Origin of the sequence: Samsonia erythrinae (assembly GCF_004342665.1) — a bacterium.
GTDB lineage: Bacteria > Pseudomonadota > Gammaproteobacteria > Enterobacterales > Enterobacteriaceae > Samsonia > Samsonia erythrinae.
The window spans coordinates 115,343-173,013 of sequence record NZ_SMBY01000006.1 but is presented as its reverse complement, the minus strand read 5'-3'; the positions used below and the strand labels follow the sequence as shown (position 1 = coordinate 173,013).

Below are 57,671 nucleotides of genomic sequence, written 5' to 3'. Positions count from 1 at the left end.
TCGGCGGCGCCACGCCCCTGACGGCCCACCATCTGATAGTCGCCTTCATAGACGTCGGTATCTTTGGTATTCAGGTTGGCCCAGGCTTTCGGGCCCTTCAGGATGACCTGATTGTCGTCGTAATGGACGTTTCCTGTTGCGGTAATCGTTCGGGTTGGCGAGCTATTTTGCGTTGCGGGTTCCAGTTGGTTCAGTTCCACCTGTTCAGCGGTCAGGACGCTGTTTCCCTGCCGAACGTCCACGTTGCCGATGAATCTGGCACTATCAGGATAGCGGGCTTCGGTTCTGTCGGCCTGAATATTGACCGGCAACTGATTAGGATCGCCTGTGACCAGCGGTCTGTTGTACGTAGGTACACCCAGCATGCACTGTTCGGCAAGATCCGCCAGCGCGTGCTGGCTGTAAAGCGCCGACCAAACCAGAGTGGCCAGCAGAGTTGGGATACTTTTTTTCATACGCGGTATCAGGTGTTCCGTCATCCAGGGCATCATGCCGACAAACGGTCAGAGACTATATCACTCATTAGCGTTGCGCCAGTGTTAAATCCCCACGGCTACGCACCGCCGTTAGGTGCAAAGATAAATGACAGGTATGATAAAGCAATTTTTGGCTGACGGCATGAGGATTTGAGGAGTATATGCGGTATTGGGGAAAGTTGCTGGGGTTGGCGCTGGGGATCATCTCAAGTGCCGGCATCTGGGGAATGATCATGGGGTTGCTGATGGGGCATTGGATTGACAAGGCCCAGGCATCGCGTCGCCGTGATTTTTTTTCTGCCCAGTCCACACGTCAGTCATTGTTCTTTCTCACGACCTTTCAGGCCATGGGACACCTGACCAAGTCCAAAGGCCGGGTGACGGAAGCCGATATCCGGATTGCGACCAAAATCATGGATCGCCTTGAGCTGTTTGGTGAAGCCAGAACCGCGGCGCAACAGGCTTTTCGTGATGGGAAGGCCAGCCATTTTCCTCTGCGGATCACCTTGCGCAAATTGCGCGATGCGTGTCTGGGACGCTTTGATTTAATTAAGATGTTTCTGGAAATTCAGCTTCAGGTCGCCTTGGTTGACGGCGTGCTGCACCCGAACGAACGGCGTGTGCTGTACGTGATTGCGGATGAACTGGGGGTGACGCGTGAGCAGTTTGAATTTTTTCTGCGGAACATGGAAAGCACGGCGGGGCAGTCCCGACAGCATGATAAATCTCATCAGCGCCGCAGGAGTGGCTATTCCGGTGGACACTCTTATGGCGGCCAACGTCCCTCTTTTCCGCCACGCGGGCCAACGGTCGAAAGCGCCTGTCGTACATTAGGCGTGCGCAGCAGCGATGATGCTGTCACGATCAAACGCGCTTATCGCAAGCTGATGAGTGAGCATCATCCCGATAAGCTGGTGGCGAAGAAGCTTTCGCCGCGAATGATGGAGATCGCTAAGCGTAAAGCACAGGATATTCAGGCCGCCTATGAACTATTGAAGGGCGCGAATCAGGCAAAATAATCCACAGGTTTCCCTTCTTTTTTACCCCCTTCCTTGTTTTTTTACCGCTCCACTACCCCAGATTAGCCTATACCGTCAGCGTGCTTGCCTCAGAAATCCGCTTCGCAACGAAAGTGCATCGGCGTATTGAACGCCGGGTGCGTGATAGCCAGTTCTTGTGCGTGCAGTAACAGGCGAGGCGCCAGCGCTTTGGCCTCCGGATGGGCATAAAAACCGTCACCGAGGATAGGGTGGCCCAGCGCGAGCAGGTGGACGCGCAGTTGATGCGAGCGGCCGGTAATCGGCATCAGCTTGACGCGTGTCGTCCCGTCGTCGTCACGTGAGATGACCTGATATTCCGTTTGCGCCGGTTTACCCGTTTCAAAACAGACTTTCTGTTTGGGGCGGTTTGGCCAGTCGCAGATGAGCGGCAGATCGATGACGCCGTCATCCTGCGCCATGTGTCCCCACACGCGGGCAAGGTAGGATTTTTTGGGTTCGCGCTCGCGAAATTGACGCTTTAACTCGCGCTCGGCGGCTTTGGTCAGGGCGACGACAATCACGCCGCTGGTCGCCATATCCAGACGATGAACGGATTCGGCCGTTGGATAATCAGCCTGAATGCGGCTCATGACGCTGTCTTTGTGTTCCGGCGCACGGCCGGGAACCGACAGCAGACCGCTGGGTTTATTCACCACCATGATGTGCTGATCCTGATAAAGAATATGCAACCAGGGATCGGTAGGCGGATTATAGGGTTCCATTCACGCTCCAAAATACGCAAAAGACAGAGACGTCGTTGCTGTTTGATCGAGATACACGGGCCTATCACGGGGTGAGGTATTCCTGCGAAAACCTCATCCCCGTGCTTTCCCTAATATGATGCAATCCCTGTGCTGAAAAGTCTGACTGACTAACGCACGGGCGACGCATTACTGATGCGTCACTACGACCAGACGAATTGCATCCAGACGCCAGTTGGCTTCGTGCAGGTTACTCAGCACCTGTTCACGCTGGTTTTCCAACGCGGTCAGCTCATCTTCACGAATGTTAGGGTTGACGGCTTTCAGTGCTTCCAGACGTTCCAGCTCGCGGCGCAGTTGCAGATCGGCCTGCTGCTGCGCTTCGGTGATAAGCTGGCGCGCCTGTGTTTCCACCAGCGCTTCTGCCTGTTGCAGCATGGCGTGAACATCGGCCTGTACCGCATTGACCAGCTTGCTGGAGGTATGACGATTGACGGCGTTGAGCTGACGGTTGAAGCTCTCGAATTCAACCTGTGCCGCCAGATTCGTGCCCTTACGATCCATGAGCAGGCGAACCGGCGTTGGCGGCAGGAAACGCGTCAGTTGCAGATGTTTCGGCGCCTGCGCTTCCACCACGTAAATCAGTTCCGCCAATAGCGTACCGACCGGCAGGGCTTTATTTTTCAGCAAGGAAACCGCACAGCTTCCGGTATCGCCGGACAGCACCAGATCGAGCCCGTTACGAATGAGCGGGTGTTCCCAACTGATAAACTGCGCGTCTTCGCGGGAGAGCGCCTGATCGCGATCGAAGGTGATCGTACAGCCGTCCTGCGGCAGGCCGGGGAAATCCGGCACCAGCATATGATCGGATGGCGTCAGGACGATCAGATTGTCGCTGCGATCTTCCTGATTGATACCAACGATATCAAACAGATTCAGCGCGAACGTGACCAGATTGACGTCATTATCCTGCTCGGCAATCGCCTGCGCCAACTGCTGAGCTTTTTCGCCGCCGTTAGAATGCATTTCCAGCAGGCGATCGCGGCCTTGTTCCAACTGCTGTTTCAAATTGTCGTGCTGCTGGCGGCAAGTGTGAATAAACTCATCCAGCCCCTGTTGTTCACCGACGGTCGTCAGGCGCTCGATCAACTGCGCGTGGTGGGCATCATAAATCGTGCGGCCTGTCGGACAGGTGTGCTCAAAGGCATCCAACCCTTCGTGATACCAGCGTACCAGCAAGGCCTGCGCGGTGTTTTCCAGATACGGCACCAAAAGCTGAATTTCTTTGGCCTGCCCGATACGATCCAAACGGCCGATACGCTGTTCCAGCAGATCGGGGTTGAACGGCAGATCGAACATCACTAACTGGCTGGCAAACTGGAAGTTACGGCCTTCAGAGCCAATCTCTGAACAAATCAGTACCTGTGCGCCTTCTTCTTCGGAGGCAAAATAGGCGGCGGCGCGGTCACGTTCCAGAATCGACAGCCCTTCGTGGAAGACGGCGGCCCGGATCGCTTCACGCGTGCGCAGCACTTGTTCCAGCTGTAGCGCGGTAGCGGCCTGTGCGCAGATCACCAGCACTTTTTCATCACGGTTGGCGGTCAGATAATTCAGCAGCCATTCTACGCGTGGATCGAAGTTCCACCAGGTGGCATCATCCCCTTCAAGCTGTTGATAAATTTGTTCCGGGTACAGCATGTCGCGGGCGCGGACTTCCAGCGGCTTATTCGCGTTCATAATGCCGGACACTTTAATGGCCGTTTGGTACTGCGCCGGCAGCGGCAGGCGGATTTGATGCAGAATACGCTGCGGAAAGCCTTTAACGCCCTGACGCGTGTTGCGGAACAGTACGCGGCTGGTGCCGTGGCGATCCATCAGCATGGCGATCAGTTCCTGACGCGCTTTCTGGTTGTCATCGCTGTCGCTGTTGATGGCTTTCAGCAGCGGTTCGATGTCCTGTTCGCCCAGCAGATCGCTCAGCGCATTCAGTTCAGCCGTTTGGGCTTTTTCACCGGCTAAGAGCAGCGTGACGGCATCGGCCACCGGACGATACTGCTGCTGTTCGGCCAGAAATTCCTGATAGTCGTGGAAACGGTTGGGATCGAGCAGACGTAAACGCGCAAAGTGGCTCTGCTGACCCAGTTGCTCCGGCGTGGCGGTAAGCAGCAGCACGGCGGGGATGGCGCGCGCCAGCGCTTCAATCGCCTGATATTCCACGCTGGGGCTGTCTTCGCTCCAGACCAGATGGTGGGCTTCATCCACCACCAGCAGATCCCAGTTGGCGTTGACAAGTTGTTCAACGCGCTGGGCGTTGCGTTGAATGAATCCCAGTGAGCAAATCACCAACTGCTCGGTTTCAAAGGGGTTGCTGCTGTCCAGCCTGGCTTCGGCATAGCGCTCGTCGTCAAACAGCGAAAACAGCAGATTAAAGCGGCGCAGCATTTCCACCAGCCACTGATGTTGCAACGTTTCCGGTACAATAATCAGCACGCGCGCAGCACGGCCTGCCAGCAACTGCTGGTGGATGATCATCCCGGCTTCAATCGTTTTACCCAGACCGACTTCGTCTGCCAGCAAAACGCGCGGCGCATGACGCTGGCCGACTTCATGCGCAATGTGAATCTGGTGAGGGATCAGGCTGGCGCGCATACCGCGCAGCCCGACTAATTGCTGCCGTGCCTGTTCGTTTTGGTGTTTGCGTGCGCGATAGCGCAGGGCAAAGCGATCCATGCGGTCGATCTGCCCTGCGAACAGACGATCCTGCGGTTTATTGAATGTCAGCCTGCTGTCGAGAAAAACTTCGCGCAGTTGTGCTGGCGAGGCGTCGTCCAGACGTTGGCCGCAATACACCAGCAGCCCTTTTTCTTCCTGTACATCATCAACTTTGAGCTGCCAGCCTTCATGACTGGTGACGGTATCGCCGGGATTGAACATCACGCGGGTGATGGGGGCGTCGCTGCGGGAGTAGAGTCGGTTTTCGCCGCTGGCGGGGAAAAGCAGCGTGACCATACGTGTATCGATGGCAACGACCGTTCCTAGCCCAAGTTCGCTTTCCGTATCGCTGATCCAGCGCTGACCAAGTGTAAAAGGCATAAATTCTTAGCTCGATTTTCGTCTGTGTCGGGGGAATGTCTGATTGCATTACCGGAGACCGATAATGCTGCTGATGTCAATTCAGAAAGGGCGCTATGGTAATGGATGGCGGCGCATTCGTCACCTCTCAAACTGGCTGGGCGATGAATTAAGCCGCTCTTATTAAAACAACCCCATCTGACCAGTCACCAGTGTAGCAAAATCGTCATGAAGGAAAGGCAGGATCGCATCCGCGACCGGCTGGAGCTGGCGTTCTACGTAGTGCTGATAATCCAGCGGCGAATGTCGGGTTTCCAGTGGTTCAGGGCCGTTGGTGGTCATCACATAGCTGATCCAGCCGCCTTTTTGATATTGTAACGGTCGCCCTTGCTGGCGGTTGTACTCATCGGCGATTTTAGCGGCTCTGGCGTGCGGCGGAACGTTACGCTGGTAATCATCGAGCCGGCGACGCAGTTGTTTACGGTAGATCAGCAGATCGTCAAATTCACCGTTCAGCGTGCGGTTGACATAATCCCGCAGCCAGTCCTGATAGGGCTGGCGCTGGAAGATCAGCAGATAAAGCCGCTGCTGAAACCGTTGCGCCAGCGGCGTCCAGTCGGTACGCACGGTCTCCAGCCCTTTGAACACCATTTTCTCGCCCTGCGGGGTGTCGATTAGGCCGGCGTAGCGCTTTTTGCTGCCCTGTTCGGCGCCGCGAACCGTTGGCATCAGGAAGCGGCGAAAGTGGGTTTCAAATTCCAGTTCCAGTGCGCTGGTCAACTGTAACGTCTCTTGCAGGTGCTGCGCCCACCATTGGTTAACGTGTTGTACCAGCGCGTTGCCAATCTTCGCCGCTTCCTCTGTGCAGTGCGCGTGTTTCAGCCAGACAAAGGTGGAGTCGGTATCGCCATAAATCACCTGATAGCCTTTCGCCTCAATCAATTCTCGCGTTTTACGCATGATCTCATGGCCGCGCAGGGTGATGGAAGAGGCGAGACGCGGGTCGAAGAAGCGGCAGCCGGTGGCGCCCAGAACCCCATAAAAGGCATTCATAATGATCTTCAGCGCCTGAGACAGCGGTTTATTGTGGGTGCGCTTGGCGGTTTCGCGTCCCTGCCAAATTTGTTCTACGATAGCCGGCAGACAGTGCTGTTCGCGCGAGAACCATGCGCCGCGAAAACCGGGAACGGCGTGCTGAGCGTCGGGCTGCTGTGTTCCCACCGCCAGCCCGACGGGGTCGATCAAAAAGGTGCGGATAATCGAAGGGTACAGGCTCTTGTAATCCAGTACTAAAACCGAATCATACAGACCGGGATGGGAGTCCATCACGAATCCGCCGGGGCTGGCTTCAAGCGCGACGTCGCCCAGATTGGGCGCGACATAGCCCATGCGGTGCATACGTGGCAGATAGAGGTGGGTAAACGCCGCAACGGAACCACCGCTGCGATCTGCCGCCAGACCCGTTACGCTGGCGCGCTCCAGTAAGAACGGCAGCAGATCGGTTTTCTCGAAAATACGCGTGACCAGTTCGCAGTCTTGCAGGTTATAGCGCGCCAGCGCGGGCTTATCTTCGGCAAAACGCCGATCGATTTCGTCCATCCGCTGATAGGGCGTGTCGATGGCTTTGCCTTCCCCCAGCAGCGATTGCGCGACAAATTCCAGACTAAACGACGCAAAATTCCACGTCGCGGACTTGAGCGCTTCAATACCGTCGATGATCAGGCGGCCGGTGGCGCTGGCAAAAAAATGCCCTTGTTTAAAACCGTGTTCCCGCCATTCCAGCGGCTGCTTGTTACGCCCCAGCTTGAGTGGGATGTGGTAGCGTTCAGCGTGTTTCTGCAAGACGCGTAGATCAAACTGCACCAGATTCCAGCCGATGATGGCATCGGGATCGTGCTGTTGCATCCATTCATTCAGCTTTTCCAACAGCAGCGGGCGGCTGGCGACGTATTCAAGCGTAAAATTCTCGTGTTCGGCAGGCGTGCCGTTCGGCGGGCCGAGCATATAAACCTGACGTTGCCCGCAGCCTTCCAGCCCGATGCAGTAAAGTTCGCCGTGGCGGTTGGTTTCAATATCCAGCGAGACCAGCCTGAGCGCCGGGCGATAATCGGGGTTGGGTTTCATGCGAACGTCCGTCAGCAGGTTTTCTGACGAGGGCGTCCCGCTAAACCAGACGGGGGCGGTGATAAAGCGCTCCATCAGAAAGCGTTCCGGCGGGCGAATATCCGCCTCATAGACCTGAACGCCGCCTTCGCGCAGCACTTTCTCCAGCCGCAGTAGTTGACGATACTGTGGGCAATACAGCCCTATTAGCGGCTGATGATGAAAATCCTGCATGGTCAGCGGCTTCAACTGCCAGTGATTTTCCTGATGTAATAGGGTTCTGGCGCGGGCTTCCTGTTGGGCAGGGAGAAAGGCCACGGCCTGCTGTCGCGGCGCACGTACCCGCAGCGGGCCATCATCCGTGGCCAGCCAAAATTCAACCTGTGTGCCGGCAGGCGTGTCGTACCAGTGGCGGGTTAGTAAGAACCCCTGACGAACCTGAGTCACTAAGCGGCCTTTTTTGCGAACGGGGAAAGACAAGATAATAGTACTGAGTATGGTTATTTATACAGGTATTGTCCAGCGTCTGATGATATCACCGCGATGAAAGGAGAGCGGCGTTAATCACCGCTCAGAGCGGAAACCACCTGATTACGACCTTTCTGCTTGGCCTGATACAGGGCGTCGTCTGCCATCTTAAAGGCGTGCTCGATCGCGATCCTATTGTCGCCCGGCTGCCATAAGGCAACCCCTAATGAGATGGTGATATTGCCCACGACCGGGAGGGTAGATTCCTGTACGCATTGACGTAGCCGTTCAGCCGTGTTGATCGCCTCGTCCAACGTGGTTTCCGGCAGCAGGATCAGGAACTCTTCGCCGCCGCTGCGGCACAGGATATCGGTATCGCGCGAACTGGCGCGAATCAACTGCCCCATATGGCGAATGACAATATCCCCCACGTCGTGGCCGTAGGTGTCATTGATGCGTTTGAAATGGTCGATATCCAACGCAATGAGTGCGAAGCTTTTCTGCTTAATCCTCCAGTAGCGTAGAACATTATCCAGCCCGCGGCGGTTGAGCAATTCGGTCATTGGATCCGAACGCGCTTCAGAGCGTAATTGACCAATCTTACGCTGCAATGAATCGATACCTAACAGCATCGCCTGTTTGAGCTGCAAGGCTTCAAAATACCAGGAGTGAATGCTTCTGATATCGTCGGAGACGTTCGCGGCATCCATTCTGTTGGCGCTGCGCGCTAATAACCAAAGCGGTTGTGCAATAAAACGGGCAAGCAGCCAGACGCAGAAGATCGTCACCAGGGCGAGGGGGAGCGTGTGGCGTAGTAAGTTCATCATCAGGCTATCAAGCGGTTTCAGCGTAATGCTCATCGGGCGGAGCGCCACGATCTGCCATTGCGAGATCGATTCAATGGCGTAGCCTGCGAGCATCGTGTCACCCTGATAGTCCCTCATCGGTTGGCTGCCATTATTTTCGCCTTGCGCGTTGATATTCAGAGGCGGGACGTCTGTTGCGCCAATACGCGCTATGTCACGGTGATACAACGTTTGTTTGTTCTTATCGGTGACATAAATATAAGAGCCGTCGCGGTAGTAGTGCTGGTCGAGCAGCGTATTCAGTACGCTGGGCTGTTTGAGATAGATCGATCCGCCGACAAATCCTTTGTAACGGCCATCCTGCGTAAAAATCGGCGATGAGATCAGGACGATAAAGTTATTGGCGGCAGATACATAGGGCTGGCTGATGAGCGGCTGTTTTGCTTCTAAGGCTTCAAGGGCGCCTTCGCTCGTCAACTGTACCCCGATAAATTGAAAGGTATCGGGTGAGGTGGCTCTGATGATCCCTTTTTCATCGACGATAACGACCGTGTTGAAATTGCTGGTCTGGCGTCGCAGGCGGTCTGCCTCTTTTAACAGGCTGACCTTATCATCCATCTGGGTGGCGATCATATTTGCGCTGTAGGCCAACTGCTGTTGGGATTCTTGAAAGAAAGAATGGGTCATGGCCGCCAGCTTTGTGGCGTAGACGCGATTCGCTTCAAGCGTGTTATCTATCAGCAGTGCCCGCTGAACACGATAACTGGCGTAAAAACTGTTTGCCAACGTCACCAGTGCGCTCATCACGGCCAGTAGCAGGATAAGACGACGTAATCCGAAGTGCTTGAGTAGATTAGAAAACATAATGACCGTGTCGCGCCGTGACAAAAATGATCGCTATCATAAGTGCCGAGTGTGCCTGGCGCAAAGGAATTGGCCGGTAATCAGGCGTTGACGGCTTCTGCTATGATCCTGACAATCTGGTTTTTTATAAAATATGGGCAGGTTGTATGGAAGCGTGGCTGGATCATCTGGTTACCCAATCATTAGCGTATTCACTGATCGCCGTCGTGCTGGTTGCTTTTCTGGAATCGCTGGCGCTGGTGGGGCTGTTGTTGCCGGGAACGGTGATGATGGCAACGCTGGGCGCGCTGATTGGCAGTGGGCAAATGGGGCTTTATCCGGCGTGGGGGGCGGGGATCATAGGGTGTTTGTTAGGCGACTGGATCTCCTATTATGTTGGGGTACGCTTCAAAGCGCCGCTGCATAACTGGTCTTTCCTGAAAAAATACCAGACATTGCTCAATAAAACGGAGTATGCGCTGTATCAGCACCCGATGCCGACGATACTGATCGGGCGTTTTGTCGGCCCGACGCGGCCCTTGATACCGATGGTGGCGGGAATGTTAGGGCTGCCCCCTTATAAGTTCGCCGTGCCCAATATCCTCGGTTGCCTGTTATGGCCGCCGGCCTATTTTCTCCCCGGTATTCTGGCTGGCGTCGCCATTGATATTCCCAAAGACGCGGATAGCGCCGGGTTTAAGTGGCTATTGTTGTTCGCGGCGCTGCTGACGTGGACGGGGGGCTGGTTAAGCTGGCGCTGGTGGCGCAGCGATAAGCGTAAACACCGTGACTGGTTCAGCCGAAAAATGCCGCTCAAACGCCTGCGTTGGGTGACGCCGCTGACGGTGACGGCAGCAGGCGCATTACTGGTGATGCTGATGCAACATCCGTTAATGCCCGTATATCGGCATCTGTTATGGCAAGTGCTTAACGGGTAGGCGCTCTGTGGCCGGGAGATCTCCCGGCCTCTGGCGGATTTAACGATAAAATTCGGCGACCTGCTCGAAAATGCGCATGTCTTTACCATGGCGATGAACATGCAGGACGTCTTCCAGCTTTTCCACCTGGCTTATCATCTGCTGTAGCCGCTGGTCATCTTTCACCAGTAGCCAGATCCGACTCTCCTCGCCGTTTGGAAGCGGCATACACAGAATACCTTCCACGTTAAAAGCGCGACGGGCAAACAGGCCGCAAACGTGTGACATCACGCCGGGATGGTTACGCACCGAAAGCTCCAGCGTGACCTGATTTAACGTTGATTGAGTTAGCATAGTCATTAATCTCCGATCATATCGATGTTTGCTGCACCCGGCGGCACCATCGGAAACACTTTTTCATTGGCGTCGATACTGACGTGGATTAGCGCGGGACCGGGCTGACTGAGTGCTTCAGCCAGCGTGGCCTGCGGATCGGCTGCCGCATTCAGGTCACAGGTGGCGAAACCGAAGCCGGCGGCAATGGCTAAAAAGTTCGCGCTGTAACGATAATCCGCGGCGAAGATACGCTGCTGGAAAAACAGATCCTGCTGCTGATGAACCAGACCAAGCGACTGATTATTCATCAGGATAATTTTTACGTTGAGTTGTTCTTCTGCCGCCGTCGCCATTTCCTGAATATTCATCATCAGGCTGCCATCGCCGGAGAAACAGACGACGGTACGTTGTGGTTCGGCCAGCGCGGCGCCTATCGCCGCCGGCAGGCCAAACCCCATGGTGCCGAGTCCGCCGGAGGTCAGCCACTGGCGTGGGCGGCGCAAGGGGTAAGACTGGGCCACCCACATCTGGTGTTGGCCGACATCGGTCGCGATGATGGCATCATCCGTCAGCGCCTGCGCGGCGGCCTGCACCAGACCATAATGGCTTAAGGGATCGTCAGCGCCCGGCATACTGAACGGAAATTCCTGTTGCAGCCCGCGAACGGTTGCCTGCCATACGTCACGCTGCTGCGGCGTAATCTGCGGCAGTAGCTGAGTCAGCGCGTCGGCGACATCGGCGTTGATCGCCACGTGCGGCTGACGGATTTTGCCTAATTCTGCCGGATCGATATCGATGTGAATAATGCCGGCCTGCGGGCAAAACTGTTCCGCTTTGCCAATGGCGCGATCGTCAAAACGCGCGCCCAACACTATCAGCAAATCCGCCTGCTGTAAGATCAGATTGGTTGATCGGGCGGCGTGCATGCCCAACATGCCCAGCGACAGAGGATGGTCGACGGGCATCGCCCCCAGCGCCATCAGCGTCATGGTTGTCGGCAGGCTGCTGCGTTCCGCCAACGCAATCGCCTGCTGGTGCGCGCAGGCGCTGATGATCCCCCCTCCCAGATAAAGAACCGGGCGCTGAGCCGCGTTAATCATGGCTGCCGCCTGCTCGATGCCCGTTGGTTCAACGGCGGGGGGGACATCAAGCGGCAAGATACCGGGCAGTTCGCTCAGTTCAAGGGTTGCGTTCTGAATATCTTTGGGAATATCGATCCAGACCGGGCCGGGCCGGCCCGACTGCGCAATGCGAAAGGCTTCAGGGATCACGCGCGGCAGTTCGTTGATATCACGCACCAGATAGTTATGTTTGGTAACGGGAATTGAAATACCGTAGGTATCGACTTCCTGAAACGCATCGGTGCCGATCATACCGGAGGGCACCTGACCGGTGATACACACCAGCGGGATCGAATCCAGTTTGGCATCGGCGATGGCGGTGAGTAAATTGGTCGCGCCCGGACCGCTGGAGGCCAGGCACACGGCGGCGCGTCCGCTGGCGCGCGCCATGCCTTGCGCCATAAACCCGGCACCTTGTTCGTGGCGGGCCAGAACGTGGCGGATTGTCTTGCTTTGACCCAGTGCATCATATAATGGCAGGGCCGCACCGCCGGGGATCCCCGCGACGGTGGTAATGCCCTGCTGTTCGAGCAGTCGGACGACCAACTGAGCGCCTGTATAACGCATGTTTATATCCTTTATCAGGGCCGGTGCGGTGTCAGAGCGGGGAGGGTAAAACAGGAAACCCCGCTCGGCTGGCGCCGGCGGGGTTTGGAATCTTGGTTTGGATTCGGAACCCGTTACGGCGCGCTGCCGACGACGACGACCACGACTGCCACGCGCACGACGACGACCGCGTCAACATGCGCGGTGCTTAGTAGTGCAGAAGTGGAAGAGGAATAGTGCGTCACGGGGATCCTGTTAATTTTATTCAAGTCAATGATGAATCAATTACCAATTCATATAAGCACAGCCGTCTAAAAAGACACAATACCCCCATGGGATAAAACCTGAAAATGTCGATTCGATCACAATACTGTCCTTTTGATGACGTCATCCCCGGTGAACATATCATCAGGAGACACCGCGCCGCTGTGCGTCGGGCTGTCGTTTAATCAGGATGACACGGCGATGCACCGCTACGGGCGGGAAATTCCCAGAATGGCGGCCGCCTCGGCGCTGCCGTCCCATAGCGCCTGCGTCGGCCCGTCATAATAAATCCCGCCGTCCACGATCAGCACCGTGCGTTTCGCAATCCGCATCGCGTCATCCAGATTATGGGACACCATCAACAGCGTGAACTGACGTTCATGACACACGCTTTCAACCAGATCGAGCATCTCCTGACGCAGCGCCGGATCGAGTGCAGAGAAGGGTTCATCCAACAGCAGAATCGGCTGGTGGCGCACCAGGCAGCGAGCCAGCGCCGCACGCTGCCGTTGTCCGCCAGAAACGTGCGCTGGCAGGCGATCCAGAAGATCTGACAGACCGACTCGCGCGGCAATTTGCCCTAGCGTCTCGCGCTGTGCGGCGTTGAGCCGCAAGCCGGGGTGTAGCCCCAGCGCAATGTTTTGCCCGAGCGTCAGGTGGGGGAACAGATTATTTTCCTGAAACAGAATCGAAACGGGCCGTTTGGCGGGCGGCGTTTCGCGGTGAGGCGCGCCGTTAAGCCGTAATTCGCCGCTGTCAGCCATCAGAAAGCCGGCAATCAGATTCAGCAGCGTGCTCTTGCCCGCGCCGCTGGGACCGAGAATGGCAATGCGTTCTCCCGCGTTGACGTGAAAATCAAAACGCATGGGCAAGTGCTGATAGAAGTAAGTCAGTTTCTCAAGCGCGATCATGACGGCCTGCCAGTTTTTCAATCAGGGTAAATAATAGAAAGCACAGCAGCATCAACAGCAGCGCCGTGACTGCGCCATCAGCGCTGCGATAGGCGCCGATCTGTTGATAAAGATAAAACGGCAGCGTGCGGAATTGCTCATTGCCGAACAGCGCGATGACGCCGAAATCACCGATCGACAGCACGCAGGCAAAAGCCAGCGCCTGCGCCAGCGGCTGTTTCAACGCCGCGAGTTCGATCAGCTTCAGCCGTTGCCAGCCGCGAATATCCAGCGATGTGCAGAGGCGGTTGTAACGAGCGGCGACGTCCAGCATCGGGTTTTCCAGCACTTTGAGCGCGTAGGGGATGGCCATTAACGCATTCGTGAACACCACCAGCGCGTAAGGTGATTGCGGCAAGCCAATGCTGTTATTCAGCAGCAGGAAAAAACCGGTTGCCAGCACAATACCGGGCATGGCGAGGATGAGCATACCGCTCAGGTTCATCAGCTGTCCGCAGAGCGGCTTCTGGCGTAACTTGAGCTCGCGACTGCTCCAGAGCAGCATCATGGTCAGAACCAGACACAGCAATCCTGCGCCTAAAGCAATACGCAGCGAGGTCAACAGCGTTTGCCAGAGCACGGGCTGTTGCAGCACGGAGACTAATGAGCGGTTTACGCCATCCACCACCACCGCCAGCAAGGGGGGAACGACCAGCAGGAGCAGGGCGCTAATCAGCAGGGCATCGGTAAAACGGCTGAAGGCGCTATCCTGCGGATTACGCCATGCCAGCAGTTGGGTGCTGCTGACAGGAAGAATGCGGCCCAGTCGCTGGCTGAGCAGCACTAAACCGAGACAACAGACCATCTGAATTAATGCCAACAGCGCTGCGCGCGCCGGATCGTAATCAAACGTTAGGGCCTGATAGATGGCCAGCTCGATCGTGGTCGCCCGCGGGCCGCCGCCCAGCGCCAGAACCGTGGCGAAGCTGGCAAAACAGAGCATAAAAATCAGCGCGCCGGTGGGTAAAATCTGTCGGCGCAGTACGGGCCATTCCAGCAGGCGAAAATGCTGCCAGCCGTTCATACCCAGATTGGCCGCCAATTGGCGCTGCTCGGTGGCAATGCCTTCCAGCGCCTGTAACATCAGTCGGGTCGCCAGCGGCAGGTTGAAGAACACATGCGCCAGCAGGATGCCTTGCAATCCATAGGGGGAAAAGGTGTATTGCAGATCAAACCAGCCCAGCGCGGCGGCCAGCCAGCCTTGCCGACCATAAACGCTGAGCAGGCCGAAGACGGCCACCAGCACCGGGAGCACCAGCGTCATCGCGCACAGGCGCAACAGCCAGTGGTAGCCGGGAAAGCGCCGTCGGTATAGCGCTCTGGCGAGAAAGATAGCCGGAACAGTAGACAGCAGCGCGGAGAGCAACGCCTGCCAGAAGGTAAACCGAATCACATGCCAGAGATAGCGGTCATGCCATAGCGTGTGCCACTGGCTGTCGGGCGCCTGTCGCCACAGCGCGCCGAAAGCCAGGATCGCAACGGAAATTAACAGCGTTGCGGCCAGTAACCCCGGCCACAGGCGTCCGCCGATTAGTGGCTGACGGCGCGTTGCCATGCCTGAATCCATTGTGTCCTGTGGTCGGCGACGTCCTGCGCACTGAACTGCATGGCGTTTTCCGGTACCGCGAGCGCCGCGAAGCCCGCTGGCAGTTCAGTCTTAATGACCGGATACATCCAGTTCGTCGTGGGAATAACCTGCTGGAAGGTTGGGCTCAGGATGAACTGCATAAAGCGTTTTGCCAGCTCGGGATCCTTGCTTGAAGCCAACTGCCCGGCAATCTCAATTTGCAGGTAGTGGCCTTCGCTGAAGGTGGCCGCCGCGTAGTTGTCCTTTTTCTCTTCGATGATGTGATAGGCCGGCGAGGTGGTGTAGCTCAGCACCAGATCCGCTTCCCCTTTCAGGAACAGACCGTAGGCTTCGCTCCAGCCTTTGGTGACGGTAACGGTTTTTTTCGCCAGCTTCTGCCAGGCTTGCGGCGCATCGTCGCCGTACACTTTTTGCATCCACAGCAGCAGACCCAGCCCCGGCGTACTGGTACGCGGGTCCTGATAGATCACCTTCCACGGTGCGTTGCCGTCCACCAGTTCATGCAGGCTTTTCGGCGGGTTCTTCAGCGAGTCTTTGTTATACACGAAGGCGAAATAGCCATAGTCGTAGGGGACAAACGTTTTATTGTTCCAGCCGCCCGGCACCGTAATGGCGCTGGTGTCCAGGTTGTGCGGCGTAAACAGGCCGGTTTGTTGCGCGGCCTGCAACAGGTTGTTGTCCAGCCCCAAAATGATGTCTGCTTTGCTGTTCTTGCCTTCCATGCGCAGACGGTTCAGCAGCGCAGCGCCATCCTCCAGCGCGACGAAATTCAGTTCGCACTCGCACTCTTTTTCAAACGCGGTCTTGATGACGGGACCCGGCCCCCACTCGGACGCGAATGAGTCATAGGTATAGACGGTAAGCACAGGCTTGGCGATGGCCGACGCGGAGAGTAGCAATAGGCAAGACAGGCTGGCTTTCAGCACGGCGGCTGAACGACGTAATCGTTGATTAAACACGCTTTGCACTCCTGAGAATCATAGGGTGGCAAAGGATTTTGAGGCGGCGATGAGCACTCTCAAATCCCTTCGCCGGTATTAACCGGATCAGGTTCGACGGGTATCTTCTCAGCGAACATTTTTCGCACCCCGTTGAGAACGGCTTCATTGTAAAGGGTATCGTCGGACAGTGAAAGGCTACCGGCGTTCCGGCGGTGTGAATCAGGCGGATTTAAAATCAAACCCGTCCTGTATGCTCAGGCAGACGCCGTGGTATGACCGCAGTAGGAGACCGCGCCGATGATTATTGGGAGACATTCACCACTTTATGCCCTCCTGCTCGATTCGCGCTGTACACCAGTCGATAAAGGCGCGAATTGCCGGAGAAAGATGGCGGCTCTGCGGGTAGAGGATGAAAATGGGTTCAAGCGGTGCCTCGAAATCAGGTAACAGCCTGACAAGGTGTCCATCAGAAAGCGGCTGGCGCACCATATAGCTGGCAATGCGTATCAGACCCAAACCGGCTACGCCAGCGGCGACATAGGCGTCCGTGTCATTTACGCTGATCTGTCCTGCTCTCGGCATCGCTACGGTGTGCGCTTCATCATGAAACCCCCAGCGAGTTGAACGACCCGTTCGGCTGTGGATATACCCCACTGCGGCGTGATCTTTTAGCGAGTCCGGTGTTACGGGGTGTCCATGCTGTTCAAGATAGCGCGGGGAAGCGCAAATATACCAATGGAATGCACCGAGGCGTCGTGCGACCAGTCGCGATAGCGGCGGTTCTCCTGTTCTGATGACACAATCGATACCATGCTGGACAATATCCACAGTGGCATCACTCAGGTGGAAGTCTAACCTGATTCCAGGATGACGTTCACAGAAGTCTGGCAGTGCCGGAATAAGGAAGTTTTTGGCCAGAGACGGGGGAGCCCCGATTCTGATTGTGCCGTTCAGTTCCCCTTTTTGCTGTGCCGTTACGCTTTCTGCCGCATGTACATCACGCAAGATCGTTTTACAACTGTCGTAATAGCGTAGGCCAACATCCGTAATACTGAGTGCTCGCGTGGTTCGGTTGAGTAACCGGGCACCCAGATGTGATTCAAGTTCCTTGATGCTGCGGGTTACGGTAGAGGGCAAAACATGCATTGTTTCCGCCGCTTTTTTGAAACTCCCCGCATCGACTACACGGACGAATGTTTCCATGGCCTGAAACCGATCCATACGATGATCTCCCCATTTTGTGATGAAACATGAATAAGACAGGTATACGGCATATTTTCCAGATCGCTTCATTATTGTATTTTTTCAAATTATGAAGTGATCTGGCTGAATCTTATCATGCGCGCATTCTTGTATAACATAACCCCCGGTCTCTGAATGTTCTGATAATGACTTGTGTTATCAGACCAGAGGCATGTTTTCACACTGAATGTATAGGGAAGTTTCACCGCTCCCTGTGATAGAGATAATTTGAAATTTTTAAGGAGTTAAACAGTGAATGACAGAGGATCCGCGTTGAAAGATATTCTTGTGCTTGGCGCAGGGCAACTCGGTATGGCGGTATTGCGTGCTCTCGCACCGCGTGCGCGAGCCTTGCAGTTGTCGGTCACGGCGCTCGTTTCACCGGGCACAATTAACGATCCGTCGGTGCAGGGGATGGCAATACTGACTGAACTCCGCGCACTGGGGATTGACGTGATAGGGTTCGATCTGGCTTGCGATGAACACGCCCTGACAGCGCTTTTCAGGAATTATAAAACGGTGTTGAACTGTTCGGGATTCGTTGCAGGGCCAGGCACACAGATGAAAATAACCAGAGCGGTGTTGGCTGCCGACGTCGCGCGCTATTTCCCCTGGCAATTTGGTGTTGATTATGACGTCGTTGGCCGAAACAGCGGCCATCCGGTGTTTGATGAACAGTACGACGTAAGGCAGTTGCTGCGTAGCCAATCGAGGACCGAATGGGTGATTGTTTCGACCGGTATGTTCACGAGTTTCCTGTTTGAACCCGCCTTCGATGTGGTGGATCTGGAGCGTGGCACCCTTCACGCTCTGGGAAGTTGGGAGACCAAAGTGACCGTGACGATCCCCGAAGATATTGGCTGGCTCACGACGGAAATCTTGCTGGCTGAACCACGAGTGGCTAATGAAGTAGTCTATGTGGCAGGTGACACCCTCTCATACGGGCAGCTTGCCGATGTTGTTGAACGTGTCACCGGGAAGACGTTTGAGAAGACAGTATGGACTCTGGATAAATTACGTGCGGATCTGAAGGTTGCTCCAGAGGACGTAATGGCGCGCTACCGAGCTGCGTTCGCTTTGGGGGAGGGGATGTGGTGGGACAAATCCGGCACATTCAATGAGCGTAATGGCTACGAGACGGTCAACGTCGAGCATTTTTTACGGATGCAGTTGCAAAAATAGGCGGAAGAGTGCGGCGCGATGCAATTTGCCCCGCACTTTTTCAGATGCAGTTACGATTCCGGCGGCGCGAACCAGGCGGATTTAAAATCAAACCAGCCGAGCATATTCATCCTGACGCCGCGCATACTGCGCTGTCCTTGCAGTTGCAGCCAGTGGTGCAGTAAAGGATGCACCTGACCGCTGGCGATCAGCTTTTCACACCACTCCGCCATCGGCAGCGTGTGATTACGCCACTGCTCTGCATCGGCATGCAGATCGTCGTCCAGACAGTGCTGCACCAGCGGAAGCTCGTAGAGCGCTGCGAACAGAGAGAATTCGATGGGTAAGTAGCAGTTCACGCTGCTAAACCAGAGATCGCTGCTGGCATTGCCCTGATACCAGTCTTCGTAGCTGACCGTCTGGACATCAAGCGTGATGCCATATTCCGCCAGCAGCGTGCGAATAATCTCGCTTAATATGCGGTATTCCGGGTGCTCATGATAAAAGGCGATCGTAATGCGGGTAAGCCCTGTCGGCACGGGCTGGCGTTTGTCTGAGGGATGATGGTGCCAACGAGGCAGCAGGCTGTACGCGGGGGACCAGTCACGCTGGTGGCCGGCATCGGCACGGCTGAGCAGCGAAATCGGGTTAAACACCTGCCAGAGCCAGCGGCGGATCTCCGGGCGTTTGGCCAGCGGCGAGCGTTTATCAAACAGCAGGAAATAGCAGCCTTCCTCCATTCGGCTTTCCAACTGTTCGTGGTGAGAGTCATCAGACTGGAATTGCACGGAGAGCGGCGCTTCTTCGGGTTCATCTGGCAGTACCCAGATGTTGACCTCATCAATCAGCGCCCGGTAGCCGAAATAATCATCAAACGCGCGGATCTTCAATTGGTTATGGTTATTGCGCACTACGGCGTAAGGGCCGGTGCCGATCGGGTGTTGGGCAAAATCCGCTAGCGTTTGCCACTCCTGCGGCAAAATCATGGCGTGTGCGCTGCCTAAGAGCCAGGGCAACCATTTGTCCGGGCAGCTCAGTTGGATATCAATCACGAAGGGCATCGGTGACGTAACGGCTGTAAGGTGCGAAAACAGCGGCCAGACGGCGAGGCGTTTGAGAGAGGTAATGACATCATCCATCGTGAGTTCACGACCGTGATGGAAGCGGATGGCAGGACGCAGATAAAAGCGCCAGTGCAGCGGCGACAGCATCTGCCAATGATGGGCCAGATCGGGTTTAAGTTCCCCATTTTCCTCATTTATATTGGTCAACCCGCTGAAAATTTGTCGCGCGATGTGCATTTCTGAACGCCGCAGCGCCGAGCCGGGCTGCAAATTTCGCAATGGGCGATAATAGAGAATGCGCAGAATATGTTTCCCCTGCCGGAAGCTACGCCCCAGATGAGTGAGTAACATCTGGCGTACCGCTTCTTTATCTCCCACCAACTGCACCAGTTGATCGATATGGTCCTGTTCCAGCAAATCCTCTGCGCGCTGCTGCTGTAGCGCTAAACCGGTATAGACAAAGGTGAGCTGCGAGCGCTTTCCTCTTCCCGCTTCAGCCTGCCAGATGAGCCAGCCTTCTTGCTGCATGGCGTTCAACAGCGAGCGGATATGGCGGCGTGAACAGTGCAAAACGCCCGTGAGTTCCTGCAACGTGGTGTCGGTGGTTTGTCCCTGAAAATGTTGCCACAGACGGATGAACTGCTGCTGTAGTCGGGGTGATGGCATAAAAGAGGAACTCCATGTGGGAAAGTCATCAATTTATCTTTTCCTATATTACGTCGATACTCTGTAGCAAGGAAAGAGAGGAGGTGGCTTATGGCGATTTCCCGTTTATATCAATTCTATCGTACCTACTTATCAACCGCTAAGGCGACGTGGTGGCGTTGGATGTCTCCTCAACAGCGTATTGCATTATTACAGCTGGCGACGCAGTGGCACCTGCAAGAGATGTCTGATGACGAGTACCGCCATTGGCTATAAGGGGATGAAAACAGCATTCTGAGTAATGGTGACGTTTCACCAGCCAGCGAGTTTTTCGCTGGTTTTTTTTATACAGTAAAGCCCGCAAGACTAGACGACTTGCGGGCTTCGGTTTATCAGTGCTATCCCATCAGTGCAGAAACGCAGGCTGATTCTTTTCATACTCGGTAATCGACGCTTCATGTTGCAGCGTCAGGCCGATGCTGTCTAAGCCGTTGATCATGCAGTGACGGCGGAAACTGTCGATTTCAAACGGGTAACTTTTATTGCCCGCCTGAACGACCTGATTTTCCAGATCGACGGTGAAATTAATCCCTTCCTGCTCGTCAACCAGCTTGAACAGTTCGTCCACTTCCTCATCGCTCAACTTCACCGGCAACAGCTGGTTGTTAAACGAGTTACCGTAGAAGATATCGGCGAAGCTCGGGGCGATAACGACTTTGAAACCGTAATCGGTCAGCGCCCACGGCGCGTGCTCACGGGAAGAGCCGCAGCCGAAGTTTTCCCGCGCCAGCAGAATGCTTGCCCCTTTGTAATGCGGTTTGTTCAGCACAAACTCAGGGTTGGGCTGTTGACCCGCATCGTCCAGAAAGCGCCAGTCGTGAAACAGATGTTGACCGAAGCCGGTACGCGTCACCTTTTGCAGAAACTGCTTAGGAATAATTGCATCGGTATCGACGTTAGCGGCATCCAGAGGAACCACCAGACCCGTGTGTTGAATAAATTTAGCCATGTGGGTTTCTCTCTTAATTCAATTCGCGGATGTCGGCAAAACGACCGGTGACCGCAGCGGCAGCGGCCATTGCCGGGCTGACCAGATGGGTGCGGCCAGCGCGACCCTGACGGCCTTCAAAGTTACGGTTGCTGGTTGATGCGCAGCGTTCGCCGGGATTCAGGCGGTCGTTGTTCATCGCCAGACACATGGAACAGCCCGGCAAACGCCATTCGAAGCCCGCTTCGATAAAGACTTTGTCCAGACCTTCCAGTTCCGCCATGGTTTTCACCGGGCCGGAGCCGGGGACGACAATCGCCTGAACGCCCGCCGCGACTTTACGCCCTTTGGCGATTTCTGCCGCCGCGCGCAAATCTTCGATACGCGAGTTGGTACAGGAGCCAATGAAGACTTTATCGATCTTCACATCGGTCAGTTTAATGCCGGGTTGCAGATCCATATAAGCCAGCGCTTTGGCGGCAGAGGCACGCTCTACCGGATCGCTGAAAGAGTCAGGGTTGGGGATTGCCTGATTGACGGCGATCACCTGGCCGGGGTTGGTGCCCCAGGTGACCTGAGGCGCAATCTGGGCGGCGTCCAGCGTGACAACCGTGTCGAACTGCGCGTCGTCATCCGACTTCAGCGTCTTCCAGTAGGCGACGGCGGCGTCCCAGTCGGCGTCTTTCGGCGCAAACTGGCGACCTTTCAGGTAGTTGAACGTGGTTTCATCTGGCGCAACCAGACCGGCTTTCGCCCCCATCTCTATCGCCATGTTGCACAGCGTCATGCGACCTTCCATGCTCAGCGCGCGAATGGCCTGACCGCAGAACTCCACCACGTGTCCGGTGCCGCCCGCGCTGCCGGTTTTACCGATGATAGCCAGCACGATGTCTTTTGCGGTAATGCCATGTGGGGCGTCGCCAGTGACTTCAATTTTCATGGTTTTGGCGCGGCCCTGCTTCAGGGTTTGCGTCGCCAGCACATGTTCCACTTCCGACGTACCGATGCCGAAAGCCAGTGAACCAAACGCCCCGTGCGTTGCGGTATGCGAATCACCACAGACGATGGTCATCCCCGGCAGCGTCATCCCCTGTTCCGGGCCGATAACGTGCACGATGCCCTGATACGGATGGTTCAGGTCATACAGCTGAACGCCGAATTCCGCACAGTTCTTGATTAATTCCTGCATTTGAATCCGTGCCATTTCGCCGCTGGCATTGATGTCCTTGGTCAGCGTGGAGACATTGTGGTCCATCGTCGCGAAGGTTTTCCCCGGTTGGCGAACCTTGCGGCCCATCGCCCGCAGACCGTCGAAGGCCTGCGGGGAGGTCACTTCGTGTACCAGATGTCTGTCGATATACAACAGCGGCGTTTCGTTCGGTGCTTCATGAACCACGTGTGCGTCGAACAATTTTTGATATAACGTCTTACCCATGGTTATGCCCCTTGTGCCACAAAACGCGCAATTACGTCGCCCATTGCATTGGTGCCGATAGCCTCGCTGGCGCTTGCCAGATCGGCGGTACGATAGCCTTCAGCCAGTGCGGTATTGACCGCTTTCTCGATCGCCTCTGCGGCATCGTCCGCACCCAGGCTGTAGCGCAGCAGCAGCGCCAGCGACAGAATCTGCGCAATCGGGTTGGCAATGTCTTTCCCGGCGATATCCGGTGCGGAACCGCCCGCGGGCTCGTACAGGCCAAAGCCTTGCTCGTTCAGGCTGGCGGAAGGCAGCATGCCCATTGATCCCGTGATCATCGCGCATTCGTCGGACAGAATGTCGCCGAACAGGTTAGAACACAGCATGACGTCAAACTGAGCCGGATCTTTGATTAACTGCATCGTCGCGTTATCGATATACAGGTGGGAGAGCTTCACGTCTGGATAGGCTTTAGCGACTTCAGTGACGATCTCACGCCACAGAATCGAGCTTTGCAGTACATTCGCTTTATCGATGGACGTCACGATGCCGCGACGCTTACGCGCGGATTCAAACGCGATATGCGCGATGCGCTCAATCTCGAAACGGTGATACACCTCGGTATCGAACGCGCGTTCATACTGGCCGCTACCTTCACGACCTTTCGGCTGGCCGAAATAGATCCCGCCGGTCAGTTCGCGGACGCACAGAATATCAAAGCCTTGCGCGGCGATGTCGCTACGCAGCGGACAAAACGCTTCCAGCCCCTGATACAGACGCGCAGGACGCAGATTGCTGAACAGTTTGAAGTGCTTACGCAGAGGTAACAGCGCACCGCGCTCCGGCTGTTCTGCCGGCGGCAGGTGCTCCCATTTCGGGCCGCCGACGGAACCGAACAGGATAGCATCGGCCTGCTCACAGCCTGCAACGGTCGCCTGCGGCAGTGGAGTACCCTGACGGTCAATGGCGATACCGCCGACGTCATATTCACTGGTCGTGATGCGGATGCCAAAACGCTGACGTACCTCGTCCAGTACTTTGTGGGCCTGTGCCATTACTTCCGGGCCAATGCCGTCTCCGGGTAAAACGGCGATATGGTAGCTCTTTGTCATCACACTGTTTCCTGATTGTTTTGTTGTTTGCTGTCGTTTTGTTGTTGGCTATTGTGCTGTTGCAGACGTTGAATTTCTTTTTCTACCTGCTGAGCACGCTTAATGTTGTTTAATACATTTACCATTGCCTGCGCGGAAGATTCAACGATATCCGTCGCCAAACCGACGCCGTGGAAACGACGCCCCTGATAATCCGCGACGATATCAACCTGACCCAGCGCATCACGGCCCTGACCTTTAGCGGTCAGTTGGTATTTAACCAGCGAAATCTGATAACCCGTAATGCGGTTGATCGCCTGATAAACGGCATCCACCGGGCCATTCCCCGTCGCCGCTTCTGACTGGGTTTCTTCACCACAAACCAGTTTGACAGAGGCGGTCGCCATCACGCTGGAGCCGGACTGCACGCTGAAATAGTCCAGGTGATAAAACTCAGACTCCTCCTGCTGACGGTTGATAAAGGCCAGCGCTTCCAGATCGTAATCAAAGACCTGACCTTTTTTATCCGCCAGTTTCAGGAAGGCGGCGTACAGATCGTCCAGATTGTAATCGCTTTCCTGATAGCCCATCTCTTCCATGCGGTGTTTCACCGCGGCACGGCCAGAACGGGACGTCAGGTTCAACTGGACTTCTTTCAGGCCGATGGATTCCGGCGTCATGATTTCGTAGTTTTCACGGTTCTTCAGCACGCCATCCTGGTGAATACCGGAAGAGTGGGCGAAGGCGTTGGCGCCCACGACCGCCTTGTTGGCGGGGATAGGCATATTACAGATTTGGCTGACCAGTTGGCTGGTGCGGTAGATTTCCTGATGATTGATATTGGTATGTACATTCAGGATGTTATGGCGGGTTTTGATCGCCATGATGATTTCTTCCAGTGAACAGTTACCGGCACGTTCTCCGATACCGTTCAATGTGCCTTCTACCTGACGCGCGCCTGCGTGAACCGCCGCCATGGCGTTGCCGACCGCCAGCCCCAGATCGTCGTGGGTGTGAACAGAAATAATGGCTTTATCGATATTCGGAACGTGTTGATATAAAGACGAGATGATGTTGCCGAACTCATGCGGCATCGTATAGCCGACGGTATCCGGTATGTTAATGGTGCGGGCGCCGGCGTTGATGGCGGCTTCAACCACGCGACACAGATCGGGGATTGGCGTGCGTCCCGCATCTTCGCAGGAAAATTCCACGTCGTCTGTATAGTTACGTGCGCGTTTGATCATGTAAATGGCGCGTTCGATCACGTCATCCAGCGTGCTGCGCAGCTTGGTGGCGATGTGCATCGGTGAGGTCGCGATAAAGGTGTGGATGCGGAAAGCGTCTGCCACGCGCAGCGCTTCTGCCGCGACATCGATGTCTTTTTCGACGCACCGCGTCAGGCCGCAAACACGACTGTTTTTAATATTGCGGGCGATGGTCTGCACGGATTCGAAATCCCCGGGGGATGATACGGGAAAGCCGACCTCCATGACGTCAACGCCCATACGCTCCAGCGCGAGGGCGATTTGCAGCTTTTCTTTTACACTCAGACTTGCCTGTAAGGCCTGTTCACCATCGCGTAATGTGGTATCAAAAATAATGACTTGCTCGCTCATCGGATAGTTCCTTGTCGTGTTTGCTTGTACTTGGCGCCTGGCGAGTAAAAAAAAACCCGCGCATCAGCGCGGGTTTTTTATCGAGTGGGAGAAACCTAGTTCCGGGTTCTGTCCACAAGCCTACCGCGCAAGAAAGATGCGTTTAGTAGTAGGCTTAGTAGAACAGTAAAATTGAACACAGTATCTCACCATCTAAAATTGATATGGCTTTATTGGTACGCGATTATCAGGGTTATGTCAACGTTTGATTGATGTGACGTGCATCAAGTATCGCGGCGATGGCCCACGACCAATCAACGAAAGATCGTTGCGGTTTTGAACCATGCCGGTAGACTGCACGCCAAATAATGTACAGTTGTACTCTGAAACGTTTTCAAAAATTTCTCTTATCAAATTCTTTTACAGATGACTAATCATTTACAGCCATACCATGTGGTACACCGGGTTCAGGATAGGATCAATCACTGCGCGGGGCGTATCGCGCTGCGCGAATGGACGCCTGCGTGCGAGCGGCAACTGACCTGGACGCAGGCCGGGCAGCGCATTCAGCGTATCGCCAGCGCGCTGTTAGCGCTGGGCGTGGATGTTCAGGAACGGGTGGCCATTTTTTCTCATAACTCGATGAACTGGTCGCTGGCCGATCTGGCCTTGCTGCATCTGCGTGCGGTCAGCGTCCCCATTTATGCCACGAATACGGCGACACAGGCGGCGTTCATTATCAATGATGCGGATATCCGTACTATTTTTGTCGGCAGTCAGGAACAACTGGATACGCTACTGACGCTTCGTGACGCTTGCCCGCAACTGCGGCACATCATTGTGATGGATGACGGGGTAAATCTGCGTGGCAGCGATATCGTGCAATCACTGCATGAATTTGAAGCGCAGGCGGTTGAAGATTTCTGGCGTGATGAATGGCAAAGACGTATTGATCATCGCGATCTCAGCGATTTGTTCACGCTGATCTATACCTCCGGCACGACGGGTGAGCCGAAAGGTGTCATGCTTGATTACGCCAATATGGCGACGCAGCTTAAGCTGCACGACGGTCGCTTAAGCATGTCGGAAAACGATGTTTCCCTCAGTTTCTTACCGCTTTCCCACGTATTTGAGCGCGCCTGGAGTTTCTTTGTGATGCACTGTGGCGCACAGAACGTGTACCTCGGCGATACCAGTCAGGTGCGTGCTGCGATGCAGGCGGTGAAGCCGACGGTGATGTGCGCCGTCCCGCGTTTTTATGAGAAAGTTTATAGCGCAATTCATGAAAAAGTGGCTCAGGCGCCGTGGTATCGCCAACGGCTTTTCAACTGGGCTGTCTCGCAGGGACGCCAGGTTTTTCTGGCTAGTCAGGCGGCGAAAAAAGAGCGTTTCTTCCGCCGCATCATGCATCGCTATGCCGACCGTCTGGTGTTAGGGAAACTGCGCCAGCTTCTGGGGGGCGAGATTCGCTTTATGCCCGCTGCGGGGGCGCGACTGGATGACAACATCATTCTGTTTTTCCGCTCGATCGGGATCCGCATCATCTATGGTTACGGCATGACCGAAACCTGTGCCACGGTTTCCTGCTGGGAAGAAAACCACTTCCGTTTAGGCTCGATTGGCACGCCGCTGCCGGGCATTGATGTACGTATTGGCGCGGAGAATGAGATCCAGGTACGTGGCGCGACCATGATGCGCGGTTATTTCCATCGTCCTAAGGAAACCGCGGAGGCTTTTACCGAAGACGGCTGGCTGAAAACCGGCGATGCGGGAGAACTGGATGCCAACGGTAATTTGTTTATTACTGAACGGCTGAAAGATCTGATGAAAACCTCGGGCGGGAAATATATTGCCCCGCAGCATTTGGAAGGGACGCTGGGACAGGATCGTTTTATTGAACAGGTGGCGATTATCGCGGATACGCGTAAATACGTCTCCGCGCTGATTGTGCCCTGTTTCGAGGCGCTGGAAGATTACGCCCGTTCCATCAATCTGAAGTATCACGATCGTCTGGAGCTGTTGCGCCATAGCCATATTATCGAGCTGTTTGAGCAGCGTCTGATAGAGATGCAAAAAGAGTTTTCCCGGGTCGAGCAGGTAAAAAAATTTACGCTGTTGCCCGTGCCGTTTTCAATGGCGGAAGGCGAACTGACGCCAACGCTCAAGCTACGTCGGAAAGTGATCAACCAGCGTTATCAGCTGGAGATCGATGCGATGTACGCGGAATCCTGATGGCGTTGAGGCCGACAACCCCTTTTCTTTTCAGGAAACGGGGTTGTCGGCCTCAAGATTTCACTCTGTAATTTATGGCCTTTGTGGACGATCTATCAGGTCTGATGGTTCCCGGTTAGTATTTTATCTCAGTTCTTTTTTCCATCACGTTCTATTTCCCCTTGGCTAAATTAAGAGCGGTGGTTTTTTGCCGTTTATCTGCGTCATAATCTCACGTTATGTTAATGGGTTATCATTAACCCCTATGATATTCCGTATTCTTGTTCTAAATATTAACAGTGTGAATACAACGTGAGCGCGGGGATCCCCCGGTCAATACAGAAACGGATTCCGTCTTCTGAACAAATAGAGGCAAACCCATGGAGATGTTGTCAGGCGCCGAAATGGTGGTCCGATCGTTGATCGATCAGGGCGTAAAACATGTGTTCGGTTATCCGGGCGGTGCGGTACTGGATATTTACGACGCCCTGCATACGGTTGGCGGTATTGAGCATATTTTGGTGCGCCATGAGCAAGGCGCGGTTCATATGGCTGATGGCTATGCGCGTGCGACGGGCGACGTCGGCGTGGTATTGGTCACCTCCGGTCCCGGTGCAACAAATGCGATCACGGGTATCGCTACCGCTTATATGGACTCGATTCCTATGGTGGTGTTGTCCGGTCAGGTTGCCACTTCGCTGATTGGCTATGATGCCTTTCAGGAGTGCGACATGGTGGGCATTTCCCGTCCTATCGTGAAGCACAGCTTTCTGGTCAAGCAGACCGAAGATGTCCCGACGATCCTGAAAAAAGCGTTTTATCTGGCGTCCAGCGGGCGTCCGGGTCCCGTGGTGGTCGATCTGCCGAAAGACATCATGAATCCCGCGAATAAGCTGCCGTACGTTTATCCCGACAGCGTCAGCATGCGCTCCTATAATCCGACGGTACAGGGACACAAAGGCCAGATCCGCCGCGCGCTACAAACCCTGCTGGCGGCAGAAAAGCCGATTATCTACAGCGGCGGCGGCGTGATTAACGCAGAGTGTCACGAAGAGCTGCTGACGCTGGCGGAGAAGCTTAACCTGCCGGTGACAACCTCGCTGATGGGGCTGGGCGGCTTTCCCGGAACGCATCGGCAATGCCTCGGCATGCTGGGGATGCACGGGACGTATGAAGCGAACATGGCGATGCATCACGCCGATGTGATTTTCGCCGTCGGCGTGCGTTTCGACGATCGAACGACGAATAATCTGGCGAAGTACTGCCCGAATGCGACGGTACTGCACATCGATATCGATCCCGCGTCGATTTCCAAAACGGTCAGCGCGGATATTCCCATCGTCGGCGATGCGAAACAGGTATTAAGCCTGATGCTGGATCTGCTGGAACAGGATGCTCCGCAGCAGCAGTTCGATGCGCTTCGCGACTGGTGGCAGAGGATCGAACAATGGCGTGCACGCCGCTGCCTGAAATACAGCACTGAAGGCGACAAGATTAAACCGCAGGCGGTGATTGAAACGCTGCATCGGCTGACGGAAGGTAAAGCCTATGTGGCCTCGGACGTCGGCCAGCACCAGATGTTCGCCGCGCTGTATTATCCTTTCGATTTACCGCGTCGCTGGGTGAACTCCGGCGGACTGGGGACGATGGGCTTCGGCCTGCCGGCGGCGCTGGGCATCAAGCTCGCACTGCCGGAAGAAACGGTGATTTGCGTCACCGGCGACGGCAGTATTCAGATGAATATTCAGGAGCTCTCGACGGCGCTGCAATACGATTTGCCCGTGGTGGTGATTAACCTCAATAACCGTTTTCTGGGTATGGTGAAACAGTGGCAGGACATGATCTATTCTGGCCGCCATTCCAGTTCCTATATGGAATCATTACCGGATTTCGTCAAGCTGGCTGAAGCATACGGCCACATTGGGATTTCCATCAACACGCCGGATGAATTGGAAAGTAAGCTGTCGCAAGCGCTGGCGCAGAAAGATCGTCTGGTGTTTGTCGATATCAATATCGATAGCAGCGAGCATGTATACCCCATGCAGATTCGCGGCGGCGCGATGGATGAAATGTGGCTGAGCAAAACGGAGAGGACCTGATCATGCGGCGGATTTTATCAGTATTACTTGAGAATGAATCAGGGGCCTTGTCACGCGTCGTCGGTCTGTTTTCCCAACGGGGTTACAACATCGAAAGCCTGACGGTCGCTCCCACCGAAGATCCTACCCTGTCTCGTATGACCATCCAGACGGTAGGGGATGAGAAAGTGTTGGAGCAGATCGAAAAGCAACTGCACAAGCTGGTGGATGTGCTGCGGGTCAGTGAACTGGGACAAGGTGCGCACGTTGAACGTGAGATCATGTTGGTAAAGGTTCAGGCCACAGGCTATGGGCGGGAAGAGGTGAAACGCTGCGCCGATATTTTCCGCGGCCAGATCGTGGATGTCACCGCGTCGCTTTATACCGTACAGCTTGCCGGCACCAGCGATAAATTGGATGCCTTTCTCAGCGCCGTGCGTGACGTCGCTGAAGTTGTAGAAGCCGCCCGCTCAGGGATCGTCGGCGTATCGCGCGGCGATAAGATCATGCGTTAAACGACGTTTACACTGCGTTCTCTGTGAAAAAGCCCGATAATCACTATTGGGCTTTTTTAGTTTTTCCTATCTTAATAGACTTAATATATTTCAGAATACAAGATGTCCATGATTGCGTGATGGCTTGAAATATGTGTGGAACGTGATAAAAGCAGTTGCCGTCCAAAAGCTTCTGCGGTTAGATCTACGCTATCTCCATGATGATGTTATGGTCATCACTCTATTTATTTATCCGGCTTACTAAGGGGTTAACGTGAAACTGGATGAAATCGCGCGTCTTGCGGGTGTTTCACGCACTACTGCCAGCTATGTGATTAATGGGAAAGCCAAACAATATCGCGTGAGCGATAAGACCGTTGAGAAGGTGATGGCTGTCGTCAGGGAATATAATTATCATCCCAACGCCGTCGCTGCTGGATTACGCGCTGGCCGCACGCGTTCAATTGGTCTGGTCATCCCCGATCTGGAAAACACCAGCTATACCCGTATAGCCAACTATCTGGAGCGGCAGGCCAGACAGCGTGGGTATCAGCTCTTAATTGCCTGTTCCGAGGATCAGCCAGACAACGAGATGCGCTGTATTGAGCATCTGCTACAGCGTCAGGTTGATGCGATTATCGTTTCAACCGCGCTACCGCCTGAGCATCCCTTCTATCAGCGCTGGGCCAACGGTCGCCTGCCGATCATCGCACTGGACCGTGCATTGGATCGCGAGCACTTTACCAGCGTGGTAGGCGCCGACCTTGAAGATGCCGAGATGCTGGCGCAAGAATTAAGGAAAATGCCCGCGAAATCGGTACTGTATCTTGGCGCCTTACCTGAGCTTTCCGTCAGTTTTCTGCGTGAACAGGGGTTCCGTCAGGCGTGGGCGGGCGATCCGCGTGAGGTGAATTATCTTTATTCCAATAGCTATGAACGCGCCGCCGCCGCCGCCGCATTTATGGATTATTTGAAAAGGCATCCTATGCCTGAAGCGCTGTTCACCACCTCATTCCCGCTATTGCAGGGGGTGATGGACGTCAACCTGAAGATTAACGGGCGTTTGCCGAGCAATTTGGCCATTGCGACCTTTGGGGATAACGAACTGTTGGATTATCTGGAGTGCCCGGTGTTATCCGTTGCTCAGCGCCACCGTGAAGTTGCGGAGCGCGTGCTGGAACTGGTACTGGCCAGTCTGGATGAGCCAAAAAAACCGAAGCCCGGTTTGAATCGTATCCGGCGAAACCTGTATCGCCGCGGCGCGCTGAACCGCGGCTGATCTCTTTTTTATCTGACTGCGCCATAGGTTGCTATGGCGCTTATTTTTCTCAATGCATTTATGGCAATGCGACCCGAAATAACCGACGGCAATATTCCAAAAAATAGCCGTATATCACGCCCATCACCATCGACACCAATAGATTACTGGTGACCGCTGTCAGCATTTGCGTGCTTGTTGCCCCGATACTCCAGAGAATAAGCGCATAAACGGGAGATTGGAAACTGACGTAAGCAAACAGGTCGGCAAGGTTGCGCACCAGAAAATGGTTGCCGCCGTAACGTTTCGCCATGCTCAATACGCGATCGCGATAAAGCCCGTATGGCCAGGCAATGACGATATTAACGGGAATAGACAGCAGTCGCGAAGAGAGCGATTGCTCAATGCTCAGGCCGGAAAGCATGATTTCAATCGCCATTCCAGTGATGAAACAATACACAACGAGTGCGAAGGTATCTGCGGTAGCACTTCGCAAGCGCGATGTCGAAGAAAACATACCTGTACGCTCCATTTCCAGGGCAGATAAACTGGTTTTTTACCGATGAATGGTTTTTTGTTGTGATTTATTTTACCTGCATAGTTTACATCACTGACTGTCTGGCTTGGTACTAGGGATTAATCGTTATTTATGCCCGGTTTTCGTACTTTGCCGCTACTTTATTTTTAAGTCGCATTTTTGGCGTTTTTTTATCGCGATAAATAGAATTAATTTTTTATAAAACAATGTGTTATTTATTGTTTTCGCGCCGTGATTTGGTGAGGTCCGCATTCTATTAATGTATGAAGAGACGAGCGCTAAAAATTGCCTGACTATACGGTTTCTTTTTCATACCTGTTTAGCCGCGAGGCGCGTGTGATTTATTCGGCGCATTTCCTGAATACATTATTCTTTTCAGAAAACGGTGTTTAATGTCAGCGCGTAAATGAAAGTCAATCGGCTGATTAATAAAGAATCGACGATGTTCAGGTTAAAAATGTGACGTTGAGCAAATGTTAACAATCACGGTATAATTTTACAGATTGGCGCAGGCCCTGATATTCGAGGCCTTCAACTGATAAGACTATTCTGGAAAACTTTATATTCAGTATCAACTTGTGACGACAAAAATAATCGACACAGCGGAATTCGCGGTTAACTGTTTGCAAGGATTCATTTTTACTGTGAATTTCTCTTAAATTTTCATGACGTTAATCTTTATTAATTCTGAGCTCTTATTCTTTTTGCCTCCATGCCGCCCGCAATTCATGCCGAAATAATTCCAAAGCGCGTCTGCTCTGGCTTGACAAGGTTTTCATACCCTCCGTACACTCTTCAATGTGGGAATTTGTGGGATAAAGTGGTGAAAAAGGTTATGAAGGGGTAACTCAGGTATGTTTCGTGGGGCTACGCTGGTTAACCTCGACAGTAAAGGGCGCCTTGCTGTGCCCACCCGATACCGGGAAACGCTGAACGGGGAAACGCAGGGTCAAATGGTTTGTACCATTGACCTTCATCAGCCCTGTCTGCTGCTTTATCCCTTGCCTGAATGGGAAATCATTGAACAAAAACTTTCTCGCCTATCGAGCATGAATCCCGCTGAACGTCGCGTTCAGCGTTTGTTATTGGGACATGCCAGCGAGTGCCAAATGGATAGTGCTGGGCGTTTGTTGATTGCGAATACGTTAAGGCAGCATGCGAACCTTAAAAAAGAAGTGATGCTAGTCGGACAGTTCAACAAATTTGAACTGTGGGATGAACAGACTTGGTATCAACAAGTCAGGGACGATATTGACGCTGAACTATCGACTCAGGAACCCTTATCTGATCGGTTGCAGGATCTATCACTATAGCCATGCTGGAAAATTATAAACACACGACAGTCCTGCTGGATGAAGCCGTCAACGGCCTGAACATTCGCAGAGACGGCATTTACCTCGACGGCACATTTGGCCGCGGCGGTCACTCGCGTCTGATCCTTTCTCAACTGGGCGCGGAAGGCCGTCTGCTGGCGATCGATCGCGATCCTCAGGCGATTGAAGCGGCGAAGGCGATTGACGATCCCCGTTTCTCGATTATTCATGGGCCATTTTCCGCCATGGCAGATTATGTCGCGGAGCGCGGACTGACCGGCCAGATCAATGGCGTTCTGCTCGATCTTGGCGTTTCCTCCCCCCAGCTTGACGACCCTGAACGCGGGTTTTCATTTATGCGTGACGGCCCGTTGGACATGCGCATGGATCCGACGCGCGGCCTGTCTGCCGCCGAATGGCTGATGAAAGCTGAGGTCGATGATATCGCCTGGGTATTGAAAACGTTCGGCGAAGAGCGTTTTGCCAAACGTATTGCCCGCGCCATCGTGGAGCGTAACCGCACAGAGCCGATGACGCGGACAAAAGAGCTGGCCGAATTAATCGCGGCGGCCAGTCCGATCAGGGAAAAGCATAAACATCCGGCAACGCGCAGTTTTCAGGCGATCCGCATTTATATCAATAGTGAGTTGGAAGAGATCGAACGCGCGCTGGAAGGCGCGTTAAGCGTGCTAGCTCCGCATGGGCGTCTGTCGGTGATCAGCTTCCATTCGCTGGAAGATCGGATTGTAAAACGGTTTATTCGTCACCAGAGCCGTGGGCCTCAGGTGCCTGCCGGCCTGCCGTTAACGGAAGAGCAACTGCGCAGTCAGGGCGGACAAACATTGAAAGCGGCTGGAAAAATGATGCCTTCGGAAGCGGAAGTGGCTGAAAACCCACGCGCGCGTAGCTCCGTGCTGCGGTTTGCCGAGAGGCTGCCAGCATGATGGGCAATGAACGGCATACACTGGTTGGCGTCATCGGCGAAGATTTGCTGCGCAATGCAAAGATTCCGATGTTGTTGATGGTTGCCGTACTGGTTTCCGCCGTTTTTGTGGTGACGACGGCGCACCGTACCCGTCTGCTGACGGCGGAGCGCGAACAGCTTCTTCTGGAACGTGATGCATTGGATATCGAATGGCGAAACTTGATCCTGGAGGAGAACTCGCTGGGCGACCATAGCCGCGTTGAGCGGATCGCGATGGAAAAATTGCAAATGGGACACGTTGATCCGTCACAGGAAAATATTGTGGTTAAGCAATGACTAAATAGGCATCAGTAAGCATGAAAGCAACTCGTACAGGAAAGTTAAAACGCCAGGAAGATCAGGCCAGCTTTGTCAGCTGGCGTTTTGCGTTGCTTTGCGGCTGTATCTTGCTTGCGATGGTCGGCTTGATGGCGCGTGCTGCTTACCTACAGGTGATCAATCCAGACAAACTGGTGCGTGAAGGGGATATGCGTTCCCTGCGCGTGCAGGAAGTGCCTACGGCACGCGGCATGATTAGCGATCGTGCGGGCCGCCCTCTGGCGGTTAGCGTGCCGGTCAATGCCGTCTGGGCCGATCCGAAAGAGGTCAACGAACGCGGCGGCATTACGCTGGATACGCGCTGGAAAGCGCTGTCTGACGCCCTTGATATCCCGTTGGATCAGTTGGCAACCAAGATCAATGCTAACCCCAAAGGGCGCTTCGTTTATCTGGCGCGCCAGGTGAATCCGGCCATCGGTGAATATATCCATAAGCTGAAACTGCCCGGGATTAACCTGCGGCAGGAGTCTCGGCGCTATTATCCTTCCGGTCAGGTGACATCCCATCTTATTGGTTTCACCAATATCGATGGACAGGGGATCGAAGGGGTTGAAAAAAGTTTTGACCGCTGGCTGACCGGGCAGCCCGGTGAGCGTACCGTGCGTAAAGATCGGTTTGGCCGGGTGATTGAAGATATCTCCTCCGTCGACAGTCAGGCCGCGCATAATCTGGCGCTCAGTATTGATGAGCGTTTGCAGGCGCAGGTTTACCGCGAACTGAATAACGCCGTTGCATTCAATAAAGCCGAATCCGGCACGGCTGTTCTCGTCGATGTGAATACCGGCGAAGTGCTGGCGATGGCGAACAGCCCGTCCTATAACCCGAACAATCTGGCGGATACGCCGAAAGAAATTATGCGTAATCGTGCCATCACCGACATTTTCGAACCGGGTTCGACGGTGAAACCGATGGTGGTGATGACAGCCTTGCAGCGTGGCGTGGTGAAGGAAAATAGCGTGCTCAATACGCTGCCTTATTACATCAACGGTCATGAAATCAAAGATGTGGCGCGCTATAGCGAATTAACGCTAACCGGTGTGCTTCAGAAATCGAGTAACGTCGGCGTTTCCAGGCTGGCGTTAGCGATGCCGTCCTCTGCGTTAGTGGATACTTATGCGCGCTTTGGATTGGGAAAAGCGACCAATTTGGGGTTGGTCGGAGAAAGCAGTGGCTTATACCCTAAAAAACAACGGTGGTCTGACATAGAGAGGGCCACCTTTTCTTTCGGCTACGGGCTAATGGTAACACCGTTACAGCTAGCGCGAGTCTATGCCACCATCGGCAGTTTCGGCGTTTATCGCCCCCTGTCGATTACCAAAGTTGATCCACCGGTGCCGGGTGAACGAGTCTTCCCTGAAGCGCTGGTGCGTTCCGTGGTGCACATGATGGAAAGCGTGGCGCTGCCCGGCGGTGGTGGCACAAAAGCGGCTATCAAGGGCTATCGTATTGCCATTAAAACGGGGACGGCAAAGAAAGTCGGCCCGGATGGTAAGTACATCAATAAATATATTGCCTACACGGCGGGCGTCGCGCCTGCCAGTAACCCGCGTTTTGCTCTGGTCGTCGTGATTAACGACCCCCAGGCAGGGAAATACTATGGCGGTGCCGTTTCAGCACCCGTTTTTGGCGCCATTATGGGCGGGGTTCTGCGGACGATGAATATTGAACCGGATGCATTGCCGACGGGCGATAAAAACGAGTTTGTGATTAATAGAGAAGAGGGTTCAGGTGGCAGATCGTAATTTGCGCGATTTACTTGCGCCGTGGGTGCAAGATGCCCCGGCGCGCGCGCTGCGGGAAATGACATTAGACAGTCGCGTTGCGGCTGCCGGGGATCTGTTTGTCGCGATTGTCGGACACAAAACGGATGGGCGGCGCTATATCCCGCAGGCAATTGCGCAAGGTGTGGCCGCGATTATCGCCGAAGCGGACGATGAGGCCGCCGATGGCAGTGTGTGTGAAATGCACGGTGTGCCGGTCGTCTATCTCAGTAATCTGAACCAACGGCTTTCTGCATTGGCTGGTCGTTTTTATCAGCAGCCGGCAGAAAAAATACAGTTGATTGGCGTAACGGGCACCAACGGAAAAACGACGACGACCCAGCTTCTCGCACAGTGGAGTCAGGCGTTAGGTGAAACCAGCGCCGTGATGGGTACTGTCGGCAATGGCCTGTTGGGACGGGCGACTCCAACAGAGAATACAACGGGTTCCGCTGTCGATGTGCAGCAGATGCTGAGCCAACTGGTAGAGCAAGGCGCGACGTTTGCCGCAATGGAAGTCTCTTCACACGGGCTAGTGCAACACCGTGTCGCTGCTCTGCCGTTTGCGGCGGCGGTATTTACCAATCTGAGTCGCGACCATCTTGATTACCATGGCGATATGGAAAGCTACGAAGCGGCCAAATGGACGCTGTTTACCGATCATCGCGTGGGACAGATGATTATCAATGCCGATGATGAGGTTGGGCTGCGCTGGTTGTCTAAGCTGCCAGACGCGGTTGCGGTCACCATGGAAAACAATCTTGTCCCCGGCTGCCGTGGGCGCTGGCTGAAAGCGATACAGATTGATTATCACGATAACGGCGCCACGATCGCGTTTGAATCAAGCTGGGGACACGGCGAAATTGAAAGCCGCCTGATGGGGGCGTTTAACGTTAGCAACATGCTGCTGGCCCTGGCGACACTGCTGTCTCTTGGCTATCCGCTGGATAAATTGGTCACCACGGGATCTCTGCTACAGCCCGTGTGTGGTCGTATGGAAGTTTTCCATACCGACGGGAAGCCAACGGTCGTTGTGGATTACGCGCATACGCCGGATGCGCTGGAGAAAGCGCTTGAAGCCGCGCGTTTGCACTGCAAAGGGAAACTCTGGTGCGTGTTTGGCTGTGGCGGCGATCGAGATAAAGGTAAGCGCCCACTTATGGGCGGGATTGCCGAACAACTGGCCGACTGTGTCGTGGTTACGGATGATAACCCGCGCAGTGAAGAACCGCAGGCGATCGTGGCCGATATTCTCTCAGGACTGTTGGACGCCGGACGCGCTCAGGTCATTCACGGTCGTGCGGAGGCCGTTACCAGCGCCATCATGCAGGCTAAGGAAAATGACGTCGTGCTGGTTGCGGGTAAAGGGCATGAAGACTATCAGCTGGTCGGCAATCGGCGTCTCGATTATTCAGATCGCATTACCGTTGCCCGTTTGTTGGGAGGCATCGCATGATTCCGGTGTCGTTAAAGCAACTGGCCTCTGTGCTCAATGCGCAGTTGGTGGGAGAAAGCGTTGATATTGATGCTATCTCAACCGACACCCGCAAGCTGTCGCCGGGTTGTTTGTTTATCGCACTGAAAGGCGAAAAATTTGATGCGCATGATTATGCCGCTGATGCCGTCAAAGGCGGTGCGTTGGCTCTGATTGTCAGTAAGCGCTTACATATCAATGTGCCGCAGTTGTTGGTGAAAGATACGCGTCTGGCGCTGGGGCAATTGGGGGCCTGGGTGCGTCAGCAGTTAACGGTACGCGTTGTCGCCTTAACAGGCTCCTCCGGTAAAACCTCGGTTAAAGAAATGACGGCGGCGATTCTGCGCCAGTGTGGTTCAGTGCTGTATACCGCCGGTAACTTCAATAACGATATCGGTGTGCCGCTCACGCTGTTGCGTTTGACGCCGGAACACCAGTTTGCGGTGATTGAGCTGGGCGCCAACCACATTGGCGAGATTGCCTACACGACCGATCTGGTACGTCCGGAAACGGCACTGGTGAATAATCTGGCTGCCGCACATCTGGAGGGGTTCGGCTCTCTGGCTGGCGTCGCTCAGGCGAAAGGTGAGATTTTTGCCGGCCTGCCAACGGAAGGTGTGGCGATCGTGAACGCGGAGAGTCACGATCTTCCCCACTGGCAGGTCACGCTGAATCATAAAACGGTCTGGCGTTTTTCGCCGCAGGCCGCGCGCGAGATTGATTTTTTCGCCAGCGACATCGATGTTTCGGCGCAGGGGACAGCGTTCACTCTGCATACGCCATTTGGCGAAACGCGGGTGCGACTGCCTTTGCCCGGCCGTCATAATGTGTCGAATGCGCTGGCGGCAGCGGCGCTCGCAATGTCCGTCGGGGCATCACTGGAGGCGGTCAAAGCGGGATTATCTCAGCTTAAGGCCGTGTCAGGACGGCTATTCCCGATTGCTTTGGCGGAAGGCAAATTGCTGCTGGATGACAGCTATAACGCCAACGTTGGCTCGATGACGGCTGCCGTGCAGGTGCTGGCGGACATGCCGGGTTACCGGATGATGGTTGTTGGTGACATGGGAGAATTGGGGGACGAAGCCCCTGAGTGTCACCGTCGGGTGGGCGAAGCGGCACGCGCGGCGGGGCTCGATCGCGTATTGAGCGTGGGCTCGCTGAGTGAATGGATAAGCCACGCCAGCGGCAAGGGTGAGCATTTTCAGGAAAAGGCGGCGCTGGTTTCGCGTCTGAAGGCGTTGATAGCGGAACACGAGGTTATCAGCGTTCTTGTCAAAGGCTCACGCACTGCTGCGATGGAGCAGGTAGTACACGCATTACAGGAGAATGCTAAATGTTAGTATGGCTGGCCGAGCATTTGGTCAAACTTTATTCCGGCTTTAACGTCTTCTCTTATTTGACGTTCCGCGCCATTGTCAGCCTGCTGACCGCATTGGTTATTTCTCTCTGGATGGGGCCACATATGATCGCCTGGCTGCAACGTTTGCAGATTGGGCAGGTGGTGCGTAGCGAAGGGCCAGAGTCGCATTTTAGCAAGCGCGGCACTCCGACGATGGGGGGCGTGATGATTCTTGTCTCTATCATCGTTTCCGTTTTGATGTGGGCGAATCTGTCCAACCCTTATGTCTGGTGCGTACTTCTGGTGCTGGCGGGCTATGGGGCGGTCGGTTTTGTTGACGATTATCGCAAGGTTGTCCGTAAGGACACGAAAGGGCTGATCGCGCGCTGGAAATACTTCTGGCAGTCGGTGATTGCGCTGATCGTCGCTTTCGCCATGTATGGCATCGGTAAAGATACGCCGGCAACGCAGCTCGTTGTGCCGTTCTTCAAGGATGTCATGCCGCAATTGGGTCTGCTCTATATTGCACTGGCCTATTTTGCGATTGTCGGCACCAGTAACGCCGTGAACCTGACAGACGGTCTGGACGGGTTGGCAATTATGCCGACCGTGTTTGTTGCCGCAGGTTTCGCGCTGGTGGCGTGGGCGACAGGAAATATGAATTTTGCCGGTTACCTGCATATTCCGTACATCCGTCATGCCAGTGAACTGGTGATCGTCTGCACCGCGATTGTGGGCGCAGGGCTTGGGTTCCTGTGGTTTAACACCTATCCGGCGCAGGTTTTCATGGGTGACGTAGGTTCACTGGCGCTGGGCGGCGCGCTGGGGACTATTGCGGTCCTGCTGCGTCAGGAGTTTTTGTTAGTGATTATGGGCGGTGTTTTCGTGGTTGAAACGCTGTCGGTGATTTTGCAAGTCGGGTCCTTTAAGTTGCGCGGGCAGCGCATTTTCCGCATGGCGCCGATTCATCATCATTATGAACTGAAGGGCTGGCCGGAACCGCGCGTGATTGTGCGCTTCTGGATTATTTCGTTGATGCTGGTGCTGATTGGCCTGGCAACGCTGAAGGTACGGTAAGACATGGTGGACTATCAGGGTAAAAAAGTCGTCATTATCGGGTTGGGTCTGACCGGGCTCTCCTGTGTTGATTTCTTCCTCACGCGTGGTGTCGTACCGCGCGTGGTGGATACCCGCATCAGTCCGCCGGGTCTGGATAAGCTGCCTGAGCAGGTAGAACGGCACGTCGGTAGCCTGAATGAAGATTGGCTGATGAACGCGGATTTGATCGTCGCCAGCCCCGGTGTTGCGTTGGCGACGCCAGTTTTGTGTGACGCTGCCGATGCCGGCATTGAAATTGTCGGCGATATCGAATTGTTCTGTCGCGAAGCGCTGGCGCCGATTGTGGCGATTACCGGGTCGAACGGTAAAAGTACGGTGACGACGCTGGTCGGTGAAATGGCGCGAGCTGCCGGATGGCAGGTGGGAGTTGGCGGCAACATCGGCCTGCCGGCGCTGCAATTGCTTAAACAGCCTGCTCAGCTTTATGTGCTGGAGCTGTCGAGCTTTCAACTGGAAACGACGAGCAGCCTGCACGCGGCGGCGGCGACCATTCTGAACGTGACGGAAGATCATACCAACCGTTATCCGTTTGGCTTACAGCAGTATCGCGCGGCCAAGCTGCGTATTTATGAACACGCGGATTTATGCGTCGTGAACGCTGATGATGCGCTGACCATGCCGGTTCGCGGGGCCGATGTGCGCTGCCGCAGTTTCGGTGTTGATGTCGGTGATTATCATCTTAACCGACAGCAGGGAGAAACCTGGCTTCGGGTGAACGGAGAAAGGGTGCTCAACACGCGAGAAATCAAGCTGGTGGGGCAGCACAACTACACGAATGCGTTGGCGGCGCTGGCGTTGGCTGACGCCGTGCAGATCCCGCGTGCTTCCGCCCTGACGGCGCTGACGACATTTACCGGGTTGCCACACCGTTTTCAAATGGTGCTAGAGCGCAACGGCGTGCGGTGGGTTAACGATTCCAAAGCGACCAACGTCGGGAGCACGGAGGCCGCACTCAGCGGGTTAACCGTCGAGGGTACGCTGCATCTGCTATTAGGCGGTGATGGAAAATCGGCCGATTTCTCGCCTCTGACACCGTATGTGCAGGGCGATCGGATCCGTTTGTATTGTTTTGGCCGTGACGGACAACGGCTATCGGCGTTACGTCCTGACATCGCCGAACAGACAGAAACGATGGAACAGGCCATGCGCGCGATCGCTGAGCGCGTCAAGCCGGGCGATATGGTGTTACTGTCTCCCGCTTGCGCCAGCCTGGATCAATTCCGTAGTTTTGAACAGCGAGGCGATGAATTTGCCCGCCTTGCCGGGGAGTTAGGCTGATGCGGTTCTTCGGGCTGGCGTTGATCGAACGTATCAAGAACTGGGTTATGGGGTCGCGTGAAAGCGATACCCTGAGTCTTGTTCTGTATGACCGAACGCTGGTGTGGTTGACGTTTGGGCTGGCTGTTATTGGGTTTGTGATGGTGACGTCAGCCTCCATGCCGGTTGGACAGCGTCTTGCTGGCGATCCGTTTTTGTTTGCGAAGCGTGATGCGATCTATCTGGGGTTGGCATTGGGTTTGTCTTTGGTGACGCTGCGCGTGCCGATGGCGATCTGGCAACGTTACAGCCCGGTACTGTTATTGCTCTCAATGGTCATGCTGCTGGTTGTGTTAGCCGTGGGGAGCTCGGTCAACGGCGCGTCACGCTGGATTTCTCTGGGGCCATTGCGTATCCAGCCCGCTGAATTATCCAAGCTGGCGCTGTTTTGCTACTTGTCCAGCTACATGGTACGCAAGGTTGAAGAGGTGCGGAACAACTTCTGGGGGTTTTGCAAGCCGATGGGCGTAATGGTGGTGCTGGCGGTGTTGTTACTGGCGCAGCCCGATCTCGGCACCGTGGTGGTGCTGTTTATTACGACGCTGGCGATGTTGTTTCTGGCGGGCGCCAAGCTATGGCAATTTTTGGCGATCATCGGCTGTGGCATCTTTGCGGTAGTGCTGTTGATTATCGCCGAGCCTTATCGTATGCGCCGCGTGACCTCGTTCTGGAACCCCTGGGAGGATCCGTTTGGCAGCGGTTACCAGCTGACACAATCGCTGATGGCGTTTGGGCGCGGTGAGTTCTGGGGGCAAGGTCTCGGGAACTCGATACAGAAACTCGAATATTTGCCGGAAGCGCATACCGATTTCATTTTCTCGATTTTAGGCGAGGAGCTTGGCTATATCGGTGTGGTTTTAGCGCTGTTAATGATATTCTTCGTCGCTTTTCGTGCGATGTCTATCGGGAAGCGGGCGCTGGAAATCGACCAGCGTTTTTCGGGTTTTTTGGCGTGCTCGATCGGTGTCTGGTTCAGTTTTCAGACGCTGGTGAACGTCGGCGCGGCGGCGGGCATGCTGCCGACGAAAGGGCTGACGCTGCCGTTGATTAGCTATGGCGGTTCCAGCCTGCTGATTATGTCGACGGCGATTGTTTTGCTGTTACGCATTGATTTTGAAACGCGTCTGACAAAAGCGCAGGCGTTTACGAGAGGTGCCCGATGAGTGGCGAAGGCAAGCGTTTGATGGTGATGGCTGGCGGAACGGGCGGACATGTTTTCCCCGGGCTGGCGGTGGCGCACCACTTGATGGCGCAAGGTTGGCAGGTTCGCTGGTTAGGTACGGCGGACCGGATGGAAGCTGATTTGGTGCCTAAGCACGGTATCGAAATTGATTTTATCCGCATTTCCGGATTGCGTGGAAAAGGCGTGTTGGCGCTGCTGAGCGCGCCGATGCGTATTTTTCAGGCGGTGCGTCAGGCCCGGGCCATTATGCGTCGTTATCAACCTGATGTGGTGCTGGGAATGGGCGGCTACGTCTCTGGCCCCGGTGGTCTGGCTGCCTGGCTGTGCGGTATTCCGGTCGTCGTGCATGAACAAAACGGCATTGCTGGGTTAACCAATCGCTGGTTATCCCATATCGCGAAAAAAGTATTACAGGCATTTCCCGGCGCGTTTCCCAAGGCGGATGTGGTGGGGAACCCCGTCAGGACCGATGTGTTGGCGCTGCCGGCACCGGAAGCACGATTTGCCGATCGCTCCGGCCCGGTGAGGGTGCTGGTGTTCGGGGGAAGTCAGGGCGCGCGAGTGCTGAATCAAGTCTTACCGGGCGTCGCGGCGCAACTGGGTGAGCGCGTGACGATTTGGCATCAGGTTGGTAAAGGTGCGTTAGCCGGCGTCCAACAGGCTTATCAGGACGTTGGACAAACGCAGCATAGGATCAGCGAATTTATCGATGACATGGCGGCAGCTTACGCCTGGGCGGACGTCGTGGTGTGCCGTTCCGGCGCGCTGACCGTCAGTGAAATCGCCGCAGCCGGCTTGCCGGCGCTGTTTGTGCCGTTTCAGCATAAAGATCGGCAGCAGTATTGGAATGCGTTGCCGCTGGAAAAGGCGGGCGCGGCAAAAATTATTGAGCAGCCTCAGTTTAACGTAGCGGCGGTCAGCGACGTGCTGTCCGGTTGGGATCGTGCGACGCTGCTGGCAATGGCGCAAAAGGCTCGCGCGGTGGCAATTCCAGACGCCACCAACCGGGTAGCGGCGGAAGTCAGTGCCGCGGCGGGTAGTCGGGTCACGCATGTGGCTCATGGTTAATTAATGCAGTGTTGTCGGACAAAAGCGGTACGGCGGCACGACAAGGTAGCGATAGAATAAAGTGAATACTCAACAACTGGCGAAACTACGTTCAATCGTGCCCGAGATGCACCGCGTCCGGCACATACACTTTGTCGGCATCGGGGGTGCCGGCATGGGGGGTATCGCCGAAGTGTTGGCCAATGAAGGTTATGAGATTAGCGGTTCCGATCTGGCGCCGAACGCGGTGACTCAACAACTGGCTGAGCTTGGCGCGCAGATTTATTTCCACCATCGGGCCGAGAATGTGTTGAATGCCAGCGTGGTGGTGGTGTCGAGTGCGATTGCGAGCGATAACCCGGAAATCGTTGCCGCGCATGACGCGCGTATTCCGGTGATCCGTCGCGCAGAGATGCTGGCGGAACTGATGCGTTTTCGTCACGGCATCGCGATTGCGGGCACGCACGGCAAGACGACGACGACGGCGATCGTAACCAGTATTTACGCAGAGGCGGGGCTGGATCCGACGTTTGTGAACGGTGGACTGGTGAAAGCGGCAGGCACGCACGCACGTCTGGGATCAAGTCGCTACCTGATTGCGGAAGCCGATGAAAGTGATGCGTCTTTCCTGCACTTGCAGCCAATGGTCGCGATTGTGACTAACATTGAAGCCGACCATATGGACACCTATCAGGGGGATTTTGAGAACCTGAAACAGACGTTCATTAATTTCCTGCACAATCTGCCATTTTATGGTCAGGCGGTGATGTGTATTGACGATGCGGTCGTTCGCGAACTCTTGCCGCGCGTGGGTCGCCATATCACAACGTATGGCTTTAGTGACGATGCGGACGTGCGCGTTGCCGGATACCGCCAGATTGGTGCTCAGGGGCTCTTTACGCTGGAGCGGAAAGATAAGCCGCTGCTTAACGTCACGCTGAACGCGCCGGGACGCCACAATGCGCTGAATGCGGCGGCGGCGGTTGCCGTAGCGACCGATGAAGGGATTGACGACGAAGCCATTTTGCGCGCGCTTGAGCGTTTTCAGGGAACCGGGCGCCGCTTTGATTTCCTGGGGGAATATCCGCTTGAGTTAGTGAACGGACAACGTGGCTCGGCGATGTTGGTCGATGACTACGGCCATCATCCGACGGAAGTCGATGCCACGATTAAAGCGGCGCGCGCCGGGTGGCCAGATAAACGGCTGGTCATGATTTTCCAGCCGCATCGTTACACGCGAACCCGTGATTTGTATGACGATTTCGCGCACGTGTTATCGCAGGTTGACGTGCTGCTGATGCTGGATGTGTATTCCGCTGGGGAGTCGCCGATTCCGGGCGCGGATAGTCGCTCGCTGTGCCGCACGATTCGCGGCAGAGGCAAAATCGATCCGATTCTGGTGACGGACGTGGAAACATTACCGGAGATTTTGTCACAGGCGTTGCGCGACGGAGACCTGATATTGGTTCAGGGCGCCGGTAACATCGGTAAAGTGGCGCGTAAACTGGCTGATTCCAGATTACAGCCGCAGATAAGCGAATGAGGAACATCATGACTGAGAAAATTGCCGTATTGCTTGGTGGAACCTCTGCCGAACGTGAAGTGTCGTTACTTTCCGGTCAGGCGGTTTTGGCTGGACTGAAAGAAGCCGGCATCAATGCGCATGCGGTTGATCCCCGTGATTTTCCTGTCACGAAATTGAAGGAAGAAGGCTACACCCGCGTCTTTATCGCCTTACACGGGCGCGGTGGCGAAGACGGCACATTGCAGGGCGTGTTGGAATATCTGGGGCTACCTTATACCGGTAGCGGCGTCATGGCGTCAGCACTGACGATGGATAAACTGCGCACCAAGCAGATATGGCAGGCGATGGGATTACCGGTGTCGCCCTACGTGGCGCTCGACCGTCGTGAATATTCACAGACGCCTGAGAGTGCGCTGTTGGAGAAGTTTGCCCCTCTCGGATTGCCGCTGATTGTTAAGCCAAGCCGTGAAGGTTCCAGCGTCGGGATGAGCAAAGTGAATACGATCGCTGAACTGCCCGCCGCACTGGAAGAAGCGTTCCGTCACGATGATGATGTGCTGGTTGAAAAGTGTCTGAGCGGCCCGGAGTATACGGTTGCTATTCTGGGTGATGAGGTTTTGCCTTCTATTCGTATTCAGCCTGCCGGCACATTTTACGATTACGAAGCTAAATATTTGTCGGACGATACGCAGTATTTTTGTCCGAGCGGTTTACCGGACGATCGGGAACAAGCGTTGGCCGTACTGGCGATGGCGGCTTATCGCGCGCTGGATTGCCGCGGGTGGGGGCGTGTGGATTTTATGATGGATAGCGACGGCGTTTTCTATCTGCTTGAAGTTAATACCTCGCCGGGAATGACGAGTCATAGTCTGGTTCCGATGGCGGCGCGTCAACGTGGTCTGACGTTCTCGCAGCTGGTTGCGAAGATTCTGGAGCTTGCTGACTGATATGTCGCAGGCAGCGCTTAATACACGCGGACGAGAGCCTGAAACGAAAGGAACGCGTCGCAGTAATGGAGGCCAGTTAGCCGGAATGCTTTTCCTGCTGATGGTCGTCGGGACGATTGTCTGGGGAAGCTGGATTGTGGTGGGGTGGATGAAAGATGCCAGCCGCCTGCCGCTCTCCCGGATGGCTGTCACAGGGGAAAGGCAGTACACCACCAACGATGATATCCGTCAGGCGATTTTGTCGCTGGGGTCGCCGGGAACGTTCATGACACAGGATGTGAACGTGATCCAACAGCAGATCGAGCGTCTGTCGTGGATAAAACAGGCCAGCGTGCGTAAGCAGTGGCCCGATGAATTAAAGATTCATCTGGTTGAATTTGTTCCCGTTGCGCGTTGGAATGACCAGCTTATGGTCGATGCGCAAGGCAATTCGTTCAGCGTACCGGCCGAGCGAATTAAAAATCGCGCCATGCCGTTGCTGTATGGTCCGGAAGGCAGTGAGTCAGAAGTGTTGGAGGGGTATCGCACAATGAATCAGGTACTGGCCGCCGGGAAGTTCAGGTTGAAAACGGTTGCGATGAGTGCGCGGCATTCATGGCAACTCGGATTAGATGATGATATTCGCCTTGAGTTGGGGCGGGACGATCGAGCCAAGCGTTTGGCGCGCTTTATTGAACTGTATCCGTTGTTGCAGCGGCAGGCGACAAGCGAAAATAAACGCATCAGTCATGTGGACCTGCGGTATGACAGCGGGGCGGCGGTAGGCTGGGCGCCGGCATTCATTGATCAGCAACAAGACATTGATCAGCAACAGAACAGTAACCAGAAACAGAATCAGGCACAGGCTAAACAACAATGATCAAGTCGACGGACAGAAAACTGGTAGTTGGACTGGAAATCGGTACAGCAAAAGTGGCTGCGCTGGTAGGGGAAGTTCTGCCCGATGGCATGGTCAACATTATTGGCGTAGGCAGTTGCCCGTCACGCGGTATGGATAAAGGCGGCGTAAACGATCTGGAATCGGTCGTGAAATGCGTGCAGCGCGCCATCGATCAGGCGGAATTGATGGCGGACTGCCAGATTTCTTCAGTGTATCTGGCGCTGTCGGGAAAACACATCAGTTGCCAAAATGAAATTGGGATGGTGCCGATTTCAGAAGAAGAAGTCACGCAAGACGACGTGGAAAGCGTGGTGCATACCGCCAAGTCAGTGCGTGTCCGCGATGAACATCGTGTCCTCCATGTGATTCCACAGGAGTATGCGATCGATTATCAGGAAGGGATTAAGAATCCGGTTGGTCTATCCGGCGTGCGTATGCAGGCAAAAGTCCACCTGATCACCTGCCATAACGATATGGCGAAAAATATTGTAAAAGCCGTTGAACGCTGTGGTCTAAAGGTCGATCAGCTGATTTTCGCCGGGTTGGCTTCCAGCTATGCGGTTCTGACGGAAGACGAGCGTGAGCTGGGTGTGTGCGTAGTGGATATCGGCGGCGGCACCATGGATATCGCGGTCTATACCGGCGGCGCGTTGCGACACACGAAAGTGATCCCTTATGCCGGCAATGTGGTGACGAGCGATATTGCCTATGCGTTTGGGACGCCACCGACGGATGCCGAAGCGATCAAGGTACGCCATGGTTGTGCATTAGGCTCGATTGTCGGAAAAGATGAAAATGTGGAGGTCCCCAGCGTTGGCGGGCGTCCTCCCCGCAGTCTGCAACGGCAGACGTTAGCGGAAGTGATTGAACCCCGTTACACCGAGCTTTTGAATCTGGTGAACGACGAGCTTTTACAGTTGCAGGAGCAATTACGTCAACAAGGCGTGAAACATCACCTGGCGGCGGGAATTGTGCTGACGGGCGGTGCCGCGCAAATAGACGGTCTGGCGGCCTGTGCGCAGCGTGTATTCCATACACAGGTCCGCATCGGACAACCATTGAATATAACAGGGCTGACGGATTACGCCCAGGAACCTTATTACTCAACGGCAGTTGGGTTGTTGCATTACGGAAAAGAATCTCACCTGAGTGGTGAGCATGAAGTCGAAAAACGTGCTTCAGTGAGCAATTGGTTCAAACGAATCAACAGTTGGCTGAGGAAAGAATTTTAATTTTATCAAAGAGATCACCTGGCACAGTTTTATGATCTCGCAGTTACAGGCACAAAACGGAGAGAAATTATGTTTGAACCAATGGAATTAACTAACGACGCGGTGATTAAAGTCATCGGCGTCGGCGGCGGCGGCGGCAACGCCGTCGAGCACATGGTGCGTGAGCGCATCGAAGGCGTTGAATTCTTTGCGGTCAATACGGATGCGCAGGCACTGCGTAAAACGGCTGTTGGCCAAACGATTCAGATCGGTAGCGGCATCACGAAAGGCTTGGGCGCAGGCGCGAACCCGGAAGTGGGACGTAACTCGGCTGAGGAAGATCGTGAAGCGCTGCGTACAGCACTGGAAGGTGCGGACATGGTGTTCATCGCCGCAGGTATGGGCGGCGGCACCGGTACAGGCGCCGCACCGGTTGTGGCTGAAGTTGCGAAAGATCTCGGCATTCTGACCGTGGCTGTCGTGACCAAGCCGTTCAACTTTGAAGGCAAGAAGCGCATGGCGTTTGCCGAACAGGGGATCACCGAGCTGTCGAAGCATGTTGACTCGCTGATCACCATTCCAAACGACAAGCTGCTGAAAGTGTTGGGGCGTGGTATTTCCCTGTTGGATGCATTTGGCGCCGCGAACGACGTGCTGAAAGGCGCGGTGCAGGGGATCGCCGAGCTGATTACCCGTCCAGGCTTGATGAACGTCGACTTTGCCGATGTCCGTACCGTGATGTCTGAAATGGGCTATGCCATGATGGGATCCGGCATTGCGCGCGGTGAAGACCGTGCGGAAGAAGCGGCTGAAATGGCGATTTCCAGCCCACTGCTGGAAGATATCGACCTGTCCGGCGCGCGTGGCGTGTTGGTCAACATCACGGCGGGCTTTGACCTGCGTCTGGATGAGTTTGAGACGGTAGGTAACACTATCCGTGCGTTCGCATCCGACAATGCGACAGTCGTTATCGGTACATCGCTTGATCCGGAAATGAATGATGAACTGCGCGTAACGGTCGTTGCCACAGGCATTGGCATGGACAAGCGTCCTGAAATCACGCTGGTAACGAACAAGCAGGCAAGTCAGCCTGTAATGGATCACCGCTACCAGCAGCACGGTATGACGCCTCTGGCGCAGGAAAAACCGGCGGCTAAAGTGGTTAACGACCAGAATCCGCAGACAAATAAAGAGCCAGACTATCTGGATATCCCGGCGTTTCTGCGTAAGCAGGCAGACTAATTTTCTGCCCTATTGCGTTGGAATCTCCGCTCTTTGTGCTAAACTGTGCCACCGAACCTGGACTATACTCGTTCGGTAGGTTCAGTAATATGCGAGATAAAATGATGATCAAACAACGTACATTAAAACGTATTGTTCAGGCGACTGGCGTCGGATTGCATACCGGCAAGAAGGTTACTCTGACCATGCGCCCTGCACCGGCAAATACCGGGGTCATCTATCGTCGCACAGACTTGAATCCCCCGGTTGATTTTCCGGCTGATGCAAAATCCGTGCGTGATACCATGCTCTGTACTTGCCTGGTTAATGAGCATGACGTACGTATTTCTACCGTGGAGCATCTTAACGCTGCGCTTGCAGGGTTGGGGATTGACAATATTGTCATTGAAGTTGATGCACCGGAAATTCCAATTATGGATGGCAGCGCTAGCCCGTTTGTTTATCTGTTGTTGGATGCTGGTATCGAAGAGCTGAATAGCGCGAAGAAATTCCTACGCATTAAGCAACCTGTTCGCGTTGAAGTCGGCGACAAGTGGGCCGAAATGAAACCGTTCAACGGTTTCAGCCTGGACTTCACGATTGACTTCAACCACCCGGCCATTGATGAGGGCAACCAGCGTTATCGTCTGGATTTCTCGGCTGATGCGTTTGTTCGTCAGATTAGCCGTGCACGCACGTTTGGTTTCATGCGCGATATCGAATACTTGCAGTCTCGTGGGTTGTGCCTGGGCGGCAGTATGGATTGTGCCATCGTTGTTGACGATTACCGTGTACTGAATGAAGACGGCCTGCGTTTTGAAGATGAATTTGTCCGCCACAAAATGCTTGATGCCATCGGCGATTTGTTCATGTGTGGTCACAACATCATCGGTGCGTTTGCGGCATTTAAATCCGGTCATGCGCTGAACAATAAACTGTTGCAGGCGGTGTTGGCGAATCAGGAAGCATGGGAATACGTGACCTTCGAAGACGATGCTGAAATGCCGCTGGCATTTAAAGCTCCGTCAGTGGTCATGGCGTAACGCTTAACGTCATCACTTCTTATTACGACTGGTTTTACTGGTACTCTCTCCGGCCAGCGAAGCCAGTCGTTCTAATATTTTTCCGAGTTTTTCCGGGCTATTGCCTGCCAATATCCTCAATGTCTTCGCACTTTGTTCGCTCAACTGGCGCACGGGGTTGTCATTGCTGTTTTCTTCCTGCAACCTGTCATGCGTTTTCACGATTTCATGCCCTTTTGCGGCAAGCGTTGGATTAATCCTGATGTCGATTGAAGCCAATGATGGTAGTATTTGTGCGCGTAACGCAGAGAGCAGCGCAGGTTGTTCGTAACGTAACCGCATTAGCCAACTGGCGTTGGCGGTTTCCAGTATCAGTAGGCCTTGTCGATAATTTGCGACGCGGCACCATGGGTGCAGAGGCGCCGGCAGTAACCCGCGCACGGCCCGATTGAGTTTTAATAAGGCGATAGCGCGTTGTTGCACATCCCGTAGCGGGCCTTTGCCCGATAGGGATGCGCTATCAAACAAAAATTCCAGTGACTGTGGGCGGCTATCACGCATAGCGGTGGCTCCGGTGGATGTTGATTTGTGATTGGTATTCTAAATCGTTGGCGACAATTTGGCAGACGTTATTTCTGGCCGCATCTCTTGTTAGGGATGGTCGCGGCAAGTCTTGGTCTGCCGACAAGCCTGAATGAATCACAGGATATCACTTCACTCCCTAATTCTACTTCCAGCGTTAGTCGTCAGAATAGCGTCTCGTTGAGTCTCACCGATCTGGTGGCGCTGAAAGAAGCGCATCGACGCTCGTCCTACAGCGTTGATTACTGGCATCAACATGCGATTCGCACGGTCATCCGTCACCTGTCTTTTGCGTTAACGGCGCCGCAGACGGTTAATGCTCAACAGGTTGACGAACTGCCACCCCATTCTCTGGTGTTGTTGGATACGCTCAACGCGTTGCTGACCCAGGATTCCCACTATCCTTTTGTTATTTCTCCCCATGCCGGGCGAGTCACTTTTTATCCTCAGGCACATCACCAAATCGGCATCTGGCTTGCCCAAATCCGCGGCATCCGTGCAGGGCCATCTCTTTTCAGTTGACGGTGTAATGAATCATTAGCTGAAGAAATTTCTCCCGTTTTTTACTGAGTTTTTCAGTTTTTCGCTGTTTTGTTGCCACTGGATACGTGGCACTTGTGAGATTAAAACTATTATGGTCATGAATATCCTAACCAAAATTTTTGGTAGCCGTAACGATCGCACGCTGCGCCGCATGCGTAAAAATGTCGATTTCATCAATCGCTTAGAGCCTGAAATGGAAAAGCTGTCGGATGAGCAGCTGCAAGCGAAAACGTCGGAGTTTCGCGCTCGTCTGGAAAAAGGTGAAACGCTGGAAAACCTGTTGCCGGAGGCTTTTGCCGTCGTGCGTGAATCCAGTAAGCGTGTGTTTGGCATGCGTCACTTCGATGTGCAACTTATCGGCGGTATGGTACTTAACGAGCGTTGTATTGCGGAGATGCGTACCGGTGAAGGTAAAACGCTGACCGCGACGTTGCCCGCTTACCTGAATGCGTTGACTGGCCGCGGCGTACACGTGGTTACCGTGAACGATTATCTGGCGCAGCGTGATGCCGAAAATAACCGTCCGTTGTTTGAGTTTCTTGGCCTGAGCGTTGGGATCAACCTGCCGGGAATGCCAGCGCCGGCGAAGCGTGAAGCCTACGCCGCAGATATCACCTACGGTACCAATAACGAATACGGTTTTGACTACCTGCGCGACAACATGGCGTTTAGCCCGGAGGAGCGCGTACAGCGCAAACTGTACTACGCGCTGGTGGATGAGGTTGACTCCATCCTGATCGATGAGGCGCGCACGCCGCTGATCATTTCCGGCCCGGCAGAAGATAGCTCTGAACTGTATATCCGCGTCAATAAAATTATTCCCCACCTGATCCGTCAGGAGAAAGAGGATTCGGATACCTTCCACGGCGAAGGACATTTCTCTGTCGATGAAAAAGCGCGTCAGGTTAACCTGACCGAGCGTGGGCTGGTTCTGGTAGAAGAACTGTTGGTGAAAGAAGGCATTATGGAGGAAGGGGAATCACTGTACTCTCCGACGAACATTATGCTGATGCACCATGTGACCGCCGCGCTGCGTGCGCACGTGTTGTTTACCCGCGATGTGGATTACATTGTGAAAGACGGTGAAGTGATCATCGTTGACGAACACACGGGCCGTACCATGCAGGGGCGTCGCTGGTCAGACGGTCTGCATCAGGCGGTGGAAGCGAAAGAAAATGTGACCATCCAGAATGAAAACCAGACGCTGGCGTCTATTACGTTCCAGAATTACTTCCGTCTGTATGAAAAACTGGCGGGGATGACCGGTACGGCTGATACCGAAGCCTTTGAGTTCAGCTCCATCTATAAGCTGGACACGATTGTGGTGCCGACTAACCGCCCGATGATTCGTAAAGATTTGCCTGATCTGGTCTACATGACCGAGCAGGAAAAAATTGATGCGATTATTGAAGATATCAAAGAGCGTTCCGCGAAAGGCCAGCCTATTCTGGTGGGGACGATTTCCATCGAAAAATCAGAGGTGGTTTCTCGCGCGCTGGAAAAAGCAGGCATTAAACACAACGTATTGAATGCGAAATTTCATGCGCTGGAAGCAGATATTGTCGCACAGGCGGGACAGGCAGGCGCGGTGACCATCGCGACGAACATGGCTGGCCGTGGTACGGATATCGTGTTGGGCGGTAGCTGGCAGGCGGAAGTGGCGCTTCTGGAAAATCCTGATGATGAGCAAATAGCCGCAATTAAAGCGGACTGGAAAGTGCGCCATGATGCCGTGTTGGCCGCGGGGGGCTTGCACATCATCGGTACTGAGCGTCATGAGTCTCGTCGTATCGATAACCAGCTGCGTGGCCGTTCCGGTCGTCAGGGGGATGCGGGGTCATCGCGTTTCTATCTGTCGATGGAAGATGCGCTGATGCGTATTTTCGCCTCTGACCGCGTTTCAAACATGATGCGTAAGCTGGGGATGAAACCGGGCGAGGCGATTGAGCACCCGTGGGTCACCAAGGCGATAGCTAACGCACAGCGCAAAGTGGAAAGCCGCAACTTTGATATTCGTAAACAACTGCTGGAGTACGATGATGTGGCGAATGACCAGCGTCGTGCGATCTATACGCAGCGTAACGAATTGCTGGATGTCTCCGATATCAGCGAAACGATCGCCAGCATTCGGGAAGATGTCTTCAAAGTCACGATAGACAGCTATATTCCGCCACAGTCTCTGGAAGAGATGTGGGATACGGAAGGGCTGGAGCAACGCCTGAAAAACGACTTCGATCTGGATTTGCCGATCAAAGAGTGGCTGGATAAAGAGCCTGAGTTGCATGAAGAGACGTTGCGCGAGCGTATTTACCAGCAGGCGATCGAGGTTTATCAGCGCAAAGAAAGCGTTGTCGGTAGCGAAGTGATGCGTAACTTTGAGAAAGGTGTGATGTTACAGACACTGGACTCTCTGTGGAAAGAGCATCTGGCGGCGATGGACTACCTGCGTCAGGGTATCCACCTGCGCGGCTACGCGCAGAAAGATCCGAAACAGGAGTACAAGCGCGAGTCGTTCTCAATGTTTTCTGCGATGCTGGAATCCCTGAAATATGAGGTGATCAGCACGCTGAGTAAAGTTCAGGTGAGAATGCCGGAAGAAATTGAAGCGCTGGAACAGCAACGTCGTGAAGAAGCGGAACGTTTGGCGCAGCAGCAGCAACTGAGCCATCAGGAAGAGGCGGGTCAAAATTCCGGCGCACCTGCGCATGCGGATCGCAAAATCGGGCGTAACGATCCATGCCCGTGTGGTTCAGGTAAGAAATATAAGCAGTGCCACGGTCGCTTGCAGAAATAACCGGCTGCGGTATTCGGTTATTCAATGTCATCAGTCTGAAGGCGGTCGATGACCGCCTTTGTTTTGACAGGAAGGGTTATGACACAAAAACAGTTATCCGTTGCGGTGGGGATCATTCGCAATGCGCAGCAGCAATATTTCATTGCTCGTCGTCCCGACGGCGTTCACATGGCGGGGATGTGGGAATTTCCTGGTGGTAAGGTTGAGGAAGGTGAAACGCCGGAACAGGCGTTGATTCGTGAACTGCAGGAGGAAACGGGGATTGACGTTTCGACGCCGCAGGCGCTGACGGACAAAACGTTTTCAACGCCGGAGAGAATCATCACGCTTCACTTCTTTTTGGTTGAGCGCTGGCAGGGAGAACCCTTTGGGCGGGAAGGTCAGGAATCACGCTGGGTGCGCCTAGAGGAATTACGCGAGGAAGCGTTTCCGCCAGCGAATGCAGACGTAATCCGCTGGCTGAAATCGCAGTAATTCTGTCTGCTTAACCACGTCGCGGTTGTGAAGGCCGCAATCGCGAAACGTGATAACTAACGCGTTTCGCTCCAGTCTTCACTCTCAGAAACACACTCATCACTGGGAATTCGCTTCTCTTCGTCAGCCCATTCACCCAAATCGATAAGCTGACAGCGCTTACTGCAAAATGGGCGATAAGGGCTGGATGCATCCCAAACAACTGCCTGTTTGCAGGTTGGGCACTTTACGGTCGTCACTTCTGTTTTCATTCTTTTTCACTCTGTTTCGTGCGGAACGGGCTCATTATGGCTGAATTAGCAACAGGCCAGCTCAAACGTTAAACGGGGAGGGATGTGGCCGTTTTCGCTGTCTAGCGGTAGGAATCGGATGGCGTAACGCGTTTTATGACCGGAGATCTGCGGGTAGAGTTTATGCGCCAGTTCAAGGCGTAAGCGCAGCAGGTCGGCATCGGAAGCGTTATCCTGAAAGAAACCATTCAGGCTGGTCTGGGGGCGGAAAGTCCCGGAATGGCGAATTAGTTCCAATATCATATCCAGTGCTGATTTCAGCGGCGACAGGGAGCTGAGCCAGCCGGAAACCAATTTCTCGCGCAGATCCTGCGGCTGATGCAGCCAACTGTGCAGCGTAGGTAAATCGAAATTGCAACACCCGCCGGGAATGCCGAGCCGCTGGCGGACCATGCTAATCAGACGGTCTTCGCGCAAGTATTGCCCCATTCGTGGCGCCGCCATCAGCGTACTCGCCAGATCTTTCAGTTGACGCCTTAACGTATGGATGCGATCCATATCAACGCCCGGCACATCGCTCCATTGCAGTAATTTTTGCTGTTGGCGCTCCAGCTCTTTCAGCAGTTCCGCACGTACATCTCCACGCTCCAGGACATCAAGCAGTTCGGCCACGGCGCGGAAAAACGTTAAGGCGCTGCCCATATTGGTAAGGGCGTGATTTTGATGCAGTTGCTGTAATAATGACTCAATGCGCAGCCAGGTACGCGTTTTTTCATTTAGCGGGTATTCAAATAAAATCGTTGAGCAAGCGTCACTCATGCTTCGTCATCCTGTCTGCGGCGGCCAGCTCCAGATAATGGCGGTGCAATTCGGCAACCAGTGGAGCCAGCGCATTTGGGCCGCGGCTGTTATCAATAATATCATCGGCATACATCAGGCGTTGTTCGCGGGTGGCCTGTGCCGCCAGTATGTTTTCTGCTTGCTGTCGACTAATGCCATCGCGGGCCAGCGTGCGTTCAAGCTGTGTTTCCCTGTCTATATCAACGACCAGAATACGCTGGGCTTGATGTTGTAGACCGTTCTCCACCAGTAAAGGAACGACCCACAGAATGTACGGTGCGGATGCGGCCAGAAACTGGGCCTGCGTTTCCTGATGGATCAGCGGGTGGAGCAAATTGTTCAGCCACTGTTTTTCCTCCGGCGAGGAAAAGATCCGTTCACGCAGCGCACCACGGTTCAAGCTTCCGTCTGCATTGAGCACCGTGTTGCCGAACCGTCGTCTGATGGCGTCCAGTGCGGGTTTACCCGGCTCGACGACCTGACGCGCGATGAGGTCCGCATCAACAATCGCGGTTCCTAATTTGGCGAATTCATCGGCTACGGTACTTTTCCCGCTACCGATACCGCCTGTTAAAGCGACGATGTATGTCATTGCACCCGCGTTGAAAAGTTAACATTCCTACTATTTTCAAAGGGGAGGAAGCGCATCCCAACCCCTTGACGTCAATCAGGCATAAACCGCAGTTTGCTTCACGTTATCACTTTGCTGGGTGATAGGTAAATTTCTCTGATTTTATCCCAAATAAAGTGAAAATCGCAGTCTTGCCGTAGGATTATTCCTGCGTATGATAGCGTCACTGGTAAGTCAGCAATGCTCATGCGCAATTACGACACTGGGCATACCGTCGTCACTAACCAGGAATCCGAACCCTATGCGTATCGAAGAAGATGTAAAGTTAGGCTTTAAAGACGTTCTCATCCGGCCAAAGCGTTCGACGCTAAAAAGCCGTTCCGACGTTGAACTTGAACGTCAATTCACCTTCCTCCATGCCGGGATCGAGTGGTCCGGTGTTCCGATCATCGCCGCCAATATGGATACCGTTGGCTCGTTTCGTATGGCGGAAGCACTGGCCTCTTTTGATATCCTGACTGCTATCCACAAACACTATACTGTCGAGCAGTGGGCCCAGTTTGTGCAGCGTGTCCCTGTCTCGGTATTACGCCATGTGCTGGTTTCGACCGGTACGTCCGACGCCGATTTCACCAAGCTGAAGCAGGTTCTGGCGCTGTCTTCTGAACTGAAGTTCATCTGCATTGATGTCGCCAATGGCTACTCTGAGCACTTTGTGACGTTTTTGCAGAAGGCGCGTGAGGCCTTCCCGAATAAAGTGATCTGCGCGGGCAATGTGGTGACGGGGGAGATGGTTGAAGAGCTGATTCTTTCCGGTGCAGATATCGTCAAAGTTGGCATTGGACCGGGATCGGTTTGTACCACGCGCGTTAAGACCGGGGTTGGCTATCCTCAGCTTTCTGCGGTCATTGAATGCGCCGATGCGGCACATGGCCTTGGCGGGCAGATTGTCAGCGATGGGGGATGTGTGATGCCGGGCGATGTGGCGAAAGCCTTTGGCGGCGGTGCGGATTTTGTCA

At 54.5% G+C, this 57,671-nt stretch carries 50 protein-coding genes and 1 riboswitch (2 of these 51 running past the window's edge); of the genes, 28 read left to right on the top strand and 22 right to left on the bottom strand.

Annotation, left to right across the window (positions count from 1 at the left end; genetic code table 11):
- A protein-coding gene (lptD, locus tag EDC54_RS11515) for an LPS assembly protein LptD (protein WP_132456282.1) crosses the window boundary here: on the bottom strand, window positions 1–455 show its beginning. The gene continues 1,909 nt to the left of window position 1, outside the view; only the first 455 of its 2,364 coding nucleotides appear in the window; the start codon lies at window positions 453–455; its stop codon lies off the left edge, out of view.
- A 182-nt stretch (window positions 456–637) separates the two neighbouring features.
- Here lptD and djlA point away from each other — a divergent pair, with 182 nt between their 5' ends.
- Window positions 638–1,495: a co-chaperone DjlA gene (gene djlA / locus EDC54_RS11510; protein ID WP_132456280.1), complete on the top strand. Its 858-nt coding sequence runs from the start codon at window positions 638–640 to the stop codon at window positions 1,493–1,495.
- Between the two features lie 89 nt (window positions 1,496–1,584).
- Here the strand turns inward: djlA and rluA are convergent, their stop codons facing one another.
- The 4 genes from rluA to EDC54_RS11490 form a co-directional block, all read right to left on the bottom strand.
- Window positions 1,585–2,238, bottom strand: coding sequence for a bifunctional tRNA pseudouridine(32) synthase/23S rRNA pseudouridine(746) synthase RluA (rluA, locus tag EDC54_RS11505; protein ID WP_132456278.1), 654 nt, complete (start codon window positions 2,236–2,238; stop codon window positions 1,585–1,587).
- A gap of 168 nt (window positions 2,239–2,406) precedes the next feature.
- On the bottom strand, window positions 2,407–5,310 hold the full coding sequence (rapA, locus tag EDC54_RS11500; protein WP_132456276.1) for an RNA polymerase-associated protein RapA: 2,904 nt from the start codon (window positions 5,308–5,310) through the stop codon (window positions 2,407–2,409).
- 162 nt (window positions 5,311–5,472) lie between these two features.
- Complete coding sequence (locus EDC54_RS11495; RefSeq protein WP_132456274.1) at window positions 5,473–7,839, bottom strand: DNA polymerase II; 2,367 nt, start codon at window positions 7,837–7,839, stop codon at window positions 5,473–5,475.
- A 113-nt stretch (window positions 7,840–7,952) separates the two neighbouring features.
- Window positions 7,953–9,530 carry a sensor domain-containing diguanylate cyclase gene (locus EDC54_RS11490; RefSeq protein ID WP_132456272.1) on the bottom strand — a complete coding sequence of 526 codons (1,578 nt, stop codon included), beginning with the start codon at window positions 9,528–9,530 and terminating at the stop codon, window positions 7,953–7,955.
- 146 nt (window positions 9,531–9,676) lie between these two features.
- Between EDC54_RS11490 and EDC54_RS11485 the strand changes: the two genes are divergently transcribed.
- The gene (locus tag EDC54_RS11485; RefSeq protein ID WP_132456270.1) at window positions 9,677–10,447 is read left to right on the top strand and encodes a DedA family protein; all 771 of its coding nucleotides are present in this window, start codon (window positions 9,677–9,679) and stop codon (window positions 10,445–10,447) included.
- Between the two features lie 39 nt (window positions 10,448–10,486).
- Here EDC54_RS11485 and ilvN (EDC54_RS11480) read toward each other — a convergent pair whose 3' ends face one another.
- From ilvN (EDC54_RS11480) to EDC54_RS11450, 7 genes are all read right to left on the bottom strand, one after another.
- The gene (gene ilvN, locus EDC54_RS11480) at window positions 10,487–10,780 is read right to left on the bottom strand and encodes an acetolactate synthase small subunit (RefSeq protein WP_132456268.1); all 294 of its coding nucleotides are present in this window, start codon (window positions 10,778–10,780) and stop codon (window positions 10,487–10,489) included.
- 5 nt (window positions 10,781–10,785) lie between these two features.
- On the bottom strand, window positions 10,786–12,450 hold the full coding sequence (gene ilvB, locus EDC54_RS11475; RefSeq protein ID WP_132456266.1) for an acetolactate synthase large subunit: 1,665 nt from the start codon (window positions 12,448–12,450) through the stop codon (window positions 10,786–10,788).
- Window positions 12,451–12,563: 113 nt separating this feature from the next.
- On the bottom strand, window positions 12,564–12,674 hold the full coding sequence (locus tag EDC54_RS11470) for an ilvB operon leader peptide IvbL (protein WP_015841754.1): 111 nt from the start codon (window positions 12,672–12,674) through the stop codon (window positions 12,564–12,566).
- A 228-nt stretch (window positions 12,675–12,902) separates the two neighbouring features.
- Window positions 12,903–13,604, bottom strand: a complete 702-nt coding sequence (gene thiQ / locus EDC54_RS11465) for a thiamine ABC transporter ATP-binding protein ThiQ (RefSeq protein ID WP_132456264.1) — start codon at window positions 13,602–13,604, stop codon at window positions 12,903–12,905.
- Entirely contained in the window at window positions 13,591–15,198 is a 1,608-nt protein-coding gene (gene thiP / locus EDC54_RS11460; protein ID WP_132456262.1) for a thiamine/thiamine pyrophosphate ABC transporter permease ThiP, read from the bottom strand. Before thiP ends, thiQ begins: the two co-directional genes overlap by 14 nt.
- Window positions 15,174–16,157, bottom strand: coding sequence for a thiamine ABC transporter substrate binding subunit (gene thiB / locus EDC54_RS11455; protein ID WP_165904300.1), 984 nt, complete (start codon window positions 16,155–16,157; stop codon window positions 15,174–15,176). Before thiB ends, thiP begins: the two co-directional genes overlap by 25 nt.
- A 79-nt stretch (window positions 16,158–16,236) precedes the next feature.
- Window positions 16,237–16,332, bottom strand: a riboswitch (TPP riboswitch).
- Between the two features lie 155 nt (window positions 16,333–16,487).
- Window positions 16,488–17,393 carry a LysR family transcriptional regulator gene (locus EDC54_RS11450; RefSeq protein ID WP_132456258.1) on the bottom strand — a complete coding sequence of 302 codons (906 nt, stop codon included), beginning with the start codon at window positions 17,391–17,393 and terminating at the stop codon, window positions 16,488–16,490.
- Between the two features lie 273 nt (window positions 17,394–17,666).
- On the opposite strand from EDC54_RS11450, the gene EDC54_RS11445 reads away from it, so the two are divergent.
- Entirely contained in the window at window positions 17,667–18,596 is a 930-nt protein-coding gene (locus EDC54_RS11445; RefSeq protein WP_132456256.1) for an aromatic alcohol reductase, read from the top strand.
- 50 nt (window positions 18,597–18,646) lie between these two features.
- On the opposite strand, the gene sgrR is transcribed toward EDC54_RS11445, so the two are convergent.
- A complete protein-coding gene (gene sgrR / locus EDC54_RS11440) occupies window positions 18,647–20,305 on the bottom strand; it encodes an HTH-type transcriptional regulator SgrR (RefSeq protein WP_132456254.1) in 1,659 nt (552 codons plus the stop codon).
- Window positions 20,306–20,395: 90 nt separating this feature from the next.
- Here sgrR and sgrT point away from each other — a divergent pair, with 90 nt between their 5' ends.
- Window positions 20,396–20,560 (top strand): glucose uptake inhibitor SgrT, encoded by a 165-nt coding sequence (sgrT, locus tag EDC54_RS11435; RefSeq protein WP_132456252.1) that lies wholly within the window; start codon window positions 20,396–20,398, stop codon window positions 20,558–20,560.
- 130 nt (window positions 20,561–20,690) lie between these two features.
- Here the strand turns inward: sgrT and leuD are convergent, their stop codons facing one another.
- From leuD to leuA, 4 genes are read right to left on the bottom strand one after another with little or no spacing between them, the layout of a single operon-like run.
- Window positions 20,691–21,293, bottom strand: coding sequence for a 3-isopropylmalate dehydratase small subunit (gene leuD / locus EDC54_RS11430; protein WP_132456250.1), 603 nt, complete (start codon window positions 21,291–21,293; stop codon window positions 20,691–20,693).
- Window positions 21,294–21,306: 13 nt separating this feature from the next.
- Window positions 21,307–22,707, bottom strand: a complete 1,401-nt coding sequence (gene leuC, locus EDC54_RS11425; protein ID WP_132456248.1) for a 3-isopropylmalate dehydratase large subunit — start codon at window positions 22,705–22,707, stop codon at window positions 21,307–21,309.
- Window positions 22,708–22,709: 2 nt separating this feature from the next.
- Entirely contained in the window at window positions 22,710–23,801 is a 1,092-nt protein-coding gene (leuB, locus tag EDC54_RS11420; RefSeq protein WP_132456246.1) for a 3-isopropylmalate dehydrogenase, read from the bottom strand.
- A complete protein-coding gene (gene leuA / locus EDC54_RS11415; RefSeq protein WP_132456244.1) occupies window positions 23,801–25,399 on the bottom strand; it encodes a 2-isopropylmalate synthase in 1,599 nt (532 codons plus the stop codon). The genes leuB and leuA overlap by 1 nt, the downstream gene beginning before the upstream one ends.
- 405 nt (window positions 25,400–25,804) lie before the next feature.
- Between leuA and EDC54_RS11410 the strand changes: the two genes are divergently transcribed.
- The 4 genes from EDC54_RS11410 to cra all read left to right on the top strand — a co-directional run bounded on the left by EDC54_RS11410 (window position 25,805) and on the right by cra (window position 31,440).
- On the top strand, window positions 25,805–27,610 hold the full coding sequence (locus EDC54_RS11410) for an AMP-dependent synthetase/ligase (protein ID WP_132456242.1): 1,806 nt from the start codon (window positions 25,805–25,807) through the stop codon (window positions 27,608–27,610).
- A 359-nt stretch (window positions 27,611–27,969) separates the two neighbouring features.
- Window positions 27,970–29,688, top strand: a complete 1,719-nt coding sequence (ilvI, locus tag EDC54_RS11405) for an acetolactate synthase 3 large subunit (protein WP_132456240.1) — start codon at window positions 27,970–27,972, stop codon at window positions 29,686–29,688.
- Window positions 29,689–29,690: 2 nt separating this feature from the next.
- Complete coding sequence (gene ilvN / locus EDC54_RS11400) at window positions 29,691–30,182, top strand: acetolactate synthase small subunit (protein ID WP_132456238.1); 492 nt, start codon at window positions 29,691–29,693, stop codon at window positions 30,180–30,182.
- 253 nt (window positions 30,183–30,435) lie between these two features.
- On the top strand, window positions 30,436–31,440 hold the full coding sequence (gene cra / locus EDC54_RS11395; protein ID WP_132456236.1) for a catabolite repressor/activator: 1,005 nt from the start codon (window positions 30,436–30,438) through the stop codon (window positions 31,438–31,440).
- A gap of 58 nt (window positions 31,441–31,498) precedes the next feature.
- Here the strand turns inward: cra and EDC54_RS11390 are convergent, their stop codons facing one another.
- The gene (locus EDC54_RS11390) at window positions 31,499–31,936 is read right to left on the bottom strand and encodes an L-alanine exporter AlaE (protein ID WP_132456234.1); all 438 of its coding nucleotides are present in this window, start codon (window positions 31,934–31,936) and stop codon (window positions 31,499–31,501) included.
- An 875-nt stretch (window positions 31,937–32,811) separates the two neighbouring features.
- On the opposite strand from EDC54_RS11390, the gene mraZ reads away from it, so the two are divergent.
- The 16 genes from mraZ (at window position 32,812) to lpxC (ending at window position 50,639) form a co-directional block, all read left to right on the top strand.
- Entirely contained in the window at window positions 32,812–33,270 is a 459-nt protein-coding gene (gene mraZ / locus EDC54_RS11385) for a division/cell wall cluster transcriptional repressor MraZ (RefSeq protein WP_132456232.1), read from the top strand.
- Between the two features lie 2 nt (window positions 33,271–33,272).
- On the top strand, window positions 33,273–34,214 hold the full coding sequence (rsmH, locus tag EDC54_RS11380; RefSeq protein ID WP_132456230.1) for a 16S rRNA (cytosine(1402)-N(4))-methyltransferase RsmH: 942 nt from the start codon (window positions 33,273–33,275) through the stop codon (window positions 34,212–34,214).
- Window positions 34,211–34,531, top strand: coding sequence for a cell division protein FtsL (ftsL, locus tag EDC54_RS11375; protein WP_132456228.1), 321 nt, complete (start codon window positions 34,211–34,213; stop codon window positions 34,529–34,531). Before rsmH ends, ftsL begins: the two co-directional genes overlap by 4 nt.
- Window positions 34,532–34,551: 20 nt before the next feature.
- On the top strand, window positions 34,552–36,315 hold the full coding sequence (locus tag EDC54_RS11370; RefSeq protein WP_132456226.1) for a peptidoglycan glycosyltransferase FtsI: 1,764 nt from the start codon (window positions 34,552–34,554) through the stop codon (window positions 36,313–36,315).
- Window positions 36,302–37,789 (top strand): UDP-N-acetylmuramoyl-L-alanyl-D-glutamate--2,6-diaminopimelate ligase, encoded by a 1,488-nt coding sequence (murE, locus tag EDC54_RS11365; protein ID WP_132456224.1) that lies wholly within the window; start codon window positions 36,302–36,304, stop codon window positions 37,787–37,789. Before EDC54_RS11370 ends, murE begins: the two co-directional genes overlap by 14 nt.
- On the top strand, window positions 37,786–39,147 hold the full coding sequence (gene murF, locus EDC54_RS11360) for a UDP-N-acetylmuramoyl-tripeptide--D-alanyl-D-alanine ligase (protein ID WP_132456222.1): 1,362 nt from the start codon (window positions 37,786–37,788) through the stop codon (window positions 39,145–39,147). Before murE ends, murF begins: the two co-directional genes overlap by 4 nt.
- Window positions 39,141–40,223: a phospho-N-acetylmuramoyl-pentapeptide-transferase gene (gene mraY / locus EDC54_RS11355; protein ID WP_132456220.1), complete on the top strand. Its 1,083-nt coding sequence runs from the start codon at window positions 39,141–39,143 to the stop codon at window positions 40,221–40,223. Before murF ends, mraY begins: the two co-directional genes overlap by 7 nt.
- A 3-nt stretch (window positions 40,224–40,226) precedes the next feature.
- Window positions 40,227–41,543, top strand: coding sequence for a UDP-N-acetylmuramoyl-L-alanine--D-glutamate ligase (gene murD, locus EDC54_RS11350; RefSeq protein ID WP_132456218.1), 1,317 nt, complete (start codon window positions 40,227–40,229; stop codon window positions 41,541–41,543).
- Window positions 41,543–42,745: a cell division protein FtsW gene (gene ftsW / locus EDC54_RS11345; protein ID WP_132456216.1), complete on the top strand. Its 1,203-nt coding sequence runs from the start codon at window positions 41,543–41,545 to the stop codon at window positions 42,743–42,745. The genes murD and ftsW overlap by 1 nt, the downstream gene beginning before the upstream one ends.
- A complete protein-coding gene (gene murG / locus EDC54_RS11340; RefSeq protein ID WP_132456214.1) occupies window positions 42,742–43,833 on the top strand; it encodes an undecaprenyldiphospho-muramoylpentapeptide beta-N-acetylglucosaminyltransferase in 1,092 nt (363 codons plus the stop codon). The genes ftsW and murG overlap by 4 nt, the downstream gene beginning before the upstream one ends.
- A gap of 61 nt (window positions 43,834–43,894) precedes the next feature.
- Window positions 43,895–45,355 (top strand): UDP-N-acetylmuramate--L-alanine ligase, encoded by a 1,461-nt coding sequence (murC, locus tag EDC54_RS11335; protein ID WP_132456212.1) that lies wholly within the window; start codon window positions 43,895–43,897, stop codon window positions 45,353–45,355.
- Window positions 45,356–45,363: 8 nt separating this feature from the next.
- Entirely contained in the window at window positions 45,364–46,284 is a 921-nt protein-coding gene (locus EDC54_RS11330; protein ID WP_132456210.1) for a D-alanine--D-alanine ligase, read from the top strand.
- Window position 46,285: 1 nt separating this feature from the next.
- Entirely contained in the window at window positions 46,286–47,143 is an 858-nt protein-coding gene (gene ftsQ / locus EDC54_RS11325) for a cell division protein FtsQ (RefSeq protein ID WP_132456417.1), read from the top strand.
- Entirely contained in the window at window positions 47,140–48,396 is a 1,257-nt protein-coding gene (ftsA, locus tag EDC54_RS11320) for a cell division protein FtsA (RefSeq protein WP_132456208.1), read from the top strand. Before ftsQ ends, ftsA begins: the two co-directional genes overlap by 4 nt.
- A gap of 69 nt (window positions 48,397–48,465) precedes the next feature.
- Window positions 48,466–49,617: a cell division protein FtsZ gene (ftsZ, locus tag EDC54_RS11315; RefSeq protein ID WP_132456206.1), complete on the top strand. Its 1,152-nt coding sequence runs from the start codon at window positions 48,466–48,468 to the stop codon at window positions 49,615–49,617.
- A 104-nt stretch (window positions 49,618–49,721) separates the two neighbouring features.
- Window positions 49,722–50,639, top strand: a complete 918-nt coding sequence (gene lpxC, locus EDC54_RS11310; RefSeq protein ID WP_132456415.1) for a UDP-3-O-acyl-N-acetylglucosamine deacetylase — start codon at window positions 49,722–49,724, stop codon at window positions 50,637–50,639.
- Between the two features lie 12 nt (window positions 50,640–50,651).
- Here the strand turns inward: lpxC and EDC54_RS11305 are convergent, their stop codons facing one another.
- A complete protein-coding gene (locus EDC54_RS11305) occupies window positions 50,652–51,179 on the bottom strand; it encodes a DUF721 domain-containing protein (protein WP_132456204.1) in 528 nt (175 codons plus the stop codon).
- A 27-nt stretch (window positions 51,180–51,206) separates the two neighbouring features.
- Between EDC54_RS11305 and secM the strand changes: the two genes are divergently transcribed.
- The 3 genes from secM to mutT all read left to right on the top strand — a co-directional run bounded on the left by secM (window position 51,207) and on the right by mutT (window position 55,011).
- A complete protein-coding gene (secM, locus tag EDC54_RS11300; RefSeq protein WP_132456202.1) occupies window positions 51,207–51,722 on the top strand; it encodes a secA translation cis-regulator SecM in 516 nt (171 codons plus the stop codon).
- A gap of 112 nt (window positions 51,723–51,834) precedes the next feature.
- The gene (secA, locus tag EDC54_RS11295; RefSeq protein ID WP_132456200.1) at window positions 51,835–54,537 is read left to right on the top strand and encodes a preprotein translocase subunit SecA; all 2,703 of its coding nucleotides are present in this window, start codon (window positions 51,835–51,837) and stop codon (window positions 54,535–54,537) included.
- Window positions 54,538–54,615: 78 nt separating this feature from the next.
- Window positions 54,616–55,011, top strand: coding sequence for an 8-oxo-dGTP diphosphatase MutT (gene mutT / locus EDC54_RS11290; protein WP_132456198.1), 396 nt, complete (start codon window positions 54,616–54,618; stop codon window positions 55,009–55,011).
- Between the two features lie 56 nt (window positions 55,012–55,067).
- On the opposite strand, the gene yacG is transcribed toward mutT, so the two are convergent.
- The 3 genes from yacG to coaE are packed head-to-tail and all read right to left on the bottom strand — an operon-like array spanning window position 55,068 to window position 56,673.
- Complete coding sequence (gene yacG / locus EDC54_RS11285; protein ID WP_132456196.1) at window positions 55,068–55,262, bottom strand: DNA gyrase inhibitor YacG; 195 nt, start codon at window positions 55,260–55,262, stop codon at window positions 55,068–55,070.
- Window positions 55,263–55,307: 45 nt separating this feature from the next.
- Window positions 55,308–56,060: a cell division protein ZapD gene (zapD, locus tag EDC54_RS11280; RefSeq protein WP_132456194.1), complete on the bottom strand. Its 753-nt coding sequence runs from the start codon at window positions 56,058–56,060 to the stop codon at window positions 55,308–55,310.
- Window positions 56,053–56,673, bottom strand: coding sequence for a dephospho-CoA kinase (gene coaE, locus EDC54_RS11275; protein WP_132456192.1), 621 nt, complete (start codon window positions 56,671–56,673; stop codon window positions 56,053–56,055). The genes zapD and coaE overlap by 8 nt, the downstream gene beginning before the upstream one ends.
- Window positions 56,674–56,953: 280 nt before the next feature.
- On the opposite strand from coaE, the gene EDC54_RS11270 reads away from it, so the two are divergent.
- On the top strand, window positions 56,954–57,671 hold the 5' portion of the coding sequence (locus EDC54_RS11270) for a GMP reductase (protein WP_132456190.1). Its footprint extends 323 nt past the window's final position; the window shows 718 of its 1,041 coding nt (coding positions 1–718); the start codon lies at window positions 56,954–56,956; its stop codon lies off the right edge, out of view.

What these genes read in the sequence shown, in the direction of transcription:
- rapA (WP_132456276.1), bottom strand. Translation starts at nt 5,310, where the DNA reads ATGCCTTTTACACTTGGTCAGCGCTGGATCAGCGATACGGAAAGCGAA.
- leuB (WP_132456246.1), bottom strand. Translation starts at nt 23,801, where the DNA reads ATGACAAAGAGCTACCATATCGCCGTTTTACCCGGAGACGGCATTGGC.
- rsmH (WP_132456230.1), top strand. Translation starts at nt 33,273, where the DNA reads ATGCTGGAAAATTATAAACACACGACAGTCCTGCTGGATGAAGCCGTC.
- ftsQ (WP_132456417.1), top strand. Translation starts at nt 46,286, where the DNA reads ATGTCGCAGGCAGCGCTTAATACACGCGGACGAGAGCCTGAAACGAAA.
- coaE (WP_132456192.1), bottom strand. Translation starts at nt 56,673, where the DNA reads ATGACATACATCGTCGCTTTAACAGGCGGTATCGGTAGCGGGAAAAGT.
- sgrR (WP_132456254.1), bottom strand. Translation starts at nt 20,305, where the DNA reads ATGCCATCACCCCGACTACAGCAGCAGTTCATCCGTCTGTGGCAACAT.
- rluA (WP_132456278.1), bottom strand. Translation starts at nt 2,238, where the DNA reads ATGGAACCCTATAATCCGCCTACCGATCCCTGGTTGCATATTCTTTAT.
- leuC (WP_132456248.1), bottom strand. Translation starts at nt 22,707, where the DNA reads ATGGGTAAGACGTTATATCAAAAATTGTTCGACGCACACGTGGTTCAT.
- ftsW (WP_132456216.1), top strand. Translation starts at nt 41,543, where the DNA reads ATGCGGTTCTTCGGGCTGGCGTTGATCGAACGTATCAAGAACTGGGTT.
- EDC54_RS11305 (WP_132456204.1), bottom strand. Translation starts at nt 51,179, where the DNA reads ATGCGTGATAGCCGCCCACAGTCACTGGAATTTTTGTTTGATAGCGCA.
- EDC54_RS11450 (WP_132456258.1), bottom strand. Translation starts at nt 17,393, where the DNA reads ATGGATCGGTTTCAGGCCATGGAAACATTCGTCCGTGTAGTCGATGCG.
- ilvN (WP_132456238.1), top strand. Translation starts at nt 29,691, where the DNA reads ATGCGGCGGATTTTATCAGTATTACTTGAGAATGAATCAGGGGCCTTG.
- ftsZ (WP_132456206.1), top strand. Translation starts at nt 48,466, where the DNA reads ATGTTTGAACCAATGGAATTAACTAACGACGCGGTGATTAAAGTCATC.
- EDC54_RS11390 (WP_132456234.1), bottom strand. Translation starts at nt 31,936, where the DNA reads ATGTTTTCTTCGACATCGCGCTTGCGAAGTGCTACCGCAGATACCTTC.
- ftsL (WP_132456228.1), top strand. Translation starts at nt 34,211, where the DNA reads ATGATGGGCAATGAACGGCATACACTGGTTGGCGTCATCGGCGAAGAT.
- thiP (WP_132456262.1), bottom strand. Translation starts at nt 15,198, where the DNA reads ATGGCAACGCGCCGTCAGCCACTAATCGGCGGACGCCTGTGGCCGGGG.
- ilvN (WP_132456268.1), bottom strand. Translation starts at nt 10,780, where the DNA reads ATGCTAACTCAATCAACGTTAAATCAGGTCACGCTGGAGCTTTCGGTG.
- mraZ (WP_132456232.1), top strand. Translation starts at nt 32,812, where the DNA reads ATGTTTCGTGGGGCTACGCTGGTTAACCTCGACAGTAAAGGGCGCCTT.
- EDC54_RS11490 (WP_132456272.1), bottom strand. Translation starts at nt 9,530, where the DNA reads ATGTTTTCTAATCTACTCAAGCACTTCGGATTACGTCGTCTTATCCTG.
- ftsA (WP_132456208.1), top strand. Translation starts at nt 47,140, where the DNA reads ATGATCAAGTCGACGGACAGAAAACTGGTAGTTGGACTGGAAATCGGT.
- leuD (WP_132456250.1), bottom strand. Translation starts at nt 21,293, where the DNA reads ATGGCTAAATTTATTCAACACACGGGTCTGGTGGTTCCTCTGGATGCC.
- EDC54_RS11370 (WP_132456226.1), top strand. Translation starts at nt 34,552, where the DNA reads ATGAAAGCAACTCGTACAGGAAAGTTAAAACGCCAGGAAGATCAGGCC.
- thiQ (WP_132456264.1), bottom strand. Translation starts at nt 13,604, where the DNA reads ATGATCGCGCTTGAGAAACTGACTTACTTCTATCAGCACTTGCCCATG.
- sgrT (WP_132456252.1), top strand. Translation starts at nt 20,396, where the DNA reads ATGGCGATTTCCCGTTTATATCAATTCTATCGTACCTACTTATCAACC.
- EDC54_RS11330 (WP_132456210.1), top strand. Translation starts at nt 45,364, where the DNA reads ATGACTGAGAAAATTGCCGTATTGCTTGGTGGAACCTCTGCCGAACGT.
- zapD (WP_132456194.1), bottom strand. Translation starts at nt 56,060, where the DNA reads ATGAGTGACGCTTGCTCAACGATTTTATTTGAATACCCGCTAAATGAA.
- mutT (WP_132456198.1), top strand. Translation starts at nt 54,616, where the DNA reads ATGACACAAAAACAGTTATCCGTTGCGGTGGGGATCATTCGCAATGCG.
- murD (WP_132456218.1), top strand. Translation starts at nt 40,227, where the DNA reads ATGGTGGACTATCAGGGTAAAAAAGTCGTCATTATCGGGTTGGGTCTG.
- murF (WP_132456222.1), top strand. Translation starts at nt 37,786, where the DNA reads ATGATTCCGGTGTCGTTAAAGCAACTGGCCTCTGTGCTCAATGCGCAG.
- lpxC (WP_132456415.1), top strand. Translation starts at nt 49,722, where the DNA reads ATGATCAAACAACGTACATTAAAACGTATTGTTCAGGCGACTGGCGTC.
- EDC54_RS11410 (WP_132456242.1), top strand. Translation starts at nt 25,805, where the DNA reads ATGACTAATCATTTACAGCCATACCATGTGGTACACCGGGTTCAGGAT.
- secA (WP_132456200.1), top strand. Translation starts at nt 51,835, where the DNA reads ATGGTCATGAATATCCTAACCAAAATTTTTGGTAGCCGTAACGATCGC.
- ilvI (WP_132456240.1), top strand. Translation starts at nt 27,970, where the DNA reads ATGGAGATGTTGTCAGGCGCCGAAATGGTGGTCCGATCGTTGATCGAT.
- mraY (WP_132456220.1), top strand. Translation starts at nt 39,141, where the DNA reads ATGTTAGTATGGCTGGCCGAGCATTTGGTCAAACTTTATTCCGGCTTT.
- EDC54_RS11485 (WP_132456270.1), top strand. Translation starts at nt 9,677, where the DNA reads ATGGAAGCGTGGCTGGATCATCTGGTTACCCAATCATTAGCGTATTCA.
- ilvB (WP_132456266.1), bottom strand. Translation starts at nt 12,450, where the DNA reads ATGCGTTATACAGGCGCTCAGTTGGTCGTCCGACTGCTCGAACAGCAG.
- djlA (WP_132456280.1), top strand. Translation starts at nt 638, where the DNA reads ATGCGGTATTGGGGAAAGTTGCTGGGGTTGGCGCTGGGGATCATCTCA.
- murG (WP_132456214.1), top strand. Translation starts at nt 42,742, where the DNA reads ATGAGTGGCGAAGGCAAGCGTTTGATGGTGATGGCTGGCGGAACGGGC.
- leuA (WP_132456244.1), bottom strand. Translation starts at nt 25,399, where the DNA reads ATGAGCGAGCAAGTCATTATTTTTGATACCACATTACGCGATGGTGAA.
- yacG (WP_132456196.1), bottom strand. Translation starts at nt 55,262, where the DNA reads ATGAAAACAGAAGTGACGACCGTAAAGTGCCCAACCTGCAAACAGGCA.